This is a genomic window from Synechococcus sp. BS56D (assembly GCF_004332405.1).
In the GTDB taxonomy this organism is placed as follows: domain Bacteria; phylum Cyanobacteriota; class Cyanobacteriia; order PCC-6307; family Cyanobiaceae; genus Synechococcus_C.
The window spans coordinates 115,344-173,014 of sequence record NZ_PHQU01000004.1; the positions used below are offsets into that span (position 1 = coordinate 115,344).

Below are 57,671 nucleotides of genomic sequence, written 5' to 3' on the forward strand. Positions count from 1 at the left end.
GTCTCTGTTTACAGATACGTCTTTCCGGCATGCATCGGCCGGGGCGGCGATTCCCTCCTCAGCTACGCCGCCATGATCCGAGCCTGTAGCCGTGCCACCCCCCGGATGATCCCGCTCATCGTTGCCCAAGGCTACCGACCCTCAACCTATCCTTTTTCGTTCTCGCCAGGCACCTTCTGCTGCGCTCCCCATTGCCTTTGAAGCCATGCTGCCTACGAGAGCCAACCTCTCCGGTTTCACGCCAGCTCACCAGTTCCTCGGCTCTGAACTCATTCCCTTTCCACTTCTGCTGTTGGCCTGATGGAACTTCTCGGTTTTTCCGTGGTTGTGATCGCAGCTGCCTCAAGCTGGTGGCTTTTGCGGGGTCTGATTCCCAGCCTCCGCCGCCGCCTGCTCGATCAACCCAATGAGCGCAGCTCTCACAGCCAGCCCACCCCTCGTGGTGGTGGCGTGGCCTTTGTGTTGGTTGCCTCCCTTGCCAGTTCTCTCGCTTGGTTGGTTAGGTCTGGTTTCGATTCAACCCCTTTGCCCCTCCTCGTTGCTCCCTTGCTTGCATTGCCCCTGGCTCTGGTGGGCTTTCTCGACGATCGCCACAACCTGCCCGCCGGTTGGCGCTATGGCGTGCAGCTCGCCACAGCCCTGGTGGCTGTCCTTACTAGCCCGTTGGTGGTTCCGTCCGTCGGACTGCTTCCCCTGCTTGCGTTGTTGGTCATTGCCGTCACTGCGGTGATCAACTTCACCAATTTCATGGATGGTCTGGATGGCCTGGTGGCTGGTTGCATGGCCGTGGCAATGACTGCGGCTGCGATCCAGCTTTCGGCTCCCTGGCCCATCTGGGCCCTGGTGGGTGCCTTGTTGGGGTTCCTGTTCTGGAATTGGAGCCCCGCCAAGGTGTTCATGGGCGATGTGGGCAGTACCTTTCTGGGTGCCGTGTTTGCTGTGCTCGTGCTTCAGGCGTCCAACTGGCCTGAAGCGCTCGCCCTGTTGCTGGTGGCTACCCCGCTCTTAGGCGATGCCTGTCTTTGCGTGCCGCGGCGACTGATTGCCGGGCAGCAGGTGTTTCAGGCCCATCGCCTGCATCTTTTCCAGCGCCTGCATCAGGCCGGCTGGTCCCATGCCCGCGTTTCCAGCCTCTACATCGCCGCCACCGCTTTGATCGCAATCGCTTTGCTGTGGGGTGGCTTGTCATGGGTGATCATCATTGCCGCCCTTGAGCTGCTGATCGGCTTCTGGCTGGATCAAAGCGTGGCGGTTCCCTTTGGCGTGGTATCCCGACATTGAAACCTGAGGTGTCGCGTTCTTATCCGATCAAAGTCGCCGAACGAGCTGTTCGCTTTCCGCCCAGGGCCCGCCGCCTGTTGCTCATCGGCGCAGACTCGCTACTTCTGCCACTGGCAGTGTGGCTCAGCTTCTGGCTGCGGCTGGCTCAGCCATTCCATCCCAGCTTTCTGGCTGCCGGTCTGTGGTTGCTCCCAGCAGTGTTGCTGGTTGGCCTGCCGCTCTACGCCTTCACCGGCCAATACAAAGGCCTCACGCGCTACGTCGGCAGCCTGGCCCTCTACCGGCTCGCTGGCCGCAACGGACTTCTTGTGCTGCTGTTGGCGGGCACCGGCGTGATCTTGCGTTTGCCGATGCCGCCCCGCAGCAGCTGGATCCTGCTCTGGTTGCTGCTCACCGCTTTCACCGGAGCGGTGCGTTTTGCCCTGAGAGATCTGCTTCTGTCGCTGCGGTCGGTGAGCCAAAAGCAGATGATGCGTGTGGCCATCTACGGCGCCGGTGAGGCCGGCGCCCAGCTTGCCGCAGCCCTTCGCCTGGCCGGCAACCACCAGATCGTGTCCTTTCTCGATGATGCTCCAGTTCTCTGGCAGCGCACGATCAATGGCATTCCGATCCAGCCGCCCCAAGTGCTGAGTCAGATCCAGGACCAGCTGGATCAGGTGTTGCTGGCGATCCCCTCGTTGCCTCGCCGTGAACGCCGCCGCATCGTGGCTGAGTTGCAACGCCAGGCGATCCCGGTGTTGCAGATCCCCTCGGTGGATGACCTCACCTCCGGCCGGGCCCGCATCGATGCACTCCGCCCCGTCGCCATTGAAGACCTGCTCGGCCGTGATCCCGTGTCGCCTGTGCCGGAGCTGCTCGGCCCTGGCCTGCGCGATGCGGTGGTGTGCGTCACCGGCGCCGGTGGCTCGATCGGCTCCGAGCTCTGCCGACAGATCTTGCAGCATAGTCCCCAGGTCTTGATCCTGCTCGAGAGCAGTGAACCGTCGCTCTATGCCGTGGAGCAGGAGCTGCGCCACCGGCTGCCCGCTTCGGTGGAGTTGTTGCCAGTGCTCGGTAGCGCCGCCGATCCGTCCCTGGTGCAACGTCTGTTTGCAGGCCATGGCGTGCAGACCGTGTTCCATGCTGCTGCCTACAAACACGTGCCCTTAGTGGAGGCCAACCCGCTGGCGGGCTTGGCCAACAACGTGGGCTCCACCCGGGTGGTCTGTCAGGCCGCGGTGGCGACGGGCGTCAGCGAACTGGTGCTGATTTCTACCGATAAGGCGGTGCGTCCCACCAATGTGATGGGCGCCAGCAAACGCCTGGCTGAGCTGGTGGTGCAGGCGTCGGCACTGGAGCTGCTTGAGAGTTCAAAGGCTGCTGGCCATCCCCGCACTCGACTGGCGATGGTGCGCTTCGGCAATGTGTTGGGCTCGTCGGGTTCGGTTGTTCCCTTGTTCCGCCGCCAGATCGCTGCTGGTGGGCCGATCACCCTCACCCACCCGGAGATCATTCGTTATTTCATGACGATCCCGGAGGCGGCCCAGCTGGTGCTCCAGGCCGCCACCCTCGCCCAGGGCGGTGATCTATTTCTTCTCGACATGGGTGAACCGGTGCTCATCAAAGACCTGGCGGAGCAGATGGTGCGCCTCAGTGGCCTGTCGCTGCGGGATGCCAAGAACCCCAACGGTGAGATCACGATTACCTGCACCGGCCTGCGCCCCGGCGAAAAGCTCTACGAGGAGCTGCTGATCGATGCCGAATCTGAACCCACGAAGCATCCCCTGATCTTCCGCGCCCAGGAACGAGCCCTGGCGCCAGAGTTGCTTTGGCCTCGCCTCGATGTGCTCGATGCCGCGATCGCGGCTCAGGATGTGGAGGTTGCATTGAACCTACTGGCGGAGCTGGTGCCTGAGTGGCAGCGGGATGGTGCAAAGACAGCCGTGGGCTGATTTTTTGTGAGCAATTTATGCGTTTATGGGCATAAAAGGGTTTTCTATAGCTCTGCTCCTTCCCCGTGGGCCGATCTGCTTTCAACACTGCTTTCAGGCCGCGGCCGAAGTGGCTGTTGCGGTTGAGGCCAGCGGCCTTGTGAAAGCCGCTCGGGAGTGGTTAAGCGGGTTCGGCAGTCGGGTCTAGCGTGGTGTCAGATGAGTGATGCTTGATGCGCACCACGCTCCAGTTGGATGACGATGTGCTCGATGCCGCACGCGTTCTTGCCCGCCAGCGGCACCTCAGTGTTGGTGCGGTGATCAGTGAGTTGGCGCGCCAGGCGTTGCGCCGCCCCGCTGGGCCGGAGGAGCCGCGATCGGAGCGGTCCGGCTTGCCGCTCCTGCCTATCACCTCTTCAGGTGGTGTGGTTGATCTCACCCTGGTGAATCAGCTGCGTGATGAGGAGCGTTGATGGCTGCACCCATTCCTTTATTGGATGTGAACGTGTTGATCGCCTTGCTGGATCCCCAGCACGTGCATCACGAGCCTGCTCATCGCTGGTTCCAGGCCAACGCCAGCCGTGGCTGGGCGACATGTCCGTTGACCCAGAACGCCCTGCTGCGCATCCTCAGTAATCCCCGCTATCCCAACAGCCCCGGTGGCCCGGCCTCGGTGATGTCGTTGCTGAAGGGGATGCTCTCCCATCCAGGTCACCTGTTCTGGCCTGACCTCCTCTCCTGGTCCGCTGATGGCGAGCTGCAGGCTGAGCTGCTGCTTCATCACGGCCAAATCACCGACACCTATCTCCTCGCCTTGGCTGTGCACCAAGGAGGCTGCCTGGTGAGCTTCGATGCACGCCTGAGCACCCTTGCGGTGCCTGGTGGTGGCGAGGCGCTTTGCCTGATTGATCCCCAAGCGTGAATCAGCTGCACCCCCCTGTTCCACCGCTGCGTCAAGACAGCAAGAGTCGTTCGAGGCCCAGGGCTGTCACCGTGCAGAACAGCACCCCTTCAGCGAAGTCATGGCGCGATGGCGAGGCTTGATTGATCCTGAGGGTTGAGCGGACGCTCCATCAGCCCCATGGCTCCCACCCTGTATCTGCACTGGACGGCCACCGGTTACGACTGGATCCGGCCCGGCCACTACCACGCGATCATTAGTGGTGGTGGCCGTGTGCACCGGCTCCATGCCTACAGCGTGGATCTGCCCGCCCACACCTACGCCCGCAACAGCAACAGCGTCGCCCTCTCCTGCGCCTGCATGGGCGGCAGCCCCGACCCCTGGACTCAGCCGCCCACGCCACCCCAGCTGCAAGCGCTCTGCGAGGAGGCCGCCGCCATCGCCCGCAGCTGGGGCTGGAGCGCTGATGCCATCACGGTCCGCACCGTGATGACCCACGCGGAAGCCGCTTCCAATCGTGATGGTCGCGTCATGCACGACAACTACGGCCCCATGATCTGGGGCGGCACCGGCGAGCGTTGGGATCTGCTGCAGCTCGAGAAGAACGGCCCCACCGATGGTGGCGATCAGCTGCGCGCCCGCATCCGCGCCATTCTCGCTGGCACCGATGGTTCGCCTTCGGCAACGCAACCTGGGCAGCCGTCCGGCGCACAGCTGCAGTTCCGCGGCAGCACCACGATTCAGGCCCGCGGCGAGGCGCTCATGGTGCAAAGCGATGCCCAGGGCACCTCCTGGGCCCTGGCGTCCGATCTGCTCGCGCGCTACGGCATCGCCTACGCCTGGGATGCCAATGGCCGCCGGGTGTTGATCGGTGCCCTCGATGTCGCCCCCACCTATCGCGACGACTCCGTGCAGGCGTCGCTGGGCTGGCCCCTGTTCACGATGACCCTGCAAACCGGCAGCGCCCCAGTGGTGCTCACCGGCATCCTCCGCCCCTCGGATGCGGGCGATCGCGCCTGGTGCCGCGTGGTGGAATTTGCCGAGGAGTTCGGCATCACCGTGCAGTTCGATCCCCTGTCTCTTGGCGAACGCCGCGGAGGCTGATGACCTACTGGCTCAGCAAGATTCTTCCCCTGGCGCTGTTGCCCCTTGGCCTCAGCTTGCTCCTGCTGGTGGTGGGGCTGATCGGCCGTTGGCGCTGGCCGGTGATCACTGCTGTGGTGCTGTTGTGGCTGTGTTCCCTGGGGCTGGTGAGCCAAACCCTCTGGCGCTGGCTGGAAGCCCCTTGGCAGCGGCAGCCGGCGGCGGCGGCCCCCAGCGCTGACGCGATCGTGGTGCTCAGTGGCGGCCGCCATCCCGCCCCAGGCCGGGCCCGGGTGAGCGAGTGGCACGATCCCGATCGTTTTTTGGCGGGGCTTGATCTCTACCGCGCCGGCAAGGCGCCGCGGTTGCTGTTCACCGGCGGAGCTAGCCCCTTTCGTCCGGGGCAGCCGCCGGAGGGTGAGCGCTATCTCCGCGAAGCCCAGCAGTTGGGCATTCCCTCCGCTGCCATGGCCAGCACGCCGCCGGTGGTCAACACCGCAGAGGAGGCTGCCGCTATCGCCCAGCTGCTGCCTGCGCGCGCACCCATCCTCTTGGTCACCAGCGCTTTCCACATGCGCCGCGCCCAGCGCCTGTTCGAGCGCCAAGGCCTCGTGGTGCAGCCGTTTCCCGTGGATTTCCAAACCCGGGGTGCCTGGGCGGGCCCCCTCTGGCGCGATCCCACCCAATGGCTCCCCAGCGCCCAGGCTCTGGATGGCAGCTCCCGGGCGTTGCGTGAACTGTTGGGCCGGATTGTGTATCGGGCGTGGTGAGAGACGATCTTTTGGGGCCGGTCTTACTGATTGGATGTGATGGTCGTTGTGGCCATCACTTTCGGTGTTGTGATTCCAGTGGCCAGAGCTTCGAGTTGGTTCAGCCTTTGTTGAAGGCTTTCCAGTTGATAGGCCAGCTCTGCATTCTTGGTCTCGACGTCTTTCAGCTTGGATTGCAGCTGTGTATTGGTTTGCTGGTTGTTTGAGGGGGTGAGTGTTCCCAGCTTGAACACAAAGCCTGCGCGCCCTGCCACGGTATCAAGGCTGCCTTGGCCGTAATCGCTGGACCCGCCAAACAACACTGAGCCGCCTGCATTGAATGAAAGTCGTTGGTTCAGGCGAGCTGCGCAGCCGACGCCCATTGCGTAGCGGCTGCTGTATCCACCGGTACCGACACCACAGGAGAAGGGGGAATCGTCTGAGACAGTTGGTAACGCTGACAGAGCGGCTGATAGTGCTGCCGCGCCGGCCACGCCGGAGCCAAGGGCCTTCACGTCATCTTGAAGGTCATTGATTGCTGCCGTATTGTTATTAATTGATCGTGTATTACTTTGAATATCCGTTGTGTGTTGGTCGAGCTGACCTTGCACGCTGACGCCATTAATCTGAAGGTCGCTTCCTTCGGTGACATTGATCGGAATCTTATTGCCTGCTGCATCGGTGGCATAAAGCTTTTGCCCCCCATTGGATTCGACAGTGACGAGTGAGTTTTCGCCAATATGAAGTTCTTCTTCTCCCTGTTGGTTAATTTCACGTCGGACAATGCTTTTGCCCCCGACACTTAGGCCTTCTTCATCGATGACCGCTACTGAATTAGTGCCGTCGGATCCCAAGACTACTTTGGTTGGATCGTTGCTGTCGCAGCTGCCATCAGAGGATATGCATTGTTTCTGGACAAGTTCATCCAAATTCGTTGGGTATTCAATAAACATCGGGCTTCCGCCTGATGGAAGTCCATCGATGGTTGTGTAGCCCTCAAACGTTTCTGTTTTAATGTCCCAAACTCTGATTTTCCTCTCTGCTTGGCCTTGAGGAGGTTCTAAGAAGTAAATTTTACCGGTCTTGGTGTTGACTGTATAATCAGACGTGCTGAAAGTATTGAGTGTGCTGTTTGGGAAAATATTTTCATGCACTTGTGTGGTAACCCCGTCGGTGCCAATCTTGTAGAGGTCGAGCCTGCTGGAGCCTCCGGGGGGGGGTCACTGTGGTCACGAAGTAGCCGATGCCACTGCCTGTCGCGTCGACTGTGGTTTGGGCGCTTGAGGGACTGCCAATGCTCAGCATGGCAGTTAAAGCAGCCAGGCTTGCTATTGATTTACGCATTTTCTTCGGAATTTCGAGTGCTTCTAGCATCTGCAAGTTTTTGTGGAATGAATTATGTGCGGTTTGAAGATTGTCTTCACGTGGTCAGTGATGTGGTTGTGTGCAATGGAGGTGATTCAATTGGCGTGGCGGCTTTCACTGGTGATTGCCTCACCAATCGCTGCTCCAATTGCCGAGAGTTAAGGCAGCTGATTGCTGCAGTTGAACAAAAAAACGGCCATTGCCGCTGTTTTTTATTGGAAGCTGGCGTGGTGAATGTTGTTTTGTTGGATCAGAACGTCCAGCGGAAGCCACCGCCGTAGTTGATCGATTCGGTGCTGCCGGGTGCGAGCTGGCCCAGACCGTTCACGTACAGGCTGAGCTTGTCGTTCACCACCACATCGAGTCCCAGGCCCAGGTTCCACCAGGAGGAGGGTGCGGCCACGCCTGCCACGGTGAAGGAGGCGGCCGGAGCTGCGGTGAACTGGGCGGTGAGGTCGCGGTTGGTGTTGCCCAGATCCCAGGCGTAACCCACGCTCACCCGAGGGATCACAGTCATGCCGTTGGTCTGGAACGGCTGCTTGAACTCCACGCCGAGCTCGAGCGGAACCGAGCTGTACGACACGTTGTCGTAGCGCAGGGAGTAGCTGGCCTTGCCCGGATCGGGGGAGGCGATTAGCGGGTTGCCGGGCTGTTGGTAGGCGCGGTTGTTCGACGACGTCGACTCGGAGTAGCTGTTCTGGTTCAGCTGCAGCCAGCTGATGCCCAGCGACGGGATCAGGCTGCCCTGGTTGCCGGTGTTGATCACCTGGCTCAGTTGCAACGTGCCGCCCAGGGCGGTGCTGCTGCTGCTTCCTTGTTCCGTGGCGGGGTAGCCAGGGATGTTCACCTGACGGGTGATGTCGGTGTTGAAGCCGCCCACCCCGAAGGCGCCCGAGAGCCAGGTGGCCGAGCCGAGCCGTTGCTTGGCATACACCATGCCGCTCCAGCCTTCCGTTTCACCGAAGGTGTTCGGTTCGCCGGTGGTGGTCCAGAGGTTGTCAAAGCGACCGGCGAGGCCCACCAGGGTGTTGCTGCCGATCAGGGTGTCGGCGCCCACGGTGGTGTTGAAGGCCGTGGTGTTGTAACCGGCCTGGCCGGAATTGCCGCTGCCGGGGGTGCTGGCGTCGGAACCGCCCGCATTCACCCAGCTGCGCCACTTGCCGCAATCGGCCGGATCGCCGGTGTAGGTCTCGCCTGGCTGAAGTTGCTGCACCTCGGCGATGCAGCGCTGCAACTGGTTGAGCACCGCCGCGTTGAGGGCGTTGCTCACGTCCTGCTGGAAGGCGAGGCCCGCGGTGATCGTGGCCTGGGGGATGGCCGCCGAGTTGGCGCCGGAGAGCTGGCGATACAGCGCATTGAGTTCGCCCTTGGTCTCTTGGGCAAAGATCAGCGCCGCGGTGGATTCAAACTTGGTGGTGCTGCCTGCGGCTTGGATGTCGTTGACGGCTTGGCCGACGGCTGTGCTGTTGGGATCGAGTCCGCTCGGGGCGTAATCCACGGTGTAGCGGAAGCTCAGATCCTGGTTGTTGTCGATCAGATCGAAATTGAAGGATGCAACAGCTGATTTGGGAGCGACCAGTTTGAGATCGCCGATGGTGATGCCTTGCTTGGCATCGACGATGCCTTCTGAGATGAAGGTGCCAGGCATGGCCTGACCGACCTGGTTGGCGAGGAGCTCAACGGTGCCATCGAGATCAGCGCGGAAGTTGGTGGTGAGGTTGTCGGTTTCGCCGGAGCGGAGCACCAGATCCGCCTCATACACCGAGGTGTCGGTGGTGTCGTAGTTGGCGTTCACCACCAGGTTGCCGATCCGGTATTCCCCGTTGGGGTTCACCACACCGCGCTGAATCAGCGTCACGTTGCCGTTCGCATCCACCAACTGGGATTCGAGGCGGGCGTTGGGCGCGTTGTAGATGTCGCGGGTGATGCCGGGAAGAATGATGTCACCGGAGATCTCGCCGAAGTTGCTGATTTCGTCACGACCGCCCGGGCCGGTGATGGCGTTGCTGCTGCCATCGCTGCCGCCGATGATCGTGCCGTAGTTGATCACGCGCTCCACCCGGTCGGTGGGCAGGTTGATCGCCGAGCCGCCGTCACCACCCTGGATCAGGGCACCTGCGGCGTTCTCGACGCGCAGGTTGCCGCTGATGACGCTGGTGCTCTTGGTGATGCCCACGCCGCCCTGGCCTGTGGCCTGGATCACACCGCTGTTGCGCACCACCACTTCACCGGCAGGAGCGGTGCCGTCGGTGAAGCCCTCGGTGATCGCGCTCACCGAACCATCGGGGTTCTGGTAGAGGTAGGCGCCACCGGTGGCGTTCTGGAACAGCAGGGCCACTGCGTTGGTGCCGGAGGCGGTGATGCTGCCGCTGTTGTCGATGGTGATGTCGCCGGAGCCGCCAGTGGGCTTGCCGAGCAGGGTGGCGCTGTTGTCTTTGCTGACGCCGCCGAACACGAAGCCACCACCGCCGGCGATGGTCTGGGCGACCACGGCGTGGGCGCCGGTGCCGCTGGTGCTGATGGCGCCGGTGTTGGTGAAGCTGATGTCGGCCGAACTGGAGTCGGCATTGGTGTTGTTGAGGCTCACGGCACCGGAATCGGAACCGCTGACGCCGCCACCACCGCCGATGGTCTGCAGCAGCACCCCGAAGCTGTTGTCGCCGCTGGTCACGATTGTGCCGCTGTTGCTCACGTTCAGGGCACCGCTGGCTGTGGTGGTGCCGCTGTGGTTGGCCGCCGCGAAGTTGGCGCTGCTGCCGCCGGTGGTGTAACCACCCCCTCCACCGATGCTCTGCAGCACCACAGCGGGCGACTGGTTGCCACTGGTGCCGATCACACCACCGTTGTTGCTCCAGGTGATCGCACCGGCACCGGCATCGGAGTCGAGGGTGCCCGTGCCGCCGGCACCCAGCTGCACCGAGCCGCTGGTGGCCGAGGCGAAACCACCGCCACCACCGATGCTCTGGAGCACGAGGGCGGGGCTGGTGTTGCCGCTGCTGCTCACCCGGGCATTGCTGCTGAGGCTCAGGTCGATGGCCGCTGCAGAGCTGTTGCCCACGTTGAGGTCGGCACCGCTGCGACCGGCCGTGAAGTTGCCGCTCACCACACCCACACTGCCGCCGCCGCCGCCGATCGTCTGGGCGAGAAGGGCGGGGGCGTTGGCGCCGCCGGAGCTGATGCTGCGCTCGAGGCTGAGGGTCAGCGCGCCGGCGCTGCGATCGCCGCGGCCGAGGCCACCGAGAGTGGCATCGCCGCCCACGTTGGCCGCCGTGCCGCCACCGCCGCCGAGGCTCTGGGCGAGCACGGTGGTGCTGCCGTCGCCACTGCTGGAGAGCGGCGCGTTGATCGTGAGGTTGAGAGCACCGCCACTGGCGATCGGTGTGCCCAACGGCACGGAGGTGCCGCCGAGGTTGGCATCGCTACCCGCGCTGCCAACGCGTCCACCGCCGCCACCGATCGATTGCAGCAGCAGGGCGCTGGCATCGTTCCCAGTGGTGGCCGCCGCCACCTGGTTGGCGAGGCTCAGATCGGCGCCGGAGGAGGTGCCGCGATAGAGGCCACCCAGCTGGGCAGTGGCGCTGGTGCTGCCGGTGTAACCGCCACCGCCACCGATCGACTGGAAGCTGAAGCCGCTGGAGCCTTCACCTGTGGTGACGATCCGGCTGCTGCCGCCGGCACTGAAGCTGAGGCTGCCGCCGCTGCCTTCCGTGCCATTGCTGCCGCCGCCGAGCAGCAGAGCACCGCCGCTGATGGTGTTGTTCGGGAACACCAGACCGCCGCCGCCACCCACCGACTGGAGCACGAAGGCGGGCGACTGACTGCCAGTGGTCACGATCGAGCCGTTGCCGCCATCGCTGGCGAGGTTGAGCGAGACGCTGCCGGCGTTGCCGCTGCCGCCATCGGCGCCGAGGCTCACTGAACCACTGGCGCTGCCGGCGCGGCCGCCACCGGCACCCACCGACTGGCCGAAGAGGCCGATCGCTTGATCGCCGCTGGTGCTGATCGTGCCGGTGCTGCTGATGCTCACATCGCTGGCATCACCGGAGCCGCCGCCACTGGTGCCCATGTTGAGGGCGGTGCTGGTGCCACCCACCAGGCCGCCACCACCACCGACGCTTTGCACCAGCAGGCCATCGCTGCCAAAGCCGCTGGTGCTCACATCGCCACTGAGGTTCACGCTCACCGCACCGGCATCGAGGCCTGCGCTGGTGCGGGCGCCGGCCGTGGCACTACCGCTGTTGATCGGTGCGTAGCCACCGCCACCACCGATGCTCTGGGCGATCAGGGCCGGCGAGAGGGCGCCGAGAGTGGCGAGGCTGTCGTTGATCGTGAGCGTCACAGCGGCGCCGGTGTTGCGGGTGGCGCCATCGCCGCCGGCGGTGAGGTTGGTGGCTTCCGCACCTTCGAGGCCGAAGATCGCACCGCCACCGCCACCGATCGATTGGGCCACCACCGCCGCGGAGTTGCTGCCGGCGGTGAGGATCGGCGCGCTGCTGCTGAAGCTGATGCTGTCGGCGTTATTGCTGCCGACCACCGAGCCGCCCAGGTTGATCGCATCGCCGCCGCTGCTGGTGGCATAGAGGCCGCCACCACCGATCGACTGCAGGATCACGCCACTGGAGTTGTTGCCCGTGGTGGTGATCGCACCGGTGCTGGTGAAATCGATCGCCGAAGCGCGGCTGTCGCCGAAGCCGCTGCCGCCGATGCTGATCGCTGTGGGGGCGCTGCCGGTGAGGCCACCGCCGCCGCCGATCGACTGGATCGTCACGCCCGGTGAGCTGATGCCGCTGGTGCGCACCGGCGCCGCGCTGCTGGCGCTGATCGCACCACCGCGGGCATCACTGAGGAGCTCGGAGCTACTGCCCACGCTCAAGCTGCCGTCCACCTGGGCGATCAGGCCGCCACCACCACCGATGCTCTGGAGCACCACGCCGGGGCTGTCGTTGCCTTGGGTGGTGACGCTGCGTTGCAGCTGGGTGAAGCTGAGGCTGCCGCCACTGCCGTCGACACCAGCGCGCAGGGTGCCGCCGAGGCTGGCGTCGCCGCCCACATCGGCGGCCACACCGCCACCGCCACCGATCGATTGCAGCACCGCGCCGGGGCTGTTGGCCCCCACGGTGAGCACCTCAAAGGGAAGGATCAGTTCAAGATCGGCGCTGGTGACTGTGCCGGTGCTGAGGCCGCCGAGCTGCACGCTGCCGTTGGGCACGCTGCCGATCCAGCCGCCACCGCCACCGATCGACTGATGGATCACGCCGGGGGAGAAGGCGCCGGTGGCCTGAAGGGTGCCGCCGGCATTGATCAGGGTGATCGTGCCGCCGGAGCCGGCGGTGCCGTTGCTGCCACCACCGAGCACAACGGTGCCGCTGCCGGCGCTGTCGCCCAGGCCCACCTGGCCACCACCACCACCGATGGATTGCATCAGGTAGGACGGCGCGTAAGCGCCGCTGGTGGCGATCACGCCCCCGGCGTTGTTGAGGGTGACGTTGCCGCCATCACCGCTGCCGCCGTTGGCCCCCAGGGTCATGGAGCCGCTGGCGGAGCCGACGCGCCCGCCGCCGCCACCCACCGACTGGGCCACCACACCGATGCTGTAGAGGCCGCTGGTGCTGATCGTGCCGCCCTGATTGTTGACGGTCACATTGCCGGCGTTGCCGCTGGCATCGATCGCACCCATCACCAGCTCAGTGCTGCTGGAGCCGGCGATACCGCCACCAGCGCCCACCGACTGGGCAATCACGCCTTCGGAATTGTTGCCGAGGGTGGTGATACGGCCCCGGTTCTCAACGCTGACGTTGTCTGCGTTGGCGATGCCGCCATCCATCCCCAGGCGCATGCTGGCGCCGTTCTGGGAGGTGAAACCACCGCCACCACCGATGCTCTGGGCGATCACACCCTGCGACTGAACACCGGCGGTGACCAAGTTGCTGCCGCCGCTGAAGAAGAGGTCAACGGCGCCGCTGCCGCCGACCTGTTGGCCGGCACCGCCGAGTTCCACCACGGCCGCGCTGCCGCTGCCGTCGCCGCCGACGTAACCACCACCACCACCGACCGACTGGGCGATCACGGCGGGTGACGAGAGACCGGTGGTCTGGATGCGGGAATTGAATTTGGAGGTGAGGCTGACGTTGCCGGCTGTGGTGTTGCCGATCACATCACCGCCCAGGCTCACCGAACCGCTGGAGGTGAAGGCCACACCACCGCCACCACCGATCGATTGCAGGGTGAGGCCGGGGCTGTTGCGGCCTTCGGTGCTGATCTGCCAGTCGCGACTGATCGCCTGAACATCACCAGCGGAGGTGTCGGCGACGCTGATGGTGCCGAGATTGAGCTGATCGCCGGCCACATCGGCGGCATAACCGCCACCGCCGCCGATCGACTGGAGCACCACGCCAGGACTTTCGGCGCCCTGGGTGATTGCGGTGAAGGGTCCGTTGAGGGAGATCGCGCCGGCCTGCAGTGAGCCGATGCCGTTGCCACCCAGGGTGAGATCACCGGCGACGCTGTTGACGCTGCCGCCACCGCCGCCGATCGATTGCACCACAAGTGCGGCGGAGTCGTCGCCCGTGGAGGTCATGGAGGCGCCGGCATTGCTGATCACGCGGATGGCGCCGCCGTCGGCGTTGCCGATGCCGTTGGTCATGCCGAGGCTCGCATTGCCGCCCACCTTGCCGAGGCGACCACCACCACCACCGATGGCTTGCACCAGCATCACCGGAGAGGTGGAGCCGGTGGTGATCAGATCGCCCTGGATGTCAACCAGGATGGCTTGCTCAACCGGTTGCTTAGAGCAGCTACCAAAGCGACAGGCCACGGGATAGAGCAGGCCGCTGCTGCCAGCGATGCCCAGGTTTCCGCTGCTGCCGGAGCTGCCGAGCGTGGCGTCGGTAGCGAGATCACCGGCGAAACCACCACCGGCGCCAATCGATTGCACCACCAGGCCAGGGCTAATGTTGTCGGTGGTCTGCAGCTGGCCCCTCAGGATCACGCTCACGGCGCCGCCGGTGCCAGAGTTGAGAGCGTTGGCGCCGAGGGTCGCCGCGGTGAGGCTATTCACCAGCGACCAACCACCACCACCACCGATCGATTGCAGAACGGCGGCGGCAGACCGGAGCCCGCTAGTGGCGATCGTGCTGCCGCCATTGGAGGTGAAGTTGATGGCGCCAGCGTTGGCATTGCTGCTGTTGCTGCTGCCCAGCTGGATCAGGCCGCTGTTGGCCGATTGCAATCCCTGCACGGCACCACCACCGCCGGCGAGGCTCTGCAGCAGCACGGCCGGGGAGGCCACGCCGGAGGTGACGATATTGGCGTTGTTGGTAACGGTCACAGCGCCACTGTTGGCACCGCTGGCTGAGCGGCTGCCGAGGATGAGGCTCTGACCGGCTACACCCTCGCTGAGCAGGGCGGCTAGACCGCCGCCGCCGCCCACTGACTGGGCCACCAGACCGGCGGCGTTGTTGCCAGCGGTGCGGATCGCACCGCCGCTGGTGAGGCTGACGGCTCCGCCGCCGCTCAGCAGGGGGGTCTCGGCACCCAGCCAGCTGGAATACAGCGAGGTGTTGATGCCGGCAATGCCGCCGCCACCGCCGACGCTCTGGCTTACCAGGCCAGTGCTGTTTTCACCCAGGGTGGTGATGCTGGAGCTGCTGGTGATGGTCACAGCACCACCGCTCTGGGTCACGCTGCTGGCGTCGCTGCCCAACTGCAGCTCTCCATTGACATTGCCGATGCGGCCGCCGCCACCACCGATGCTCTGGGCCAGCAGGCCCGGAGCGTTGTTGCCCTGGGTGCTGATCGATCCGCTGCTGCGCCCGGTGATGGCGCCGCCATCAAGGGAGCTGCCGCTGCTGGTGATGTCGGTCGCACCGAGCAGGGCGGCGCCGTCCACGTTGTCGGCCATGCCGCCGCCGCCGCCCACGCTCTGCAGCACCAGGCCGATGCCGTAGTTGCCGCTGCTGCTGATCCCGCCGCTGTAGTCGGCTTCGATCGCACCGCCGGTCATGCTGCCGCTGCTTTGTGACGCACCCAGTCGGGTGATGTAGCGGGAGGAGCCGGCGTAACCGCCGCCACCGCCGATGCTCTGACTCACCAGTACTGGCGAGTTGTTGCCCTGGCTGATCAGGTCGGCGTCAATGGTCAGATTGATGGTGCCGCCATCGCCACCATCGCTCTTCATTGACCCGAGCAGGGAATAGGTGGATCTCTGATCGATCAGCACCCAGCCGCCGCCGCCGCCGATGCTTTGCGTGAGCACCACCGAGGAGTTGGCGGCCTGGGTGCTGAACTGACTGCCACTGGCGTTGAGATTGATCGCACCGCCGTCACCACCACCACCGGGACCGGTGATCAGGGCGGTCAATCCGGAATCGATGTCGTCGAGGAAGGAGAGCTCATCGTTGTCGTTGGTGCTGATGCTCGCTTCGAGATTGAGCCAGGCCTGTTGCCAGGTGGAGGCGATATCCGCCAGAGCAGCGCTCACGCTCCCTTGGCGGCCCATCAAGATTGCGCCGGCATCGGTGGCATCGAGATTGACATCCCCAACGAAGCCACCACCACCACCGATGCTCTGCAGGATCAGGGCCTGGGAGCCGATTCCTTCGGTCTGGAGGATGCCGCTGGTGTTGATCGTCAGATCACCCGCTTGTGCGGCGCCGGATCCATTGCTGCCGAGCTTGATGAAGTCTGGGTTGTCGCTCAGGGGGATGTAGGCACCAGCCCCGGCGATGCTCTGACCGAGCAGGGCGGGGGAGGCGATGCCCTCCGTGGTGATGTCGGCCGTGCTGTTGAGACTGATCGCTCCACTGTTGGTGATGGCCTGGCCGCTGCTGCCCACATTCATCAGCTGGTCTGTGTCTCCCACGGCGCCGGTGATGGCGCCACCGCCTCCGGCGCTCTGCAGGATCAGGCCGGGGGAGTAGTCACCGGCGGTGCTGATGCGGGAGCTGTTGACGGCACTGATCGCCCCACCTTGCGCACTGCCGCTGCTGATCCGGGAGCCAACGTTGAGGTCACCGCGCACTTCAGCGATGAAGCCGCCACCGCCACCTGTGCTCATCATCGCCAGACCGCTGGCGCCATCGCCCTCGGTGCGGATGAGGGCCCCGTTCTGCTGGACGTCGATCGATCCGGCGTCCGCCACCACGGCTGACGCGGTGACCGTGCCCATCTGCACCTTTTGGGACGCACCCCCAAAGACGGTGCCGCCGCCGCCGCCCAGCGACAGCACATTGACGCCCACCGAGGTGTCGCCGCTGGTGCCCACCGAACCGCTGTTACGCAGGCTGATCGACCCACCGGAGAGGTTGCCGGCGGCATCCTGGCTGCCCATGCGCATCTCGTTCGTGTAAGCGCTGATCGCACCGCCACCACCGCCGACACTCTGCAGCCGGATGGCATGGGAATCAGATCCCGCGGTGACCACATCGGCACTGTTGGAGACATTGAGGTCGCCGGCCTGGGCATTGGTGCCGCCGCGACTCCCGAGCCTGGCGTTCGCAGTGGTTTCCCCGGTGAGGGCCGACCAGCCACCGCCACCAGCCACGCTCTGAATGAGCATGCCGGGTGAACTGTTGGCGTTGGTGCGGATCAGGGCCGAGGTGTTGGTGATGGTGAGATCACCGGCATTCCCTTCATTGCTGAGATACGAGGAAAGGAACAAACGGTCGCTCTTCCCAAGGCTGATGTCGGGATTGACATAGGCATTGGCACCGCCGCCACCGCCGATGCTCTGGGCCAGCAGGCCGATCGAGCCCTCGCCGCTGGTCTGCAGGTTGCCGCTGTTGCTCACCACTACATCGCCCGCTTCCGCCAGTTGGGCATACAGCGCTCCAAGGAACAGCTCTTCGTTGCTGTCGGCGCTTGAGAATCCACCGCCACCACCGATGCTCTGGGCGATCAGGGCGCTGGAGCCGATGCCGTTAGTGATCACCAGACCGCTGTTGTCGACGCTCACGTTGCCGGCGCTGGCCCGGCCCGGGCCATTCATGCCGTTGGTAAGGATGCCGTCGAGGATCAGGCCGGTGACTCCACCACCTCCGGCAACGCTCTGGGCGATCAAGCCCGTGGAAGTGCTGCCGATGGTGAGGATTTCAGCCCGGTTGGTGAGCTCAACCGCCCCGGAATTGAGCGTGTAATCGCTGCCGAGCTGGGAAATGGGAACTTCGGTGAGTCGGTTCCGGTTGTATGCACCGCTGCCCAGACGTCCGCCGAGGTTCTTGGTTTGCTGGGAGCCGAGATAGCCGCCACCGCCACCGATGCTCTGACTCACCAGGGCAGGGGATCCTTCGCCGCGGGTCACAATCGCGGCACCACGGTTGGTGACGCTCACATCGCCGCCATTGGCTGTCACGCTGCCGCCGGAACCGTCAAGCCCCAGGCTCAGATCCCCGTAGATCTGGTTGGCGAGACCACCACCACCACCGATGCTTTGGGCGATGAGCCCGGCGGCGCCGTTACCGGAGGTGCTGATCGATCCCCTGTTGGTGAGGTCAAGTGTGCCCCCACTGGCGACACCTGTGCTGTCCACCATGCCCATGCTGATCGAGCCGGCGCGGCTGCCGATCACGCCGCCACCACCACCGATCGACTGGGCCGTGATGGCACCGGCACTCAGGCCTGTGGTGATGATGTCGGCGCTGTTAGTGATGGTGAGATCGCCGGCCGAGAGCGTTCCCGAAGACCCCTTGGCACCCAGCTGGCTGTTGGTGTTGCTGCTCACATTGCCGGCAACCCAGCCGCCGCCGCCGCCGATGCTCTGCACGAGCATGGCGCGGGCGAAATCCCCTTCAGTCTGGATTAGGGCGCCGGTGTTGCGCAGGCTGAGGGAACCACCGGCGCCGTTCACCAGGCCTTCGGCACCAAGCAGGAGGTTGTTGGCGAGTTGCTTTTGTCCGAGCCGGCGGATGTTGCCGCCACCACCGCCAACGCTCTGGGCGATCAGGCCGGTGGAGGACGTGCCTGTGCTGATCAGGTTGCCGCTGTTGGTGATCGTGAGATCGCCAGCAGCGGTGTTGCGGGAGTTGAGATCACCGAGGGTGATCGGCTCCAGCATCAGCGCGTTGGAGTAAGTGGTGGTGAAACCACCACCACCGCCGATGCTCTGCACCGTCAGCAGGGGTGCCGTGATGCCTGAGGAGCTGAGATCACCGCTGTTGTTGACGCTCACATCACCAGCAATGGCATTCTCCAGGCGTCTACCCCCCAGGGTGAGCGTGTTGCCATCGGTGAGACTCACCACACCACCACCACCACCGATGCTCTGGGCCAGCAGCACCGTGGCCGCATTACCGCTGGTGCTGATTGTGCTGTTGTTGGTTACCGACAGGTTGCCGGCCTGGGTGTTGCTGAGGTCCTCGCCACCGAGTTGGGTGGTGCTGGCGGAGCTCCCCAGATAGCCACCCCCGCCGCCGATGGTCTGGGCGATCAGGGCGAAGGCACCATCGCCACGCGTTTCAATCGCAGGCCCCCGGTTGTTCACGCTGACGTCGCCAGAGCTGAGCGATCCTTCACTGTTGCCGAGGGTGCCGCCCAGGCGCACATCGCCGCTCTCGCTGCCGGCGACGCTGCCGCCGCCACCACCGATGCTCTGCACAAGCATCGCGCTCGACACATCGCCAAGTGTGAGCACGGAACCGCTGTTGCTGACCGACACGGAACCACCGCTGGCATTGCCGGTGAGGTTGAACCCACCCAGCAGCAGACCGCCGGAAGCAGAGCTGATCACCCCACCGCCACCACCGATGCTCTGCACGGTGAGTGCGGCCGAAGCCTCACCCGATGACACAAGATCGGCCGTGTTGGTCACTTCGATGGCGCCGCCATTGGCGGAGTCGCTGTTGTTGCGGGCGCCGATGCGGGTGTTGGCCAGGTTCTGGGTACTCACCAGGGCATAGCCGCCACCGCCGCCGATCGATTGCACCGTGAATACGGGGGAGAAATCCTGCAGGGTCTCCAGGCGTGACGCGATGTTGTTGATCGTGACGTCGCCGGCATTGGCATTGACCGAGCCGAGGCTGCCGACGCGCACTGTGTAGTCATCGGTGCCGGCGGTTTGTGAGATATAGCCACCACCACCACCGATGCTCTGGGCGATCAGCGCGGCGGAACCGTTGGAGGCCGTGAGCAGATCACCGCTGTTGGTGAGTGTGATGGCGCCACCCTGGGCGCGGGTGTTGCTGGCCCCGGAGGCATCAGCGCCGAGAATCACCTGGTTGCCGGTGTCGGTGGCGGAGGCACCACCGCCACCGCCGATGCTTTGCACCACGAAGGCCGCCGCATTCAGGCCCTGGGTGGCGATGAAGGACCGGCTGGTCACGGCCACGTCGCTGGCCGAACTGACGCTGTTGGTGCGCAGAGTGCCACCGAGAGTCAGGTCGTCTCCAGCCGTGATCCCGGTGAAGCCACCACCGCCGGCGATGCTCTGCACCAGAAGCCCCGTGCTGTTCTCGCCCTGGGTGACGATCGTTGGCACCGTATTGGTAAGGGTGATCGCCCCGGAGCTGATGACCCCACCCATGTCGGCACCGAGTCGGGCATTGCCGCCCACGTTGCCGACCCAGCCGCCACCGCCGCCGATGCTCTGGATCACCATCACCGGGGAGCTGTCGCCTCGGGTGACGAGCAGATCGGCTTCGGTCACCACATTCAGATCACCGGCTGTGGCCACGCCGGAGCTGGTGCTGCTCATACCGAGCACCGCATTGCCCAGCACCTGACCGCCCAGGCCGCCGCCACCGCCGATGGTCTGCACCACAAGGGCCGCAGAGTTCAGACCGCTGGTGCCGATGTCGCCGCTTTGGCGCAGGCTCACCGCACCGGCGGAGAGGGCCCCGCTCATGCTGCTGGCACCCAGGGTGACGTTGCCCAGGGCGTTGCCGGTGACGCCACCGCCACCCCCGATGCTCTGGATCACGGCACCCGTGGAGTACTCCGCCGTGGTGATGATCGTGCTGTTATTAATCACCGATACGTTGCCGGCGCCCAGGCTGGCTCCGCCCTGGCTGCCAAGCTGGGCATCGGGGCTGCTGCGCAGCAGCGACCAGCCGCCACCACCGCCAATGCTCTGGGCGATCAGGCCGGGGCTGTAGGTACCGGCGGTGACGATGGCGTTGCCCGTGTTGTTGAGGCTTATATCGCCGGCGATCGCCTGGCCAAGGTCGCTGCCCGCCAGCGTCACGTCATAGCTGGCGAGGGCATTCGTTTCAGCGATCACACCGCCGCCACCGGCGATCGACTGCAGCAGCAGGGCCGGTGAGCCGTTGCCGCTGGTCTGGAGTACGCCGCTGTTGCGCACCGTCACGGAATCGGCATTGGCAAGAGCGCTGCCGCTGGCACCAAGACGGCTCAGAGTGCCCGTGACCTTGGCGGCGGCACCACCACCGCCACCGATGCTCTGGGCCACGAGGCCGGCGGAATTGACACCTTGCGTGGTGATGCCGGCCCTGTTGGTGACCGTCACGGCGCCGCCCTGACTGGAGCCGCTCATCGAACCGCCCAGGATCAGGGCGTCACCGTAGGTCTGGCCTGCGAGTCCGCCACCGCCACCGATGGACTGGGCCATCAGACCCATGGAATCAGCCCCTTCGGTGCTGATCTGGCTGCGGTTGGTCACCACCACGTTGCCGGCGTTGGCACTGCCGCTGCCGCTGGCGCCCATCGTCACATTGCCCTTCGCCTGGGCGGTGCTGCCGCCGCCGCCGCCGATCGATTGGGCCAGCAGCGCCGGGGAGGCGGTCCCGGTGCTGGTGAGTTCTGCGCCGCTGAGGGTCACCGACACATCACCGGCATTGGCAGTGCCACCGAGGTTGATCGCGCCCAGGTTGAGAGTGCCGCTGATCGATCCGGCCCGGCCGCCGCCGCCGCCGATGCTTTGCACATTGATCAGAGGGCTGAAGTTGCCGGTGCTCAGGATCGAGGCCGTGTTCGTGAGAGTGACGGCATCAGCGTTCTGTGCTCCACCGCTGCTCAGACTGCCCATCTGGGCGTTGCCGTTCACGGCGCCGGTGTACCCGCCACCGCCACCCAGCGACTGCAGGGTGATGCCTGCCGAAGTGTTGCCCGTGGTAATGGTCTCGGCGTTGTTGGTGAGCGAGATCGCGCCACCATTCATGGTGCTGGTGCTGTTGATCGCACCGAGCAGAAGATCACCCTCCACAGGGCCCACCCAGCCACCGCCGCCACCGATGCTCTGGGCTGAGATCGCCGGGCTGAACTCCCCGCGGGTGATCAGTTGGTCCCCGTTCGACTGGATGTTGATGTCTGCACCAGAAAGGTCGGCGCTGTTGCTGCCCGACACACTGCCGAGGCTGACGGCACCGCCTCGGGTCTGAGCGACGCGGCCACCACCGCCGCCGATGCTTTGGGTGAAGATCGTGGGGGAGTAATCGGCCAGGGTCACGAGGGTGCCCCGGTTCACCAGGCTCATGGCCTGGCCGCTCTGCACACCCTCAGCGTTGCGGGAGCCGAGCGCAACCGTGCCGTTGGCACTGTCGAGGCTGCCGCCACCACCACCGATTGCCTGATACAGGATGGCTGGGGAGAACTGGTCATTCGACACCAGGGTGCCGGTGTTGATCAGGCGGGTCGTTCCGGATTGGCCATCGGCACCGTTGCTGCCGAGCACGGCGTCGCCGAAACCACTCTGGGCGTCGCCACCACCACCGCCGATGCTGTGGAGATACACCGGAATCGACGATGGACCGTAGGTAGCGATGTTGCCGGTGTTGGTGAGCACCACGTTGCCGGAATCGCCGCCAGCTCCACCGCTGCCACCGAGGGAGATGGTGCCTTCATTGACACTGGCGGTCGCCCGGCCGCCGCCGCCGCCGATGCTCTTGGCCACCACGCCATAGGAGCCTTCGCCGTAGGTCTCGATTGAACCGTTGTTGGTGATGGTGATATTGCCGGCATTGCCACCGTTGCCACCGCTGGCCCCAAGGCTCAGGGCGTCGCGGGTGCTGCCCACATCGCCACCGCCCCCACCGATGGCCAGAGCCATGAGGCCGATGCCGGCGCTGCCGGTGGTGATGACCGTGCCGTCGTTGGTGATGGTGATATCACCGCTGTTGCCACCGCCGCCGCCACTGCCACCGAGGGACACACTCAGGGGAGCCGTGCTTGAGAGGGAGCCACCACCGCCGCCCACCGACTGGGCGTAGAGCCCGTAGGCCGCTTCACCGGTCACGGTGATGGCCCCACTGTTATTGACGGTCACGTTTCCGGCGTTGCCACCGTCGCCACCGCTGCCGCCGAAGCTGAGCGACGCCGTGGTTCCTTCCGAGGCGATCGCCGAATTGATGCTCACCCGACCACCACCGCCACCGATGCTCTGGCTGAGCAGACCGTGCGACTGGCTGCCGGTGGTGACGATCACCCCGGAATTGGTGACGTTGGCGTTGCTGCCGTTGCCACCACTGCCACCGCTGCCGCCTACCTGGAGGGAGCCGCTGAAGCTGTTCTCGCTCTCATCACCAGGTGCGGCCAGGCTGGTGGTACCACCGCCACCACCAATCGACTGCACATAGAGACCGATGGAATTGGCGCCGGTGGTTCGCAGCCTGGCGGCGTTGGACACGGTGACGGTTCCGCCAGATCCACCGGATCCACCGGATCCACCGATGGTGCCGTTGAGGCTGAGGGTGGAGCTGGCGGTGCCATCCACGAAGCTTGTGGCATCGCCGCCGCCGCCACCCACCGACTGGATGAACATGGCCGAGGCTGAGCTCCCGCTGGTCGTGATCAGTCCGTCGCGGGTGGTGATGTTGACACTGTTGCCGTCTCCACCGGAGCCGCCGCTGCCGCCGATGGCGACGCTGAGGCCCACATCGCCGCCCTGCACATTGTTGGTGCTGCTGCCGGCGCTACCGCCGCCGCCGCCCACGGATTGGGCAAACAGCCCCCGGGAGTTGTCGCCGGAGGTGCCGATGCGCAGATTGCCCATGTTTAGGGTCACCACACCGCCTTGACTACCACCGCCGCCAGAACCGGAAACCGAGGAGGCCAGGCCGCCGAGTTGGGCTGATGTGGTGCTGTTGGATGCCGCTTCGGTGACGGAGCCGCCCTGACCACCACCACCACCAATGGACTGGAGGAGGATTCCGTTGCTACCAGAGCCGCTTGTGATGACCGTGAGCGTCTCGGAGGCTCCGTTTTGAAGCGTCACACGGTTGCCACTCGCGCCGGAGCCACCGGAACCCCCCATGGAGAAACCAGCACCGGCGGAATAGCTGGCATTGCCTGATCCGGAGGCGGCACTCGTGACAGTGCCACCAGAACCACCACCACCACCGATCGATTGCAGCAGAACTCCCATGGCCTGGTCGCCGCTGGTGCTCACCTCGCCGCTGAGCTGGGCCAGCACCTGGCTGGCCTGGCCGCCGCTGCCGCCGGAACCCCCCACGCCGCTTGCGGCGCCGAAGGCGAAGGTGGAGTTGGCGGAATCGGCGGAGGCCGCTGCATTGGAGGTGATCGAACCACCCTGGCCACCACCGCCGCCGATCGATTGCAGCAGCAGGCCATGGGAGACGTTGCCGCCAGTCACCACGGTGCCGTCGGCGTAAAGGCTCACATTGCTCGCTTGGCCGCCGCTGCCACCGGCCCCGCCCATGGCGAAGGAGGCGGAGAGGTTGCCACCAGCGGATGCCGCCGAGTTGACGGAGCCGCCAGCACCACCGCCACCACCGATTGATTGCAGAACAACGCCAATGGCGTTGTCTCCTGCTGTTTGAACTGTGAGATCTGCGATCTGGCTGCCGCTGCCCAGCTGAACATCGCTGCCCATACCGCCGTTGCCACCGCCGGTGGTGAGAGCGCCGCTGGCCCCAAAGGAGAAGTTGGTGTTGGAGGCAGTGGTGCTGACGTTGCTGCCAATCACGGATCCCGCCGTGCCACCACCACCGCCTACAGACTGCAGCAGGATGCCATGGGCACCATCACCACTTCCGGAAGCGCTGTTACCAGTGGCAATGGAGAGGGCCTCAGGGGTGAATAAGTTGACCCTGCCGCCAGAGCCACCGCTGCCACCGGCGCCACCCATCGCGAAACTCGCCGACGCTGTGATGGACGCATTGCCAGATCCGGTGGCGTCGTTGGTAACGGAACCACCGGCGCCACCACCACCACCGATCGATTGGGCGAACAGACCGATGGAGCTGTCTCCTTGGGTAAGGATGAACCCAGACAGGGAGGCATTGACGGTTTGCCCCCAAGCCCCTCCGCCGCCATTCGCGCCAATCGCACCGCTGGCGCCGAAGGAGAAGACGGAGTTAGCAGAATCTGCGGATGCTGAGGCGTTCGAGGTAACCGAGCCACCCTGTCCACCACCGCCACCAACGGACTGGAGAAGAATGCCGTAAGAACTCTTGCCAGCGGTGAGGAAGGTGCCGTCGGCGAAAAGATTGACGGTGTTGGCACTACCGCCGCTACCGCCAGCGCCGCCCATGGAGAAGGAGGCTGAAAGGTTGCCAGCAGCTGCAGAGGCGGAGTTAACGGAACCACCAACACCACCACCACCGCCGACGGATTGGAGGAAGAGACCTGTGGCGTTATCGCCGATGGATTGGATCCCAAGATCCGCGAGTTGGCCGCTGCTGCCGAATTGAACAGATCCTCCAACACCTCCGCTGGCACCTTTTCCGGCGAGGGAAACTCCGCCACCAAAGGAGAAGTTGGTGTTGGAGGCGTTGGTGGTGGCATTGCTACCGGTGATCGAGCCACCTTGTCCGCCACCGCCACCGATGGACTGGAGGAGGATGCCAGTGGCGCCATCACCGGTGCCGAGCGTGCTGTTGCCGGTGTTGACGACGAGCCTGGACGGAACGGCGAAGTTGATTGAGCCGCCTTGTCCGCCGACGCCACCGGAGGCGCCCATGGCGAAGGAGGCGGAGGCGGAAATGTTGGCGCCACCGGCGCTCGCGGCATTGGTGACCGAACCAGCTGCACCGCCGCCGCCACCAACGGATTGGGCAAAGAGTCCGATGGAGCCGTCGCCGAGGGTCTGGATGGTGCCAGCGATTGAGCCACCAACGGCTCCACCGGAGCCACCACCACCACCAGTTCCGGAAACACCAGCGCTGGCGCCGAAGGAGAAGACGGAGTTAGCAGAATCTGCGGATGCTGAGGCGTTCGAGGTAACCGAGCCACCCTGTCCACCACCGCCACCAACGGACTGGAGAAGAATGCCGTAAGAACTCTTGCCAGCGGTGAGGAAGGTGCCGTCGGCGAAAAGATTGACGGTGTTGGCACTACCGCCGCTACCGCCAGCGCCGCCCATGGCGAAGGAGGCGGAAAGGTTGCCACCGGCTGCAGCGGCGGAGTTAACGGAGCCACCGACACCACCACCGCCACCGACGGATTGGAGGAAGAGACCGATGGCGTTATCGCCGACAGTTTGAACACCGAGATCAGCGAGGAGTGAGGAGCTGCCGAGCTGAACGGATCCACCGCTGCCGCCAGCACCGCCCTCACCGGCGAGGGAGACCTGACCACCGAAGGAGAAGTTGGTGTTGGAGGTGTTGGTGGTGGCATTGCTGCCGGTGATGGAACCACCCTGACCGCCACCGCCACCAATGGACTGGAGGAGGATGCCAGTGGCGCCATCACCAGTGCCAAGGGTGCTGTTGCCGGTGCTGACAACGAACCTGGAAGGAACGGCAAAATTGATCGAACTACCTTGTCCGCCGCCACCACCGGAGCCGCCCATGGAGAAGGAGGCGGAGGCGGAGATGTTGGCGCCACCGGCGCTCGCGGCATTGGTGACCGAACCAGCTGCACCGCCGCCGCCACCAACGGATTGGGCAAAGAGTCCGATGGAGCCGTCGCCGAGGGTCTGAATGGTGCCGGCGACGGAACCACCGATGGCGCCACCTGAGCCACCACCACCACCACTGCCGGAGACACCGGCGGAGGCACCGAAGGAGAAGGTGGAATTCGCAGAGGTGGCTTCTGAGGAGGCATTGGAGGTGACGGAACCACCCTGACCACCACCGCCACCGACGGACTGGAGGAGGATGCCGTGGGAGCTCTTGCCGGCGGTGAGGAAGGTGCCGTCGGCGTAGAGATTCACATTGCTGGCACTGCCGCCATTGCCCCCGGAACCGCCCATGGCGAAGGAGGCGGAAAGGTTGCCACCGGCTGCAGCGGCGGAGTTAACGGAGCCACCGACACCACCACCGCCACCGACGGATTGGAGGAAGAGACCGATGGCGTTATCGCCGACAGTTTGAACACCGAGATCAGCGAGGAGTGAGGAGCTGCCGAGCTGAACGGATCCACCGCTGCCGCCAGCACCGCCCTCACCGGCGAGGGAGACCTGACCACCGAAGGAGAAGTTGGTGTTGGAGGTGTTGGTGGTGGCATTGCTGCCGGTGATCGAGCCACCTTGTCCGCCACCGCCACCGATGGACTGGAGGAGGATGCCAGTGGCGCCATCACCGGTGCCGAGCGTGCTGTTGCCGGTGTTGACGACGAGCCTGGACGGAACGGCGAAGTTGATTGAGCCGCCTTGTCCGCCGACGCCACCGGAGGCGCCCATGGCGAAGGAGGCGGAGGCGGAAATGTTGGCGCCACCGGCGCTCGCGGCATTGGTGACCGAACCAGCTGCACCGCCGCCGCCACCAACGGATTGGGCAAAGAGTCCGATGGAGCCGTCGCCGAGGGTCTGAATGGTGCCGGCGACGGAACCACCGATGGCGCCACCTGAGCCACCACCACCACCACTGCCGGAGACACCGGCGGAGGCACCGAAGGAGAAGGTGGAATTCGCAGAGGTGGCTTCTGAGGAGGCATTGGAGGTGACGGAACCACCCTGACCACCACCGCCACCGACGGACTGGAGGAGGATGCCGTGGGAGCTCTTGCCGGCGGTGAGGAAGGTGCCGTCGGCGTAGAGATTCACATTGCTGGCACTGCCGCCATTGCCCCCGGAACCGCCCATGGCGAAGGAGGCGGAAAGGTTGCCACCGGCTGCAGCGGCGGAGTTAACGGAGCCACCGACACCACCACCGCCACCGACGGATTGGAGGAAGAGACCGATGGCGTTATCGCCGACAGTTTGAACACCGAGATCAGCGAGGAGTGAGGAGCTGCCGAGCTGAACGGATCCACCGCTGCCGCCAGCACCGCCCTCACCGGCGAGGGAGACCTGACCACCGAAGGAGAAGTTGGTGTTGGAGGTGTTGGTGGTGGCATTGCTGCCGGTGATGGAACCACCCTGACCGCCACCGCCACCAATGGACTGGAGGAGGATGCCAGTGGCGCCATCACCGGTGCCAAGGGTGCTGTTGCCGGTGGAGACCACCAGTCGACCGGGCACCGACAGATTGATGCTGCCGCCAGCACCACCGTTGCCGCCGGTCCCGCCCATGGCGAAGGAGGCCGACGCAGAGATATTGGCGCCCCCGGCGGATGATTCCGCTTGCGTCACTGAGCCACCGGCACCACCACCGCCACCGACGGACTGGGCGAAGAGGCCATAGGACTGATCGCCCTGGGTGCCGATCTGACCAATCAGGCTGCCATTGATCGCGCCGGCATTGCCGCCACCACCACCCTCACCGGCAACGCCGGCGGAGGCGCCGAAGGAGAAGCTGGAATTAGCCGTTTTCGCTTCTGAGGAGGCATTGGAGGACACGGAGCCACCGGCACCGCCACCGCCACCGATCGATTGCAACAACACACCTGTGGCGTATTGGCCCGATGTCAGGAAGGTGCCGTCTGCGAACACGCTGACGTTGCCGGCGCTGCCTCCGTTGCCGCCGGCGCCGCCCATGCCGAACGACACAGAGAGGTTGCCGGCCGATGAGCCGTTGGTGGTGGAGGAGCCGATGCCGCCGCCACCGCCAACCGATTGGAGCAGCATCGCGGTGGCGTTGTCACCGAGGGTGGTGACGTTGACATCAACCAGGTTGGAACTGGAGCCGAAGCTGACAGCACCAGCCGAACCACCCGATCCACCGGTGCCACCAACCCCAGCTGAAGCTCCGAAGGTGAAGCTGGCATTGGAGTCGGTGGTGGTGGTGGATTTGACATCACCGGCCCGACCACCGCCGCCACCCAGACTTTGCAGGGTGATGCCCACCGAAGAGTCGCCACGGGTGAGCACATTGATCGGCTTCAGCCCAATCAGGCTGACGGCTCCACCAGAGCCACCGGATCCACCGGAGCCGCCCATCGCGAAGGACGCCGAACCAGACACACTGCTGCCGCCGGATGCCGACGCATCACTGAGAGCAGAGCCACCGGCACCACCGCCACCGCCGACGGATTGGAGGAACAGACCATCGGAGGAGGCGCCGCTGGTGACGACGTTGCCGCCATAACCAACCGAAACGGCCCCGGCGTTGCCACCACCACCGCCATTACCGGAGACGCTGACACTGGCGCCAAAGCTGAACGTCGAATTGCCGGAGCTGGAACTTGAGCTGCTGCTTGAACTGGAACTGGACGATGAACTGCTGTTGCCTGAGGGGGCGCTGGCGCTGGAGCGGGTGGTGGTGCTGCCGCCGGCACCGCCACCACCACCGATCGACTGGGCAATCAGACCTGCGGCGTTATCGCCTGCGGTGAGGATGTCGGCCAGAGTGTTGACGGTGACGTTGCTGGCGTTTCCACCTGCGCCGCCCTGGGCGCCCATGCTGAAGTTCACGTTCAGGGCGCCGCCCTGATTGTTGGCGCTCGCGCCACCACCGGTACCACCACCGCCACCGACGGATTGGGCCAGGAAGCCCGTGGCACTGTCTCCAGCTGTGGTGACAGCCAACACCAGTGGATTGCTGCTGCCATTGCCGACGGTCACCGTGCCGCTATTGCCACCGGTGCCGCCCTTGCCGCCGACGTTGGCGCTGGCACCAAACGAATATTTGGATTCAGATTTGTTGTAGCTGGTGTTGCTGGCACTGCCGCCGGCACCACCACCGCCGCCGATCGATTGAGCGACCAGGCCCGATGCGAGCGAGCCGGAGGTGGTGATCGTGAGCCCATTGCCGGTGCTGTCAGGCCGCACGGTCACCGAAGCACCCGATCCACCCTGGGTCCCGGCGCCGCCCAGATTGACGTTCACGCTGCCCTGAATCGTGTCGCTGCCCGATTTGGAGGCCGTGAGGTTGAACGATTCGCTGCTGCCGCCGGCGCCACCGCCACCACCCACCGATTGGGCGAGCAGGCCAGTCGCCGAAGCGCCGAGGGTGGTGATCGTACCCGACACATTGACCAGCACGTTGCCGGCATTGCCACCGGGGCCGCCGTCGCCACCCACATTGGCGCCGAGGCTGATCGGCTTTCCTGCCTTAGAGATTGTGGCCTGATAGCTGGTGGAGGAGCCACCGGTGCCACCACCGCCACCCACCGACTGGGCCAGGATGCCGTAGGAAAAATCTCCGGCGATCACATCACCGTCATCGTTAGAGAGACCGGTGGAGATGATGCTGCTCGACGACACGGTGACGGAGCCGGAATTGCTGCCACTACCGCCAGAACCACCCAGATTCACGCCACCGGTGATGGCCATCTGATTGGAATTGCTTGCGGTCGCCTGCAGGTTGAGGGTGCTGCCACCGCTTCCGCCGCCGCCGCCGATCGACTGGGCCACAATGCCGCCAGCGAAATCACCCAGGGTTGTGATCCTGGGAGCTGTGTTGGTGACCGTGACCGAGGCCGCCGAGCCACCAGCACCACCGGTGCCACCGATGTTGACGCCGATGTTGACGGCAGCGTCGGAGGAAGCACTGAGTTGGGCGTTCGTCGCCGTCCCACCAGCACCGCCACCGCCCCCCACCGATTGGGCGAAGAGGCCGTAGGCGAAATCGCCGTACACCACATCGCCGTAGGTGCTGTTGCTGAGCAGTGTCCCGGTGCTGATTGTGCCGCTGTTGCTGATGGTGACGCTGCCGGCATTGCCGCCGGAGCCGCCGTCACCACCGACGCTGGCGCCGGCATTGATCGATTTTCCTGAGGAGGAGAGGCCCAGCTGCACATTGACGGCCTGACCACCACTGCCGCCCTGGCCGCCGAGAGACTGGCCGTAGACGCCGGCACTCAGGTTGCCGATGGTGAGGATGTCGCCACTGTTGGTGATGCTTACGGCACCACCGGTGCCGCCGCTGCCCCCACTGCCGCCGAGATTCACACCGAAATTGGCGGCGTTCGATTGCGACAGGCTCAACTGGCCGCTGTAAGTGTTGCCACCGGCGCCACCGCCACCACCCACCGACTGGGCGTAGATGCCGTAGGCATTGTTGCCATACAGCACTTCATTAAGAATGGTGCCGGTGGTGATGGCCGCCGTATTGCTCACGGTCACGGCACCGGCATTGGAGGCTGGGCCACCGTCGCCACCGATGTTGACCCCGGCATTGAAGGCTTGGCCATCACTGCCACCGGCGATGCTCGCCTGGATGTTCAGCACGCTGCCGCCGACGCCACCGCCGCCGCCGATCGATTGGGCCAGGATGCCGGTGGCGAAATCGCCGAGGGTCCGGATGCTGGAGCCCGTGTTGGTCACGCTGACGGAACTTGCATTGCCCCCTGCGCCGCCGGTGCCACCGAGGTTTACGCCGGCATTGACCGTGGGTTGGCCACTGAAACCGGCAGAAAGCTGAGCTGAGATGGCGCTGCCGCCGGCACCACCACCACCGCCCACCGACTGGGCAAAGATGCCATAGCCATAGCCGCCGAAAAGTTGACTCTCACCGTTGACGTTGTTGGTGAGAACGGTGCCTGTGCGCAGGTTGCCGCTGTTGGTGACCGTGACGGATCCAGCGTTGCCGGCAGCAGCCCCTTTACCACCCACGGCTGCTCCGGCGTTGATGGCGGTTCCACTGCTCGACCCCGACAGCTGGGCATTAATCACACGGCCACCGGAGCCGCCGCCACCACCAAGCGATTGGGCATAGATCGCGGCCGCCTGATCGCCAAGGGTGGTGATCGAGCCGCTGTTGCTGATCGAGACGTTGCCGCTGTTGGACCCCGTGCCTCCATCGCCTCCAAGGCTGACGCCGACGTTGACTGAGGCATCCTGCGATAACGACAGGGTGCCACTGATGGCCTGGCCGCCGGCGCCACCGCCACCACCCACCGACTGGGCGTAGATGCCGTAGGCGTTGTTGCCATACAGCGTGTTGTAGGTGCCGTTGTCGAAGATCGTGCCGGTGCTGATGTCGGCGAGGTTGCTCACACTCACATTCGAGGCTGTGCCGCCGCTGCCACCCTTGCCGCCCAGGGTGACGCCAACCGACACGGCGGTTTGACCTCCGGAGGCCTGAATGTTGAGAGAGCTGCCACCGGCACCACCGCCACCACCGATTGACTGGGCCAGGATGCCCGTAGCGAAATCGCCCAGGGTGGTGATCGAGGCACCGTTGTTCGTCACAGAAACGGAGCCGGCGGTGTTGCCGCTGCCGCCACCGCCACCGATGGCGACGCCTGTGCTGACAGAAACCTCAGTTCCAACCGCCACGTTGGCCTGCAGCACACTGCCGCCGGTGCCGCCACCGCCGCCCACCGACTGGGCGTAAATGCCATAGGAATAGATGCCGGCGAGGTAGGCATCCAGACCATCAGCAGCGGGGATGACGCTGCCGGTGCTGATGGTGGCGTTGTTGGTGACCGACACATTGCCGGCATAACCACCGCTGCCACCTTGGCCGCCAACGGTGGCCTGGGCGGTCACCGGGACCCCACCTGAGCCGGAGAGGGACGCGGTGAGGGCGGAGCCACCATTGCCGCCGCTGCCGCCTACCGATTGGGCAAAGAGACCGGCGGATTGGTCGTAGAGGGTGGTGACGGAGGTACCGGTGTTGTTGACGGTGACGTTGCCGGCGAAGGCACCGCTACCCGCCTTGCCGCCCACGGTGGCGCCGACGCCCACGCTGGCGCTGCCGCCCACCTGGAGCTGCCCGGTGATGGCGTTGCCGCCGCTACCACCGCTACCGCCCACGCTCTGGGCGAACAGGCCAGGAGCATTGGTGCCTTCGGTGCGCAGCAGGGAGCTATTGCTCACGCTCACCGTGCTACCGGAACCACCACGGCCACCGGTGCCGCCGAGGGTCACGCCCACGTTCACGGCGCCATCGCCCCCAGCAAGCTGGAGAGTCATGGCACTGCCGCCGGCACCACCGCCGCCGCCCACCGACTGGGCATAGATAGCCGCAGCATTGGCTCCAACGGTTTCGATGGAGCTGCCAGTGGAGCTCACGGTGACGCTGCCGCCGCTGCCGCCGCCGGATCCGCCACCGCCGATGGTGGCCCCGGCGTTGACGCCCGCACTGCCAATGGCGATGGAACCACTGATCGCATTGCCGCCTGATCCGCCACCGCCACCCACCGACTGGGCGAAAATGCCATAGGACTGACTGCCCTGGGTGCGGATGCTGCTGCCACTGGTGACGGTCACCGCGCTGGCATTACCACCGCCGGAACCAGAGCCGCCCACGGCCGCACCTGCATTCACGCCTGCTGCACCACCCGAGGCCTGCACGCTCAGGACGGAACCGCCGGCGCCGCCACCACCGCCCACCGATTGGGCGTAGATACCAGCCGATTGATTGCCAAGGGTGGAAATCAATCCGGAGCTCGTCGTCACCGTGACGCTGCCTGCATTGGCACCGCTGCCTCCGGTGCCGCCCACCGACCCACCCACGTTCACGCCGGCACTACCACCGCCGGAGAGTTGGATGTTGAGGGAAGAACCGCCCTGGCCACCACCGCCGCCGATCGACTGGGCCAGGATCCCTTGGGAGAAATCACCGAGGGTGCTGATCAGGTCATCATCAGCAAAATCCGCCGTGACGGTGACATTGCCGGAGTTGACACCGCTGCCACCGGAACCGCCGATGCCGAAATTGGCGCTGACACCGGCGGTGCCGCCAATCGCCACGCTTCCGGTGATCGCCGAACCGCCCTGGCCACCACCACCACCGACCGATTGGGCCAGGATGCCGGGGGAGTAGCTCTCGCCTTCGATCAGGCCAGTGCGGATCGATCCGTCGCTGTAGGTGAGATTGACGTTGCCGCCGGCACCACCACCACCACCGGATCCGCCAACGCCGACGGCAACGGAACCACTGGCCACCGGATTGGCACTGAAGGATCCGGTGATGGCCGAACCGCCGCTGCCGCCACCACCACCGATGGACTGAATCAGGATGCCCGGCGAATAGCTGCGGGAGGTGCTGAGATCGCCGCTGATGTTGCCGCTGGCGCTGCCGGCAGAACCGCCCGAAGATCCTGACCCACCGACACCGACGCCGATGCTGGCGGTGATCGTGCCTGAAGCGGAAATGGCGCTACCACCACTGCCGCCACCGCCGCCGATGCTGCTGATGCTCACACCTGGCGAATAGGCGCCGGTGGTGGTGATCGCTGAGCCGCTGAAGTTGGCCGACACGCTGTTGCCGCTGCCCCCGGCGGAACCGGAACCACCCACCGAGGGGGCAACGGCACCGGTGCCAGCGGAGATGCTCAGGGTCTGACCGCCACTGCCGCCGCCGCCGCCGATGCTGGCAGCATTCAGGCCGGGAGACTGGAATCCAGACGTGCTGATCGTGCCATCGGCAAAGACATTGACCGGACCGGAATCACCACCACTGCCACCACTGCCACCCACGCCGACGCTGGCGCTGATCCCAGCACTGAAGGAGATGGCGCCTGCGCTGCCTCCGGCGCCACCGCCACCGCCAATGCTGGTGGCACTGATGCCTGGCGAGAAATCACCACGCGTGGTGATGTCTGCAGAGAACGGCGACCCGCTGGCGCCCACATTGACGGTGCCGCCCGTGTTGCCGGATCCGCCACTACCGCCCACTGCGACGGAGACGGAGAAACCAGCACCGACAGAACCGGACGTGGAGCTGCCGCCGTTACCGCCGCCGCCGCCGATGCTCTGCACCAACAGGCCAGGGGAGCTGTTGCCAGAAGTATTGATCGTGATCGGGTCAGCATCTGCAGGTGCGGTGACCTGAGCTGTTCCACCCTTGCCGCCGGCGGCACCATTGCCACCCACGGCAACAGAGATACCAACGCCGGCTGAGCTGGCATTGCCGCCATTACCGCCGCCGCCGCCGACCGATTGCACGATCACACCAGGGGCATAGTCCTGGAAGGTGGTGACGCTACCGCCGGAAAGCTGGGCGGACGCAGTGCCGCCGTCACCACCGGTGCCGCCCTCGGCACCGAAGGCGATGATTCCGTAACTGGTGCCGGCACTGCCGCCGCCGCCACCGATCGACTGCACCAGGATGCCGGAGGAGAGGGTGCCGGCACTGGCGGGACCTGTGGTGATCGATCCGCCTGAAAAGGTGAGTGAGGCCGTGCCGGCATTGCCGCCTGCACCGGCCGTGGAGGACGACCCCAGCGTGATCGCAGACACCATGCTGCCGATGGCACCACCGCCGCCGCCGATCGATTGAACGATGATCCCCTGAGAGTTATCGCCATTGGTGGTGATGGTGCCGGCGCTTATCGACGCGGAGGCCGTGGCGCCATCACCGCCGGCTCCCCCTTCACTCGAGCCCAGATTCACGATCGACACGGAGCCGGGGACGGAACCGCCGCCGCCACCGACCGACTGCGCGTTGATGCCCGGCACGTTGTTACCGGTCGTGCTGATCGTGCCGGTGTTGCTGGCGCTCACGTTGCCGGCGTTACCGCCGGTACCTCCAGTGCCGCCATAGGTGACGATCAATCCGCCGCTACCGGAGGCGCCACCCTGGCCGCCCACCGATTGCACCAGGATGCCGGCGCCGCCAGCGTCACCGGCAGAGTTGACAGTGATCGTGCCGGCATTGGTTCCGGTGGCCAGGCCGGAAAAACCGCCCGTGCCACCTGTCCCACCGGAGCCGAAAGTGCCGCTGCCGCCTTCGCCACCGATGCCGCCGGTGTTCTGCGAGAGCACACCGATCGCACCACCGTTGTCGGAACTGGTGGAGCTGTTGCTGACGCTTACTGAGGCACCGCTCTGAATCGTGATCCCTGCCGTCTGACCGGTGGAGCTGCCGCCGGCTCCTCCAGGACCACCATTAGAGAGGCCAGCGCCACCGCCATCCCCTCCCTGTCCGGAAATCGCTGAGGCCTGAACGCCGACCAGTTTGTTGGCGTTGGCAGAGAGCGAAATCGAGCTGCCGCTCGACATCGTGACGGAGACATTGCCTGGCGAGCCACCGGTTCCGCCCGCACCGCCGTTGCCGACGGACGTGCCACCCGTACCGCCGTTACCTCCTGTGGATTCGGAGCCCAGGCCCCCACCCTCGGTGCCGGAGATCGCTCCGTAATTGCCAGTGACCGTCTGGGTGATGTTGGGCCCCTGACCGCCGCTACCACCGGTTTCACCGGTGCTGCTCCAGGCGTCATAACCCTTATTGGAGCCGTTGCTACCGGTTCCGTAGAGGTAGGGGTCTGACGGTGGAGAGGTGTAGGAGCCTGAGCCGACGTTCTGAGTCTGGGCAAGCACACTCGTTGTCTTCCCCGCCAACAACATGAAGGCGGGAAGGAGAGCTAGTGCCGACGATGCTCGCCGTTTCAATGCGGGCATCGCATTTGAACTCGTCAGAAAATAAAGGCAAAGCGGGGGCTGTCATCGGTTTTGTGTCGAGATGCCACTACTACGCGGAGTGGTCTCAGCGCAGCCAATCACTGCTTGAATTCCACCGAGTTGCCTTGAATTTCTTGGCTGTACGGATCGCTTCGGGACGAGTCACTCTTGGCTCGCTGATGATTGCTGTCGGGTTCGGGGCTGGAGGGCTGTTTTCAGCGGCGCAAGCCCTTACCCCGGAACAAGTGGATCAAGCCTTTTCCACGGTCACGGTGCTGACCGCGGTCACGGCAACAGGCGAAGTGAGAGCCCTGAAAAACGTGGGCATGGTGGCGTTCTTCTCCCCCCTGGCCGCCGACCTTTTTGCCAAGAACTGGCGCCAGCGTCAGCCCGGCGAAGCTGAGTTTCGGGTGGCGCCTCTGGCTCTGACAACGTTTGAGGCGGCGTATCTTGCGGCACGCCAGAAGGATGAAGCTCTGCAGCGGGCTTACTTGCCTGATCCTGCCCAGATCCCGGCCGTGGTGGGTTTGTTGCAGCAGCAGGGTGTTCAGCCCGAGCAGGCCAGAACGTTGGCCCGGCAGCAGCCCTATGTGCTGTGCCCTGATCCCTTGGTGCGGATTACATCAACGGCCCAGTCTCCTAAACGTGGCACGTCATCACGAACGGTGGTGCCCTGTGCATTTTCCTTCACCACGATGGGTCTGCTGGTCAACCAGAGCAATGCGACGACCCAGCGCCCCACCGTGCTGAAGGCCTACTCGCTCAAAGAGATGGTGCGCTTCCTTTCAAGTGAAAACGGGGAGGACGCCAGCAACCTGGTCATCAACTCCCCGATCCCCCGACCTGCTAGCCCGACTCAGGCGGCTTCGCCTACCGATTGAACCGCGTCAACCGGAGCTCCATCCACTGTGGCGATCGGCTCCAGGCCAGCGGCCGCGATCAATTGCGTGAGCGTGACCGTCATGCTCTGCTGAGCTGATGCGAGCTGACGCATACGAAAGCGGTGCTCATTGAGTTCGTTCTCACAGCGGATGAGGTCGTTGAGCACTGCTACTGCATCGGCGGGCAAGGCTTCCATCGGATAGACCCGACCGTCGAGGGTGAGTGTCTGCTGATCGGCTTCGGCGGTCGTTGGGTTTAAGGCTTCCGCCTGCACCATCTCGGAGGCGTTCTCGTGGTCGCTCATTGTTGTTGAGATTCAATGGGTGCACGGGGGCGAACCTTAGGTGAGTTTTCCCGAGGGCTGCAGCGAATCCAGGGATTGTGATGGCTCGGCACGGGCTCACCTTCCCGCAAGCCAGGGAAGCAGGAACCGTGGAGGCCCTCGCGCAGGAGGTGGGATTGGCCGCGAAGGCTGCTCGGAGCCAGGCTCATGGCCGGGGTCAGTCGCAGCACCCCTTCTCCGCAGCCATACACGGCCACGATCGCCAGCCGTTCACTGGCGGCCTCGTGGCGATCGCTGCCATGCAGGGTCCAGCCGTCGTGGTAGCTGCAATCCCCAGGTTTCAGGCCCAGCGTCGTGGTGTGGTCACGCCCATCGGCTGTCCAGGTGCGTCGATTTTGGCTGTGGCTGCTGCTGCTGCTACCGCCATCCAGCAGCTCACAGCAGGGATGGGGCGCGCGCCAATATTCCAGAGGGGCGTCGGCCTGGGATCGGATCGAACTGAGGGGGATCCAGATCGTGAGGAACTCGCAGCCTTCCACCGGAATGAATAGGGCGTCCTGGTGCCACGGGGTGAGTTCACTGCCGGGGCGCTTGCAGTAGGTCTGATCGCGCAGGAGCCACACCCGATCGCTGCTGAGGAGATCGGCGGCCAGTTGCGCCGGCTCTTCCTCGAGCAACCAGCGCTCCAGTTCCGGGTGCTCTTTCCAGAGATTTTCGCGAAAGTCCCAGTGCTGGCCGTAGCCACGCACGCTCGCTTCAAGTGAGCGTTCCTGAACGTCGGCGCTGGATCGATGGCTATCCCCATCCCCTGCTGTGGCTGATGGCTGCTGAATCAGGGAGCGGATCCGCTCCACCTTGTTGGCCGCGCAGAACCCGTGAATCACCCCCTGGCGATCGATCCAGGCTGCGGCAGACACGCTCGGAGGGCGAAAGGCTGTCATCATGGCGCTCCTGAGGTTGTTGCATGCGCCCCACCTGGGACTCTTTCTGGCATGGCTCGCCGGCTGCATCGGCGTTGCTGGAGCCCCTGAATCCCTCCCCGGTGCAGCGCAATTTTCTCTGCGGTCTTTCGCCTTTCGATGCCCCGGCCATCGGTCTGGAGCTTTCCAAGCGGGGCCTGCGTCGCCGCCCCCACATGGCGGCCCTGATCCTCAGCAACCGACTCCAGCGCTGGGAATCCATCCTCGCTCCGTTTCTCGATGGCGACGGCCTTTGTTGCGGAGGACTTTCGCCTCGGGATCTGCAGGGCCTGCTCGAGCCGATCGAGGGCCTTCAGCCGGAGACCTGGCTGGAATTCACCGAAGCTCCCCGCGTCCGCGGCGGCCAGCCCTTTCTGCTGTTCCGTCGCCTCGCCGATGCCATGCCTCAGGCGAAAGTGGGCGCATGGCTGCAGCGCTGGCATTCCGGCCTCGCCCCAGCGCTGCGTTCCAGGCTGCCTCTGCCCTCCGGGGATTGGTGGACTGATCTGGCTCCGCTGTCGCTCGGATTCCTCGATCAGGTGGGCGTGGATCTCCATCCCGGCCGCGAGGAATGGCGGTTGTTGTTCGTCGTGCCATCGCCCCAGACCCTGCTCCAGCAGTTGGATCTGACGCCGCCGCTCCGGGAGGCGTTGCAGGGGTTTCCACTGGCCTTGGCGCTTGGTAGTCGCCAATGGTTTCGGGATCGCTATGCCATCGAGGTGTTTCCTCTTTATCGCCTGCAGCACACGATCACCGGTCATCCGGGGCCGACTCCTACGGGCTCTGAGCAGTGGCCGCGTTGGCCGGCCCATCCGGCCCTCCTTTCGGTTCGACGGCTCGACGCTCTCGCCCAGCTCGGGTTGTATCACCCATCCCTCTCCTGTGGTTCCCGGAGGGTTGCGCTGCGGGGCGGACTCAGTCATCAGAAACTGGTCTTTGAGGCCTCCGAGTTGGTCGACCACAAGGCCTACATGGGGGCGATGGTTAGTGCGCCCATCGCAACGAGCTGGGATCACGCCCTCGCCTGGTTGGCCCAGGCCTATCAGGGCTGGGGTGGCTTTGCTCTGCGTCCAGGATTGTCGGATCAGTGGGTGCCTCTGGCTTGTCTCACCCTGCTGGCTGACTTGCGAGACCATTCCCACCTGAAGGCGGCTTATACCCGTCAGCAGCGAGCGCTGGAGTCTCTTCTCACATGTCCCTGGCCGGTGGGTTACAACCGCCACACGCCCGTGGATGGCGACAGTTCGATCTGGCTGCGCCGCTGTCTGCTCGCTCTTGACCGCGCCTCATCTCCAGAGCTGGATCGCTGGCTCGAGCAGATCTGGCGAGCGGATGAGGGGGTGCGCACCTATCCCGACCCAGGGCCGATCGCGGCCTTCATTCAGCGACCTGTCGATCAACTCAAGGGATGGTGTGCTCCCCACGACTGTGTGTTGGCCAATCTCGCCAGCGATCCGGGCCTCCCCCATGCGGCTGAAGCACTCCAGCTTCTGCGTCACCGTCTCGATCAGGGCCTGTTCCGCAGCACCTGGTGGCCCCATGACGGCTTGATGCTCAGCCTGCTGCCGCGCGGCTGCCTGCCGCGTTTGCTGGTGCGGCGTGTTCAGGCTCAGACCCTCGACGCTGCCGTGCGGACCGCGATGCCCGAAGAGGCGGCGGAGCGCCTCGAACGTTTTGCTCAAGCGCTCTTTCTGCTGCGTCACGGCACCACCCCTGAGCAGCACCTGGCACGTGAGCAGTTGGATCGACTGATCACCGCACCGGAGGCCTTTCAGTCGTTGCTGGTGATGCAGCTTCCCGATCCGGATGTTGTGGATCCGGCGGATCAGACCATCTGGCGCTGGGCTGGTGACATGGAAGGGGGCCTGGCACCTGACCCCCATGGCTATCTCGCTGCTGCGTTGTTGCTGAGCGCTCAGGTTCGATCCAGATAGGCCTGGAAGTCGTTCATGCCGAAGAGGTCGTCGATGCCGCCCTCCACCAATAGATCGAGGTCGTCGTCGCTCATCGCCAGGATCTGCTCCGCCTGGGCCCGGAGTAGGTCCGCCGCTCTCACCTGAAATCCTTTGTCCCTGGCCAGGCTCAGCACCCCCTGGAGGTCGAGGGTGCTGAGCTGGTCCTGGAGGTCGGGGTTGCTGTCGATGCTGTTGAGAAAGGCCTCGAGATCTTGGCTGGCCATGGGAAGGCAGGTGGACGCTCTGGTCTGAATCCTGTCACCAGCAGGGTTGATGCCCCATAGGATCGGGCCACATGGCTGAAATCAACGTGCATCTCCACTTTCTGATCCCTTGTTACGGCGGTCAGATCTCGGAAGCCACCTTCACCAGCTTTGTGCGTTTCATCGCCAGGGCACCGCAGTGGGGACTCGAGTGGAGCCTGGACACGTTGGTGAATGAAAGTCTGATTCCCCGCGGTCGGAATGCGCTGGTGGCCAGGGCAATGAATAATCCCCGGGCGACCCACCTGATGTTTGTGGATGCCGATATCGGCTTCGACCCTGAATACATCCTGATGCTGCTTCAGGAGGATGTCGATGTGATTGGGGGCGGCTACCCCAAAAAGAGTCTGCCGATCGATTACGTGATCAATCCGCTCCCCGATGGCGAGGTGGATGACACCAAAGCGGAGGTTGAGCGGATCGGCACCGGTTTCCTGCTGTTGAAGCGTGAAGTGTTCACACGGATGGCGGAAGCGATGCCCGAGCTCCGTTACACGGACGACTGTGGCCTCGATTCCTCCATCAATACCCATCTCCATGCCTTCTTCGAGTGCGGGCTGTTTGGTGAAAAAGTGTTCATGAGCGAAGACTGGCTCTTCTGCAATCGCTGGCGCTCCCTTGGGGGCAGGATCTTCATTTCCAAGCGTTTTGCCCTCACCCATGTGGGCAGCTATGCCTTTTCGGAGGCCTCGCAGGCGTCTTTGTTATCGCGCCTGAGTTCCCAGATCGCAGTCCATCCGGCCTCGGCCGGTTCGGTGGCAGCGACTTCCGTTGTCGACCAGACGGCGAAAGAAGCGAAACCTGGGAAAGAAGCCAAAACCAGCAAAACCAGCAAAACCTCCAAGCCCACTTCTGCGGCCAGGCGTCGCACCAAGCCGGCCGCCAGCCGACCGGCAGACTGAGCACCCGTTTGTCGATCAGCCCTTCCATGACGCAACTGCAGAGCCTGCGCGGCATGGTGGATCTGCTGCCGGAGCAGACCCGGCGCTGGCAGGCGGTGGAGGCCGTGGTTCGCGCTCAGATGCAGCGGTGGTGCTGTGAAGAGATTCGAACGCCTCTCCTCGAAGTCACCGAATTGTTTGCCCGCGGCATCGGCGAAGGCACCGATGTGGTGGGGAAGGAGATGTATTCCTTCATCGACCGGGGTGATCGCTCCTGCACGCTGCGGCCGGAGGGAACGGCCTCCGTTGTGCGCGCCGCCTTACAGAACGGACTTCTCGCCCAGGGGGTGCAACGCCTCTGGTACGGCGGCCCGATGTTTCGCTACGAGCGACCCCAGGCTGGTCGACAACGCCAGTTTCACCAGATCGGTGTCGAATGGCTCGGCGTCTCCACAGCCGCCAGCGATGCCGAGGTGATCGCCCTCGCCTGGGATCTCCTTGAGGAACTGGGCGTGACGGGTCTGGCTCTGGAGGTCAACAGCCTGGGCACTCCGGAAGACCGGAAGCTTTACCGCAGCATGCTTGTGACCTGGTTGGAGGAGCGAAGCGGAGCCCTCGATCCCGACTCTCAACAGCGGTTGCAGACCAATCCCCTGCGCATTCTCGATAGCAAACACCCTCAGACCAGGGCAGTGCTGCAGGACGCCCCCACTCTGGAGCAGAGCTTGGCTCCATCCAGCCGGGCTCGCTTTGATGCCGTGCTCGAGGCGTTGCAGGATCTGGCGATTCCCGTGCAGCGCAACCCCCATCTGGTGCGTGGTCTGGACTACTACGGTCACACCGCCTTTGAAATCACCAGCAACCAGCTGGGTGCCCAGGCCACCGTGTGTGGAGGCGGTCGTTACGACGGCTTGGTGCAGCAGTTGGGTGGCCCGTCGACCCCGGCCATCGGTTGGGCCCTCGGCATGGAGCGTCTTTTGCTGGTGCTCGAGGCGTCGGCCCAGGTTGATCCAGCTGGACGGGCTGCTCAATTGGTGCGTGTTCAGGGGCCTGTGGCTTACGTGGTGCATCGCGGTGAGGCGGCGGCTCGCCAGGCTCTGCTGCTCTGCCGCGGCTTACGTCAGCGCGGTGTGATCGTGGAGCAGGATGCCACCGGATCGGCGTTCGCTAAGCAGTTCAAACGGGCTGATCGGAGCGGCGCTGACTGGGCGCTCGTGCTGGGTGATGCTGAAGTGGAACGGGGCGTTGTGAAGCTCAAGTCCCTGCAGGCTGAAGTTGGCGAGAAGGCCGAGGAGGAGCTGCCGTTGGCCGATTTCGATCGACTCGCTCTTTGTCTGGGGCAGGGCGCCGGGACGGAGGCCGTTCCCTGCCATGGGCATTGAGATGCAGGAAGCTCAGCAGACCCCCGCAGACTTGCAACGCGCCGCGATCGGGCCCAAGGGAGCTGCGGTGGTGACGCCCTACCACCGCGAACCGCTCGAGTGGCTGGAGCGTTGTCATCGAAGCTGCTTGGATCAGCGGGGTGATTGGGCTCTGCGTCATTTGATGGTGGCGGACGGGCATCCGCGCGACGAGGTGGATGCCTGGGATGTGGAGCACATCCGCTTGCCACGGGCCCATGCTGACAACGGCAACACCCCCCGCTGCCTCGGTGCGATTTCCGCGATCAATCAGGGTTACTGGCCGATCCTGTTTCTCGATGCCGACAACTGGTACCAGCCCTGGCATCTCGACAGTGTGGTCGCCTTGCGTCACCGCCATCCCATTGCTGATGTGCTGGCGATGGGCCGTCAATGTGTGCTCCCCGACGGCACTCCCATCCCTGGCCTGCCCGACGAAGATCTCGAGCATCGCCATGTCGATACGTCCTGCTACGTGTTCTATCCCTCCGCTTTTCGTGCCCTGCCCCTTTGGGGGATGATGCCCCAGGCTTTGGCACCTGTGTGCGACCGTTTCATGCTGGGATCACTGCATGAGCTCGGCCTTGTGATCGCCGGTACTCATCACCCAAGCGTCGTATTCACCACCCACTACAGCTGGGGCTATCAGGCTCTTGGTCAGCCTGTTCCCGAGGACGTGCATGACGTTGACTGGAAGCGGGTCAATGCCGGCTTTGATCCGGTCGAGGTGTTTCGTCGTACCGGCCTCTCCCTGCAGCTCACGCGGCCGTCGGGCGATGCGCCTCTGCAGGCGTCCTCACAGGGGTCGAGCGTCAGTGGTCCTCCTCTGGATGCCCCCAAGACCATTCCAACGATGAGGATCTAACCTCCCACGACATGACATTCCCTTTGATTCGCACCATCTGCTGCATCGGCGCCGGCTACGTCGGCGGACCGACGATGGCGGTGATCGCCGATCGCTGCCCGGATGTGCAGGTGACGGTGGTTGACATCAACCAGGCCCGCATCGATGCCTGGAACGATCCGGATCTCAGCAAGTTGCCGGTGTATGAGCCGGGGCTGGACGCGGTCGTGGCCCGGGCCCGCGGTCGCAATCTCCACTTCTCCACGGCGGTGGAGGAGACGATCGCCAGCGCCGACATGGTGTTCATTTCCGTGAACACCCCCACCAAAACCAAGGGGCTCGGGGCTGGGCAGGCCAGTGACCTGCGCTGGGTTGAGGCCTGCGCCCGCACCGTCGCCAAAGCCGCCACCGGTCACACGATCGTGGTGGAGAAGAGCACCCTGCCGGTGCGCACCGCCGAGGCGATTCAGTCGATCCTTGCTGCTGCCGACCCCAACGGCGGCGCGCGTAGTTTTTCTGTGCTTTCCAATCCGGAGTTTCTGGCGGAGGGCACCGCCATTCGCGATCTGGAGGCGCCCGATCGGGTGTTGATCGGCGGTGAGGATCCTGCTGCGATCGAAGCCCTCGCCGCCATCTACGCCAGCTGGGTGCCCGATGAGCGCATCCTGCGCACCAACCTCTGGAGCAGTGAGCTGTCCAAGCTCACCGCCAACGCCTTCCTGGCGCAGCGGATCAGCTCGATCAACAGCATTGCCGCCTTCTGCGAGGCCACCGGCGCCGATGTGCGGGAAGTGGCGCGGGCGATCGGTACCGATAGTCGCATTGGCCCGAAGTTTCTCCAGGCGGGGCCGGGGTTCGGCGGCAGCTGTTTCCTGAAAGACATTCTCAACCTGGTGTATCTCTGCCGCCATTTCGGTCTGCCCGAGGTGGCCGACTACTGGGAGTCGGTGGTGCAGCTCAACACCTGGCAGCAGCACCGCATCGCCAAGCTGGTGGTGCAGAAGCTGTTTGGCACGGTCACCGGCAAACGGTTGGCGATTCTGGGCTTCGCCTTCAAGGCCGACACCAATGACACCCGCGAGGCACCGGCGATCCGCATTGCCTGTGACCTGCTGGAGGAGGGGGCCCAGCTGGCAATCCATGATCCCAAGGTGGAGGCCGAGCAGATCGAGCGCGACCTGCGCCTACCCGCCAGTGAGGCCCCCGATGCGGAGGCGGGACCGACTCGGGCGGCCCTGAGCGGTGAGGGCACCTGGTGGAGTAGTGCTGCGGTCGAGGATGCCCTGGCCGGCGCCGACGCGGTGTTGATTCTCACCGAGTGGCAGCAGTATCGCTCGCTCGATTGGGCCGCCTTGGCACCGCTCATGCGTCAGCCCGCCTGGGTGTTTGATGCCCGCTCGGTGGTGGATTCTCAGGCAGTGGCCGCGGCGGGTCTGAAGTTCTGGCGCATCGGCGAGGGCCAGCCGTGATGCGTTCTTTTCTGGTCACCGGTGCCGCCGGCTTCATTGGTGCGGCCCTGTGTCAGCGGCTGCTGGAGCGCGGCGATCGGGTGATCGGCATCGACAACCTCAACAGCTACTACGATCCGGCCCTCAAGCGCGCCCGTCTGGCTGAGGTGGAGCTTGTGGCGCAGACCGCGGCGGCAGCACCTGTTGCCGGCAGTTGGCGCTTTGAGCCGATCGCTCTTGAAGATGTCGACGCCCTGATGGCGCTGTTCGCTGCGGAGCGCCCGGCTGTGGTCGTCAATCTTGCCGCCCAGGCCGGGGTGCGTTATTCGCTGGAGAATCCTGCCGCCTACATCCAGAGCAATCTGGTGGGCTTCGGGCACATCCTCGAGGGCTGCCGCCACCACGGCGTGGAGAACCTGGTGTATGCCTCGAGCAGTTCGGTGTATGGCGGCAACCGCAACCTGCCCTTCCACGAGCAGCAAGCGGTGAACCACCCGGTGAGCCTCTATGCCGCCAGCAAGAAGGCCAACGAGTTGATGGCCCACACCTACAGCCATCTCTACGGTCTGCCGGCCACCGGTCTGCGCTTTTTCACGGTGTATGGCCCCTGGGGCCGGCCCGACATGGCGCCCATGCTGTTTGCCAAGGCGATCCTCGCCGGCGAGCCGATCAAGGTGTTTAACCACGGCAGGATGCAGCGGGATTTCACTTACATCGACGACATCGTGGAGGGGGTGCTGCGCTGCTGCGACAAGCCGGCAACGGCCAATCCCAACTTCGATGCCTTGGCTCCGGATCCCGCGACGGCGGCAGCCCCCCATCGGGTGTTCAACATCGGCAACAGCCAACCAACGGAACTGCTGCGCTTTATTGAAGTGATGGAGCAGGCCTTCGGCCGTGAGGCGATCAAAGATTTTCAGCCCATGCAGCCCGGTGATGTGGTCGCCACCGCGGCCGACACCGCAGCCCTGGAAGCCTGGGTGGGCTTTCGTCCCTCCACCTCGATCGAGCTGGGCGTGCAGCGCTTTGCTGATTGGTACCGCCGCTTCTATAGCCCCCTTCAGTCGTAAAACCGTTTGCCGTCCACCCGTTTCTGCCGGTGCCGGCGTGCTTCTCTGCGGGTGAATTGGCTCACGGTTGGATTCGCGGCAATCGGATCCACATGGCCCACCTGCTCCCAGAGATCCCGGGGTGCCCAGCGCACCGTGTGCTCGACGCGGTCATGCTTGATCACATGGCACCAGCGGGAGCGGCCGCATTGGGGGCAGAACAGTTCTTCCAGCCATTCATTGCTCAGCACCAGCACCGGATAGGCGTTGATCACCAGCTGGGCTCGTTTGGCCGACATGCCCCGGCGCTGCAGTTCTTCGGCGCTGAGCAGGTGCAGAAAATATTTTTTGCCGTTGCCCTCAATGGGCTGCTCCGGATGAGCCGGGCAGAACAATTCGCGGCGCTTGGGCCGGCGGTTGCGGCGCTGTGAGGAGCGTCCTTGGGCTGGAGCGACAGGATCAGGTCTCCCCTGAGGGGCAGCAACCATGTCCGAGTCTCATCTCTGAAGAGATTACTGGATAGAGCAAGCCACGCGGATGAATCTTGCGACGGATTAGTGCCTGAATGCCATTTCTGCATTGGGGCTTGACTTCCCCTGGCGCGCTGGCCCTTTGGGCAAGTGATTGCTCAATAAAAAACCGCCGGTGGTGGCCGGCGGCTTTGCACTTAAGTGGTCTCAAGCATCTTGATTGAGACGGTTGTGATGTTCGATCAGGCGGAACCGACGCCGGTGTAAGAACCGTAGAAGAACAGGCCCACCACAAAGATCACCGCCATGCCACCGGCTGTGGCGACGAGCCAGAGGGGAAGCACGCCTTCGGTCCAGCGGGAGCGCCAGGCAACAGCTGGGCGACCGTCGGGAAGGCGGTCGGGAATACGACCGTCAGGCAGATTGGATTTCTTGCCGCTCATGACTCAGTTCCTCAGTTGAAGAAGTAGCTGGAGAACAGAACCCCGGTGGTGAACACCAGCAACAGCCCCAGGTAGAGGCTGGTGCGGTTGAGTTCCACCGGCAGGTTGTTCGGATTGGGATTGCGCTGCATGGGGAGATCCGTTGGGTTGATCAGCGGCGGATGAACTGCATGGCAGCCAGGGCGCCAAGGAAGAACACCGTGGGAACGCCCAGGGTGTGCAAAGCGAGCCAGCGCACCGTGAAGATCGGGTAGTTGCGCGGCGTGGAGGTGGCGGGAGTCTGCGTCATGGCTTATTTCAGGCGAACGTCAAGCTGGGACTTGCCTTCATAGCGCTGGCTCACAACCGGAGCCTTGCTCTCAGATGCCTGGAAATAGGCGTCTGGGCGAGGTGTTCCGAAGGCGTCGTAAGCGAGGCCGGTGGACACGAACAGGAACCCAGCGAGGAAGATCGCGGGCAGGGTCACGGCGTGGATCACCCAGTAGCGAATGCTGGTGATGATCTCAAAAAACGGGCGTTCCCCGGTGGAGCCGGCAGCCATGGCTTCGGGCGTATCAGCTTCGGGATCCTAAGGCGCGAAGCCGAAGGGCCGGGGCTGGCGGCGGGGCTTGGTTACACAGCGTTGTGGCTTTTGCCGGCCCTCAACCCTGCCAGCGCAGCAGAATGCCGCGCTCGCCGAGCAGGAAGGCTTTGCCATCAGCGGTTTCAAAGCGAGTGAAGTTGGAGGGTTGCTCCGCACCCACAGGGTCCCTCTGCCAGCTGTCGCCGCCATCGCGGCTCAGCAGCAGCGTGCCGTTGCCGCCTCCGGCCCAGATCGTGCCGTCAGGCGTCCAGGCCAAATCCATGTAGCCATAGCCGTTGGTGATGGGGATCACCGGCTTGCTCCAGCTTTCGTTGTCGCCCTGCTCGCTGTTGAAGCGGATCTGGGCGCCGCGGGCCAGCATCCAAAGGCGGCCGTCGGGCTGGAAGCCGATGCTCTGCAGCCGCTGGCTGCTCACCCGCTGGTGCACCTGCCACACGTCCTGGCCGGGATCCCAGCTGGCGTAGAAATTGCCCAGGCTGCTGACACTCACATAGCGGCCGTCGTCACTGCGGCGCAGATCGCGCACGGCACCGGCCGCGTCGCTCACCTCGGCCTCCCAGCTCCCGCCTCCATCACGGGTGCGATACACGGCGCCCACGTTGGTGGCGAGCTCGGCGCTGTTGGGTCCAAGGGCCGTGATCAGATAGGGCTCACCTGGCAGCTTCGTGTCCAGGAAGAGGCGGGTCCAGTTGCTGCCACCATCGCTGCTGTGCATCAGTAGGCCGGGCTGGCCAGCGATCCAGCCGTCATCGCCATCGAAATCGATGCTGATCAGTCGGAAGTTTTCCTCTTCAGGCAGATCGAGGCTGCGCTCACTCCAGCTGCTGCCGCCATCGTTGGTTTCCAGGATCATCCGGTTGCTTCCCACCAGGAAGCCATGGTTGGTATCAGTGAATGCCACATCCAGGGGGTTGGCCTGGGTGTGCAGATCGATCGGTTGCCAGGGGCTGGTCTCCGCTGCAGCGAGACGAGTGGAGACGCAGCCGCCGAGACCGAAGCCGATGCAGGCCACCAGCAGCAGGTTGAAGAGGGGAGCAAGCAGTCGCTTCATGGGGAGAGAGGCAGGTCCTTTGAACGGGTTGGCTGTGAATGCAGTGGCTGTAAACGCAGCGGCTATGAAGGCAATGGCTGGGGAGATCAGCGCAGGGAGTAAAGCGAGAGGAAGAAGGCGAAGGCGAGGGCAAGGCTGCCGAAGATCAATACATTCTTCTGGCCGGGGGTGAGTCGGTTCACACCGAGCCCGTAGTTGAGGTTCTCCTCGAAGCCGCTGGCTTTGGAGCGTGGGCCGATGTCCCGGAAGGCGCCCACCTTGCTGCGGCACACCGGGCAGCGGAAGCTGATCGCATCGAGATCCTCGAAGGCGGTACCGGTGGCAATCCCCAACTTTTTGACACCCTCATCCGGGTCGTAGACGTAACCACAGCTGCGGCATTCGAAGCGGTGGGTGCGTGGGTCGCTGGTTTCGGCGACAGGTTGCTCCCCTTCAGAACCAGCGGCCCCCTGTTCAGAAACAGCCTGTTCAGAAACAGCCTGTTCAGAAACAGCCTGTTCAGAAACAGCCGGTTCAGAGGTCGCCCGTTCGGACAAGGGTTCTGGAGCTGTGCTCTCGTCGCTCACCATGGATCGGCCGGGCCCCGCAACTCTATCGGGGGCATTCCGCAACAGAGGGTGGCGGTGAATGCCAGACTGCCTGCCAGATCGGGCCTGCCCAGATGTTTGCGCTGCCGGGTTATGACGCCTTTCTCGGGTTTCTGCTGATCGCCGCGGCAGTGCCTGTGCTGGCGTTGGTGACCAACAAACTGCTGGCACCGCGCAGTCAGCAGGGGGAGCGCGAGCTCACCTATGAATCCGGCATGGAGCCGATCGGTGGCGCCTGGATTCAGTTCAACATCCGCTACTACATGTTCGCGTTGGTCTTCGTGATCTTCGACGTGGAAACGGTGTTCCTCTATCCCTGGGCGGTGGCGTTCCACCGCCTCGGGCTCTTGGCTTTCATCGAAGCCTTGATCTTCATTGCCATCCTGGTCGTGGCACTGGCCTATGCCTGGCGCAAGGGCGCCCTCGAGTGGAGCTGATCCGATGTCTGAGATGACCACCCCTTCCCTCTCAACGACGCCCTCCATCGATGCTGTGCGCGACCTGCGTGCCGCAAGCTGTGGACCCGTCGCCGGTGCTGCGGAGGGAGCGCCAGCAGTCACGAGCGATCTGAGTGAGAACGTCATTCTCACCAGCCTTGATGACCTCCACAACTGGGCCCGCCTCAGCAGCCTCTGGCCCCTGCTGTACGGCACGGCCTGTTGCTTTATCGAGTTCGCGGCCCTGATCGGCTCTCGCTTTGATTTCGACCGATTTGGTCTGGTCCCCCGCAGTTCACCGCGCCAGGCCGATCTTTTAATCGTGGCGGGTACCGTCACCATGAAGATGGCCCCGGCGCTGGTGCGGCTCTACGAGCAGATGCCGGAGCCCAAATATGTGATTGCCATGGGGGCTTGCACGATCACCGGCGGCATGTTCAGCGCCGACTCCACCACCGCGGTGCGGGGGGTCGACAAGCTGATTCCCGTTGATCTGTATCTCCCCGGCTGCCCTCCTCGCCCGGAAGCGATCTTTGATGCGGTGATCAAGCTGCGCAAGAAAGTGGCGAATGAGTCGGTGGCGGACCGCCGTCAACTGCAGCAGACCCACCGCTATTTCACGGTGCAGCACGCCATGCAGCCGATCGAACCCGCCGTGACCGGGGCCTATCTGCGCGCTGAAACCCAGGTGGCTGCCCTCAAGCCCGGCATCGGCCTGGCCATGCCAGCCGTGCCCAGCACTGAACCTTCCGAGACCGCCACCGCACCCGCCGAATCGTCATGAGCGCGACTCCCGACAACAAGCCCGCAAGCGAAGCAGCGGCAGAAACCACCGTTCCAGCAGCACCTGAGCCCGGCCCTGTCAGTCAGTGGCTCAGTCAGCAGGGATTTGACCATGATCTGCTGCCTGCCGATCACATCGGCACGGAAACCATCGGTGTTGAGGCGATGTTCCTGCCGGTGATCGCCGCCGCGCTCAAGAGCCACGGGTTTGATTACCTCCAGTGCCAGGGTGGCTACGACGAGGGCCCCGGCGAGCGGTTGGTCTGCTTCTACCACCTGGTGGCCATGGCTGAAGTCACCGAGGGTGGAGCCCAGGCCGTGCGTGAAGTGCGCCTCAAGGTTTTTCTGTCCCGGGAAGGTCAGCCCAGCGTGCCCAGCCTTTATGGCCTCTTTCGTGGAGCGGATTGGCAGGAGCGGGAAACCTTCGACATGTTTGGGATTCAATTCGAAGGCCATCCCCATCCCAAACGTTTGTTGATGCCAGAAGACTGGAAAGGTTGGCCCCTGCGTAAGGACTATGTGCAGCCCGATTTCTACGAAATGCAGGACGCTTACTGACTATCGCGCTTGTGTTTGCGGTAAAAACGCATGACAGCTAGGGCAAGGCTGCGCGGATCGTGCCGGAGGGTGGCTGTGGGCCGGACTCCCTGTAGGGGCGCTTCGGTGACGTCGTAGCCCTCCCGCTGCAAATGCAACCGGTCGCAGGTCACGGGCTCGGCACCGCGTTGTCGGTAGTGGGCGATCAGTGGCGATTCCGCCAGGGGTTCCTGAGTCAGCACCGCCTGGAACAGCCGCTGGCTGATGCCGAGCGAAGCGAGTTGGGCTTCGATGGCGCGCAGATGACCGCTCACATCCAGGCCATCGGTTTCCCCTGGCTGGGTCATCAAATTGCAGATGTAAAGCCGTGGTGCTCGGCTGCGTTGAATCGCCGTCACCAGTTCAGGCACCAGCAGATTCGGGAGTAGGGAGGTGTAGAGGCTTCCTGGGCCAAGAAGGATCAGATCGGCCTGGGCGATCGCTTCCAGGGCCCTAGGAAGCGCTGGAGGCTGTTCTGGAAGGCAGCCGAGGCGCACGATCGGGCTCGGGGCCTTGCCGATCGCTGATTCGCCTTCGAGGCGGGTGCCGTCCTCCAGCTCCGCCCAAAGCCGCACATCCACGTTGGTGGCGGGCACCACCTGACCTTGCACCGCCAGCACCCGGCTGGAGGCGGTGATCGCCGTTTCCAGGCTGCCGGTGATCGCCGTGAGCGCCGAGAGGAACAGGTTTCCGAAACTGTGGCCTTCTAGGCCGCCACCGGCGGAGAAGCGGTATTGAAACAGTTTGGTGAGCAGGGGCTCTTCGGTGGAGAGAGCTGCCAGGCAGTTGCGGATGTCGCCGGGGGGCTGCACGCCGAGCTCCCGTCGCAACACCCCGCTGCTGCCGCCGTCATCGGCCACGGTCACGATCGCTGTGATGTGACTGCTGTAACGCTTGAGCCCGCTGAGCAGGGTGGACAACCCGGTGCCGCCACCGATCGCCACGATGTTGGGGCCCCGGTTGAGCCTGCTTTTGGCCCGTAGGGCATCCACCAGCACGGTGTCTTTCTCCGGGGCGAGCGCCTGCTGGATCGAGCCGAAGCTGCGGCTTTGCCCCCACAGCACCAAACCGATGCCGATGAGCAGCACCAGAGGGCCGGTGATGCCTCTTGGCATCACGCGGGTGATCCAGCTGAGTCCTTCTTGGATCGCCCAGAGGGTCCAGTAGATCGGCTGCAGATCGGCCCAGACAGCGGCTCCTACCAGCGCCATCACCAGGCCGATTCCGGAGGTGAGCAGCCAGCGCTTCACCACCAGCCCGGGTTGGAGCCAACGTACCGCACGCCTGGAGCGGGTCACCAGATCCTTCTGGCGCAGAACCCGCTCCTGAAGAGCCTGCTGCCGGCGCCGGTTGCTGCGTCGCTCGCGGCGCTGGGTGGGTGGAATCGGCGCAGTCAAACGGGCGTCTTCAGCGATTGCCTCAGCATGAACTGTACGGAAATTGCGCTGTCCCACCACCTTCCCTTGCCAGCGCAGGCAGGATGTGCCCGGTTGCACGTCCGATTCCGTGCCTGAGTCCACGGCCAACACTCCATCCATCGCAGCCTGTCCTGTGGTGGAGATGCGCAACCTCACCATGCAGTGGGGACCGAGGCCCGTTCTGGATGCGGTCAACCTCACGATGCAACCTGGGGAGCGTTTGGCCGTCGTGGGCCCCTCCGGTGCCGGCAAGTCCACCGTGTTGCGTCTGCTGGCGGGCTTGCAACTGCCCACCTCAGGCGAGTTGCGTCTCTTTGGTCAGCCTCAGATTTACCGCCGCTTGGATCAGCGTCAGCCCCCTGATGTGCGCCTCGTGTTTCAGAACCCGGCGTTGCTGGCCTCTCTCACCGTGGAGGAGAACGTCGGCTTCCTGTTGATGCGGCTGGGACGGTTGCGGCCCCGGGAGATCCGTGAGCGTGTGATGCAGTGTCTGGAAGCGGTGGGCCTCAATGATGTGGCCGACAAGTATCCGGGTCAGCTCAGCGGCGGTATGCAGAAGCGGGTCAGCTTTGCGCGGGCCCTGATCGACGACCCCGACCGTGCCGCTGATGCAATGCCCCTTCTGCTCTACGACGAACCCACGGCCGGTTTGGATCCCGTGGCCTGCACGCGCATCGAGGACCTGATTGTCAAGACCACCACCGTGGCCAATGGCTGCTCCGTGGTGATCAGCCATGTGCGCAGCACGATCGAGCGTTCCGCCGAACGGGTCGTGATGCTCTACGGCGGCAAATTTCGTTGGGATGGCTCGATCGACGAGTTTCGCTGCACCGACAATCCCTATGTAGAACAGTTCAGGACCGGTAGTCTGCGCGGACCGATGCAGCCCTCCGACCACTAATCCTTATGCGTCGCAGCGTTCGTGAGGCCATCGTTGGATTCTCAATCGTGGGGGCGGTCGCGGCGTTTGCCGGCACCATGCTCTGGCTGAGGGGTGTGCGTCTCGGCGCGGAAACCTGGACGGTGACCGTGGATTTCGCCGACGCTGGCGGTCTGGCAGAACGTTCCCCCGTCACCTATCGCGGCATCCTTGTGGGGGTGGTCAAGAACATCCAGGTCACCCCTCAGGCGGTGCGCGCCACCCTTGAAATCGATCAGGAGGATTTACGCCTGCCCCTGCCGGTGTCGGCCAGCGTGGGAGCTGCTTCGTTGCTGGGCGGTGATGCCCAAGTGAACCTGGTCAGCCGTGGCAAGCCGCTGGGGGCCAATGCTCCCTTGCCAAAATCAAGAAACTGCGCCGGAAGCGGTGTGCTCTGCAATGGTGCCGCGATTCGCGGACAGCAGGCCGCCAGCCTCGACAGCGTGACCGCCTCGCTGCAGCGTCTGCTGTCCCAGGCCGAAAAGGAAAAGCTGGTATCGCGTCTTGTTGAGTCGACCGATGAGTTCGATGCCACAGCCCAAGACATTCAAAAACTGATTCAGCAGCTCAGCGCTGAGCTGGAGCGAGCCGAGCCCACGATCAACAACCTCAACCAGGCCACGGATGATGCCGCCAAGGCGGCGGCTCACATCCGCAACTTGGCGGCGGCCCTCGATAACCCGAAAACCGTCAGTGAGCTGAAGCGCACGGTGAGCAACGCTGAGTCGCTGACGCGCAAGATTGACACCGTGGGCGGCGATGTGGAGAAGCTCACCTCTGACCCCAAGTTCATGAAGGCCGTTCGGGACGTGACGATTGGCCTGGGCGCCTTTTTCCAAGAGCTCTACCCAGCCCAAACCGGCAAGCCCTGAGGGCCCAACCCTTTGGCCTGGGCTCCCGTAACGGGGGCGTTCCGTTTTCGTTACGTCACTGCGTTAATGGCCTCCATGGCGATCGCGGCGATGGCTTGATCGCTGGCTTTCGGGAGTTGCACATACTTGCCACCGGCGGCTTCGGCCAGGTCCTTGCCCATGCCACTGCCGATGAACTTGCGTTCGGTGTCGATCACCAGCAGCTTGATGCCGAGCGCCCGGTAGCGGGAGGCCACATCGAGCACCTCCTGCTTGAGATCTGGTTTCTCCTCCCCCTCCAGCTCCGGCTGCCCCAGGGACGTGCTGAGGGGAACGTTGCCTCGCCCATCGGTGATGGCCACCACCACCACTTGGCCCAGATCACCAGTGGCCAGGGCGTTGGCCCCGACCCGGGCTGCCTGGGTGAGGCCGTGGGCCAGTGGTGAACCACCGCCGCAGGGCATCGATTCCAGCCGCCGTCTTGCGGCGGTGATCGAGCGGGTGGGGGGCAGAAGCACCTCCGCCTGGTCGCCGCGGAAGGGGATCAGGGCCACTTCATCACGGTTTTCGTAGGCCTCGGTGAGCAGGCGGATCACGGCACCTTTGGCGCTCTGCATTCGATTCAGCGCCATCGATCCGCTGGCATCCACCAGGAAGATCACCAGGGCGCCGGCCTTGCGCTGCAGCAGCTTGGCGCGCAGGTCGGCCTCCTCCACGATCACGGTGCGCTCCGGTTGGCGGGCGCGGCGCGCCCTCTGGTAAGGAGCGGCCGCGCGCAGGGTGGCGTCCACGGCGATCCGGCGCATGGGCCCGCGGGGCAGCATCGGTTTCACATAGCGGCCGCGGCTGTCGCTCAGCACCACCGAACGGCTGCCGCTGTTGCCGCTCTTGCCTTTGGCTGCGCCAAACAGCAGCAGCTCCGGGTCGATCGCCACCGCTTCCGGGTCGAGCATGAACTCTTCCGGCACCGAGGGAGGCGCCTGGTCTTCTGGAGAGTCGTCCTCCGGGCTGTCGTCTTGGTCCGGATCGTTGTCGTCGCTGCTGTCGTCCTCGGGAGGGTCGCTCTCGTCCTCGCCGGATCCTTCCGGCGGTGGCGGCTGATTTTCCGGGTTCTGATCCCCCGCCTCCGGTGGCGGTGGGCTCTGGTCCTGTGGCTGCTCGGGGGGAGGTGGCGGCTCCATCTGCTGATCCGGTGGCGGCAGTTGCGAGGCTCTCGGGGCGATCACCAGGGCCACGGCCACCTGCAGGTCATCGGCCTCCACCTGGTCGCGGCCGCTGAGGGCCGCATGGGCCTTGGCGACGCGCACGGCATACAGCTCGGAGCGATGCCCTTCCACGCCGCCCCGAATCGCCTCGGTCACGAGGTATTCGATCTGTTCGCCGCTGATCTGCACATCCGGCAGCCATTGGCGCGCGAGCAGTAGCTGCGTGGCCAGGGCATCGGTCTCCTCGCGCCATTGCTCCGCAAAGCTGCGGCTGCACTGGCCGTGGGCCAGCACCGCCTCGGTGATCTCCACCCGCTGTTCGGTGCTCACCAGCTGATTGGCAGAGAGGGCAATCGCGAAACGATCGAGCAGATGGTCGCGGACGTTGCCTTCCTCTGGGTTGTAGGTGGCGATCAGCAGCGGCCGGCAAGGGTGGCTGAGGCTCAGCCCCTCCCGTTCCACTTGGTTCACGCCGCTACCCACCGCCGCCAGCAGCAGATTGACGATGCCGTCATCGAGCAGGTTGAGCTCATCCACATAGAGCACGCCCCGGTGCGCTTCCGCTAGCAGGCCTGGTTGGAACACGGCATTGCCAGTGGTGAGGGAGGCAGTCACGTCCACGGCACCGACGAGCCGGTCTTCGGTGATGCCCAGGGGCACCTGCACAAAGGGAGCCGGGATCACCTTGGTGGGCAACAGGGCTTCCGTGCCGGTGGCCTCGGGATTGCCCCCTAAAGCGGTGATGCGTCGCCGGGCGTTGTCGTCCCATTCCTCAGGGTTGAGGGGGTCGAGGTTGCGTCCATGGCTCTGGGGCCCATCACCGCCCTCCACATTGAGCACTTCGATCGGAGGGAGCAGGGCATGGAGGCCGCGGGCCAGCACCGATTTGCCCGTCCCCCTGCCGCCGGCGATGATCACGCCTCCCAGGCCGGGGTCCACCGCCGCCAGCATCAGGGCAAGCTTCAAGGTGCCGTGGCCGGTGATGGCCGCCAGCGGGAAGGCGCGGTTGGCTTGGTCTTGGGCTGCCGTGCTCACCACTCCGCTTGCCACCATGAATGCGTCCGGCGCTGTTCTGGAGGCTCAGTCTCGCTGATGCTCTGCAGCGGGCGTTGGATCAGGCTTGGAAACTGATTGCAACCCGCGGATGCCCGCCACCCGTCTGGCTATTGCCCTCGGCGCCAATCTGCCTAGCTCTGCTGGAAGCCCCCACCAGACACTGCTGGCGGTGCGACCGTTGTTGGAAGCGCTGATCGGTGCCTGGGCGGCTCCCCACTCCGGGAATGGTCCTCATTGCGCTTGGTCTCCCCTGCTGAACACCGCGCCCGTCGGGGGGCCGCCGGATCAGCCCAGCTATCTCAATGCCGTGGTGCTGGTCACGGGGGATCTTGGCGATCCTTGCCTTGAGAAGGCCTTGGCATTGCTGGATCAGCTTCATGCCATCGAACGACAGTTCGGGCGTGACCGTGCCAGGGAGCAGCGCTGGGGGCCGCGCCCGTTGGATCTCGATCTCCTCTTCTGGGAGGAACTGCGCCTCGAGCACCAGCGCCTGCGGTTGCCCCATCCCCGACTGCATTTGCGCCAATTTGTGATCCAACCATTGCTGGCAGCGATGACGGGATCCGCCAGCTGGGATGAGCAACCCGTCATGCTGGGCCGCAGCGATCTCCCCGCGTCCCATGGCTCCGCTGCCGCCTCCTGAACCTTTCCAGTTGTTGGAGACGCTCGAGGCTCTGGATGCGCGCAAGATCCGATTCGAGCGCAACCGCATCCGGCTGCCCCTCGGGGTGGAGGGCACCTTCGGGCTCATTCGCCACCCAGGGGCCTCCCTGGCGGTGCCGATCACGGACGAGGGCCAGGTGGTGCTGCTGCGCCAGTACCGCTTTGCGGTGCAGGCCCGCCTGCTGGAGTTCCCCGCCGGCACCCTTGAGACGGGGGAAGATCCTCTGGAATCGATGCAGCGGGAGCTGGGAGAGGAAGCGGGTTACAGCGCTGCTCGCTGGGATGCTCTGGGGCCGATGCTCCCCTGTCCCGGTTACTCCGATGAGGTGATCCACTGTTTCCTGGCCCGCGAGCTCACTCCGCTGGAGAACCCGCCGGCCGGTGACGACGATGAAGACCTTGAGGTGGTGCAGATGAGCCCTGCTGAGCTCGATGCTCGCCTGGCCTCCGGCGAGGAGTGGCTCGATGGCAAGAGCGTCACCGCCTGGTTCCGCGCCAAGCAGCTGTTGGGTCTGTGATGGCGATGGCACGCACGCTCTTCTGGCATCGACGCGATCTGCGCCTGGCCGATAACACCGGTCTGAACGCTGCCGTTGCCCTCGGCCCCGCCGTCACAGGGGTGTACGTGCTGGATCCGGCGATCCTCACCCCGCCGCAGCACTTGCCGCCGATGGCGCCGGCCCGGCTTTGGTTTCTGGTGGAGAGCTTGATCGAGCTGCAGCGTCGTTGGCGCGAAGCAGGCAGCCGCTTGCTGGTGGTGGCGGGTGATCCCGTGGCTGTGCTTCCGCAGCTAGCCGATCTGCTGCAGGTGCCGGCGGTGGTGTGGAGCCGTGATGTGGAGCCCTATGCCCGTGAGC

Annotated in this window: 35 protein-coding genes (1 of these 35 only partly in view); 21 read left to right on the forward strand and 14 right to left on the reverse strand. The window is 64.6% G+C overall.

The window, feature by feature from the left end; translation table 11 throughout:
• The first annotated feature begins 300 nt into the window (after positions 1 to 300).
• The 6 genes from CWE17_RS07190 to CWE17_RS07215 all read left to right on the forward strand — a co-directional run bounded on the left by CWE17_RS07190 (position 301) and on the right by CWE17_RS07215 (position 5,945).
• Positions 301 to 1,281: a glycosyltransferase family 4 protein gene (locus CWE17_RS07190; RefSeq protein WP_131455742.1), complete on the forward strand. Its 981-nt coding sequence runs from the start codon at positions 301 to 303 to the stop codon at positions 1,279 to 1,281.
• A gap of 8 nt (positions 1,282 to 1,289) precedes the next feature.
• Positions 1,290 to 3,212, forward strand: coding sequence for a nucleoside-diphosphate sugar epimerase/dehydratase (locus CWE17_RS07195; RefSeq protein WP_240789304.1), 1,923 nt, complete (start codon positions 1,290 to 1,292; stop codon positions 3,210 to 3,212).
• Between the two features lie 212 nt (positions 3,213 to 3,424).
• On the forward strand, positions 3,425 to 3,664 hold the full coding sequence (locus tag CWE17_RS07200) for a CopG family transcriptional regulator (protein ID WP_131455744.1): 240 nt from the start codon (positions 3,425 to 3,427) through the stop codon (positions 3,662 to 3,664).
• Entirely contained in the window at positions 3,664 to 4,113 is a 450-nt protein-coding gene (locus CWE17_RS07205; protein WP_131455745.1) for a TA system VapC family ribonuclease toxin, read from the forward strand. Before CWE17_RS07200 ends, CWE17_RS07205 begins: the two co-directional genes overlap by 1 nt.
• A gap of 159 nt (positions 4,114 to 4,272) precedes the next feature.
• Entirely contained in the window at positions 4,273 to 5,196 is a 924-nt protein-coding gene (locus tag CWE17_RS07210) for an N-acetylmuramoyl-L-alanine amidase (RefSeq protein ID WP_131455746.1), read from the forward strand.
• Positions 5,196 to 5,945 carry a YdcF family protein gene (locus CWE17_RS07215; RefSeq protein ID WP_131455747.1) on the forward strand — a complete coding sequence of 250 codons (750 nt, stop codon included), beginning with the start codon at positions 5,196 to 5,198 and terminating at the stop codon, positions 5,943 to 5,945. Before CWE17_RS07210 ends, CWE17_RS07215 begins: the two co-directional genes overlap by 1 nt.
• Positions 5,946 to 5,968: 23 nt before the next feature.
• Here CWE17_RS07215 and CWE17_RS07220 read toward each other — a convergent pair whose 3' ends face one another.
• Complete coding sequence (locus tag CWE17_RS07220) at positions 5,969 to 7,078, reverse strand: YadA C-terminal domain-containing protein (protein WP_131455748.1); 1,110 nt, start codon at positions 7,076 to 7,078, stop codon at positions 5,969 to 5,971.
• A 461-nt stretch (positions 7,079 to 7,539) separates the two neighbouring features.
• Positions 7,540 to 35,727 carry an autotransporter outer membrane beta-barrel domain-containing protein gene (locus CWE17_RS07225; protein ID WP_131455749.1) on the reverse strand — a complete coding sequence of 9,396 codons (28,188 nt, stop codon included), beginning with the start codon at positions 35,725 to 35,727 and terminating at the stop codon, positions 7,540 to 7,542.
• A 260-nt stretch (positions 35,728 to 35,987) separates the two neighbouring features.
• Here CWE17_RS07225 and CWE17_RS07230 point away from each other — a divergent pair, with 260 nt between their 5' ends.
• Positions 35,988 to 36,689 (forward strand): hypothetical protein, encoded by a 702-nt coding sequence (locus CWE17_RS07230; RefSeq protein WP_240789305.1) that lies wholly within the window; start codon positions 35,988 to 35,990, stop codon positions 36,687 to 36,689.
• On the opposite strand, the gene CWE17_RS07235 is transcribed toward CWE17_RS07230, so the two are convergent.
• Complete coding sequence (locus CWE17_RS07235; protein ID WP_131455750.1) at positions 36,665 to 36,994, reverse strand: DUF6447 family protein; 330 nt, start codon at positions 36,992 to 36,994, stop codon at positions 36,665 to 36,667. The genes CWE17_RS07230 and CWE17_RS07235 overlap by 25 nt on opposite strands.
• Entirely contained in the window at positions 36,991 to 37,890 is a 900-nt protein-coding gene (locus tag CWE17_RS07240) for a phytanoyl-CoA dioxygenase family protein (protein WP_240789306.1), read from the reverse strand. The genes CWE17_RS07235 and CWE17_RS07240 overlap by 4 nt, the downstream gene beginning before the upstream one ends.
• Positions 37,891 to 37,937: 47 nt before the next feature.
• Between CWE17_RS07240 and CWE17_RS07245 the strand changes: the two genes are divergently transcribed.
• The gene (locus CWE17_RS07245) at positions 37,938 to 39,866 is read left to right on the forward strand and encodes a hypothetical protein (RefSeq protein ID WP_131455752.1); all 1,929 of its coding nucleotides are present in this window, start codon (positions 37,938 to 37,940) and stop codon (positions 39,864 to 39,866) included.
• On the opposite strand, the gene CWE17_RS07250 is transcribed toward CWE17_RS07245, so the two are convergent.
• A complete protein-coding gene (locus CWE17_RS07250) occupies positions 39,848 to 40,111 on the reverse strand; it encodes a Nif11-like leader peptide family RiPP precursor (RefSeq protein ID WP_131455753.1) in 264 nt (87 codons plus the stop codon). The genes CWE17_RS07245 and CWE17_RS07250 overlap by 19 nt on opposite strands.
• Positions 40,112 to 40,182: 71 nt before the next feature.
• Here CWE17_RS07250 and CWE17_RS07255 point away from each other — a divergent pair, with 71 nt between their 5' ends.
• From CWE17_RS07255 to CWE17_RS07275, 5 genes are read left to right on the forward strand one after another with little or no spacing between them, the layout of a single operon-like run.
• Positions 40,183 to 41,052 carry a hypothetical protein gene (locus CWE17_RS07255; protein WP_131455754.1) on the forward strand — a complete coding sequence of 290 codons (870 nt, stop codon included), beginning with the start codon at positions 40,183 to 40,185 and terminating at the stop codon, positions 41,050 to 41,052.
• A gap of 26 nt (positions 41,053 to 41,078) precedes the next feature.
• Positions 41,079 to 42,413: a histidine--tRNA ligase gene (gene hisS, locus CWE17_RS07260; protein WP_131455755.1), complete on the forward strand. Its 1,335-nt coding sequence runs from the start codon at positions 41,079 to 41,081 to the stop codon at positions 42,411 to 42,413.
• Positions 42,403 to 43,296, forward strand: a complete 894-nt coding sequence (locus tag CWE17_RS07265) for a glycosyltransferase family 2 protein (RefSeq protein ID WP_240789307.1) — start codon at positions 42,403 to 42,405, stop codon at positions 43,294 to 43,296. The genes hisS and CWE17_RS07265 overlap by 11 nt, the downstream gene beginning before the upstream one ends.
• A gap of 11 nt (positions 43,297 to 43,307) precedes the next feature.
• A complete protein-coding gene (locus CWE17_RS07270) occupies positions 43,308 to 44,744 on the forward strand; it encodes a nucleotide sugar dehydrogenase (protein WP_131455756.1) in 1,437 nt (478 codons plus the stop codon).
• Positions 44,741 to 45,793, forward strand: a complete 1,053-nt coding sequence (locus tag CWE17_RS07275) for an NAD-dependent epimerase/dehydratase family protein (RefSeq protein WP_131455758.1) — start codon at positions 44,741 to 44,743, stop codon at positions 45,791 to 45,793. Before CWE17_RS07270 ends, CWE17_RS07275 begins: the two co-directional genes overlap by 4 nt.
• Here the strand turns inward: CWE17_RS07275 and CWE17_RS07280 are convergent.
• The 7 genes from CWE17_RS07280 to CWE17_RS07310 all read right to left on the reverse strand — a co-directional run bounded on the left by CWE17_RS07280 (position 45,784) and on the right by CWE17_RS07310 (position 48,885).
• A complete protein-coding gene (locus tag CWE17_RS07280) occupies positions 45,784 to 46,260 on the reverse strand; it encodes a hypothetical protein (RefSeq protein ID WP_131455766.1) in 477 nt (158 codons plus the stop codon). The genes CWE17_RS07275 and CWE17_RS07280 overlap by 10 nt on opposite strands.
• 224 nt (positions 46,261 to 46,484) lie before the next feature.
• Positions 46,485 to 46,685 (reverse strand): photosystem II reaction center protein J, encoded by a 201-nt coding sequence (locus CWE17_RS07285; protein ID WP_131455768.1) that lies wholly within the window; start codon positions 46,683 to 46,685, stop codon positions 46,485 to 46,487.
• An 11-nt stretch (positions 46,686 to 46,696) separates the two neighbouring features.
• Positions 46,697 to 46,816 (reverse strand): photosystem II reaction center protein L, encoded by a 120-nt coding sequence (locus CWE17_RS07290; RefSeq protein ID WP_131455770.1) that lies wholly within the window; start codon positions 46,814 to 46,816, stop codon positions 46,697 to 46,699.
• A 20-nt stretch (positions 46,817 to 46,836) separates the two neighbouring features.
• Positions 46,837 to 46,974 (reverse strand): cytochrome b559 subunit beta, encoded by a 138-nt coding sequence (psbF, locus tag CWE17_RS07295; RefSeq protein ID WP_006853745.1) that lies wholly within the window; start codon positions 46,972 to 46,974, stop codon positions 46,837 to 46,839.
• Between the two features lie 3 nt (positions 46,975 to 46,977).
• Positions 46,978 to 47,226, reverse strand: coding sequence for a cytochrome b559 subunit alpha (gene psbE, locus CWE17_RS07300; protein WP_115018872.1), 249 nt, complete (start codon positions 47,224 to 47,226; stop codon positions 46,978 to 46,980).
• A 100-nt stretch (positions 47,227 to 47,326) separates the two neighbouring features.
• Complete coding sequence (locus CWE17_RS07305; protein ID WP_131455772.1) at positions 47,327 to 48,319, reverse strand: photosynthesis system II assembly factor Ycf48; 993 nt, start codon at positions 48,317 to 48,319, stop codon at positions 47,327 to 47,329.
• An 86-nt stretch (positions 48,320 to 48,405) separates the two neighbouring features.
• The gene (locus CWE17_RS07310; protein ID WP_370318292.1) at positions 48,406 to 48,885 is read right to left on the reverse strand and encodes a rubredoxin; all 480 of its coding nucleotides are present in this window, start codon (positions 48,883 to 48,885) and stop codon (positions 48,406 to 48,408) included.
• A 95-nt stretch (positions 48,886 to 48,980) separates the two neighbouring features.
• Between CWE17_RS07310 and CWE17_RS07315 the strand changes: the two genes are divergently transcribed.
• From CWE17_RS07315 to CWE17_RS07325, 3 genes are read left to right on the forward strand one after another with little or no spacing between them, the layout of a single operon-like run.
• On the forward strand, positions 48,981 to 49,343 hold the full coding sequence (locus CWE17_RS07315) for an NAD(P)H-quinone oxidoreductase subunit 3 (protein WP_007100866.1): 363 nt from the start codon (positions 48,981 to 48,983) through the stop codon (positions 49,341 to 49,343).
• A gap of 13 nt (positions 49,344 to 49,356) precedes the next feature.
• Positions 49,357 to 50,127 carry an NADH dehydrogenase subunit K gene (locus tag CWE17_RS07320; protein WP_131455774.1) on the forward strand — a complete coding sequence of 257 codons (771 nt, stop codon included), beginning with the start codon at positions 49,357 to 49,359 and terminating at the stop codon, positions 50,125 to 50,127.
• On the forward strand, positions 50,124 to 50,684 hold the full coding sequence (locus CWE17_RS07325) for an NAD(P)H-quinone oxidoreductase subunit J (protein ID WP_131455776.1): 561 nt from the start codon (positions 50,124 to 50,126) through the stop codon (positions 50,682 to 50,684). Before CWE17_RS07320 ends, CWE17_RS07325 begins: the two co-directional genes overlap by 4 nt.
• On the opposite strand, the gene yvcK is transcribed toward CWE17_RS07325, so the two are convergent.
• Positions 50,678 to 52,000 carry a gluconeogenesis factor YvcK family protein gene (yvcK, locus tag CWE17_RS07330; protein ID WP_131455997.1) on the reverse strand — a complete coding sequence of 441 codons (1,323 nt, stop codon included), beginning with the start codon at positions 51,998 to 52,000 and terminating at the stop codon, positions 50,678 to 50,680. The two genes, CWE17_RS07325 and yvcK, sit on opposite strands and share 7 nt — an antisense overlap.
• Positions 52,001 to 52,277: 277 nt before the next feature.
• On the opposite strand from yvcK, the gene CWE17_RS07335 reads away from it, so the two are divergent.
• Both CWE17_RS07335 and CWE17_RS07340 read left to right on the forward strand, forming a co-directional pair.
• A complete protein-coding gene (locus CWE17_RS07335; protein ID WP_131455999.1) occupies positions 52,278 to 53,021 on the forward strand; it encodes an ABC transporter ATP-binding protein in 744 nt (247 codons plus the stop codon).
• A 5-nt stretch (positions 53,022 to 53,026) separates the two neighbouring features.
• Complete coding sequence (locus tag CWE17_RS07340; protein WP_206338367.1) at positions 53,027 to 53,911, forward strand: MlaD family protein; 885 nt, start codon at positions 53,027 to 53,029, stop codon at positions 53,909 to 53,911.
• A gap of 50 nt (positions 53,912 to 53,961) precedes the next feature.
• On the opposite strand, the gene CWE17_RS07345 is transcribed toward CWE17_RS07340, so the two are convergent.
• Entirely contained in the window at positions 53,962 to 56,148 is a 2,187-nt protein-coding gene (locus CWE17_RS07345; protein WP_131455779.1) for a magnesium chelatase subunit D family protein, read from the reverse strand.
• A gap of 91 nt (positions 56,149 to 56,239) precedes the next feature.
• Here CWE17_RS07345 and folK point away from each other — a divergent pair, with 91 nt between their 5' ends.
• The 3 genes in view from folK to CWE17_RS07360 are tightly spaced (each overlapping or abutting the next) and all read left to right on the forward strand, a layout consistent with a single transcriptional unit that may run on beyond the window.
• Entirely contained in the window at positions 56,240 to 56,794 is a 555-nt protein-coding gene (folK, locus tag CWE17_RS07350; RefSeq protein ID WP_131455781.1) for a 2-amino-4-hydroxy-6-hydroxymethyldihydropteridine diphosphokinase, read from the forward strand.
• The gene (locus tag CWE17_RS07355; RefSeq protein ID WP_131455783.1) at positions 56,772 to 57,332 is read left to right on the forward strand and encodes an NUDIX hydrolase; all 561 of its coding nucleotides are present in this window, start codon (positions 56,772 to 56,774) and stop codon (positions 57,330 to 57,332) included. Before folK ends, CWE17_RS07355 begins: the two co-directional genes overlap by 23 nt.
• Positions 57,332 to 57,671, forward strand: partial view of an FAD-binding domain-containing protein gene (locus tag CWE17_RS07360; protein WP_131455785.1) — the 5' end (the start) only. The gene runs 1,142 nt beyond the window's last position; only the first 340 of its 1,482 coding nucleotides appear in the window; the start codon lies at positions 57,332 to 57,334; its stop codon lies beyond the right edge, outside the window. The genes CWE17_RS07355 and CWE17_RS07360 overlap by 1 nt, the downstream gene beginning before the upstream one ends.

Excerpts from the sequence above, each read along its gene's own strand:
- CWE17_RS07190 (WP_131455742.1), top strand. The coding sequence starts at position 301 with ATGGAACTTCTCGGTTTTTCCGTGGTTGTGATCGCAGCTGCCTCAAGC.
- CWE17_RS07200 (WP_131455744.1), top strand. The coding sequence starts at position 3,425 with ATGCGCACCACGCTCCAGTTGGATGACGATGTGCTCGATGCCGCACGC.
- CWE17_RS07205 (WP_131455745.1), top strand. The coding sequence starts at position 3,664 with ATGGCTGCACCCATTCCTTTATTGGATGTGAACGTGTTGATCGCCTTG.
- CWE17_RS07210 (WP_131455746.1), top strand. The coding sequence starts at position 4,273 with ATGGCTCCCACCCTGTATCTGCACTGGACGGCCACCGGTTACGACTGG.
- CWE17_RS07215 (WP_131455747.1), top strand. The coding sequence starts at position 5,196 with ATGACCTACTGGCTCAGCAAGATTCTTCCCCTGGCGCTGTTGCCCCTT.
- CWE17_RS07230 (WP_240789305.1), top strand. The coding sequence starts at position 35,988 with ATGATTGCTGTCGGGTTCGGGGCTGGAGGGCTGTTTTCAGCGGCGCAA.
- CWE17_RS07235 (WP_131455750.1), bottom strand. The coding sequence starts at position 36,994 with ATGAGCGACCACGAGAACGCCTCCGAGATGGTGCAGGCGGAAGCCTTA.
- CWE17_RS07245 (WP_131455752.1), top strand. The coding sequence starts at position 37,938 with ATGCGCCCCACCTGGGACTCTTTCTGGCATGGCTCGCCGGCTGCATCG.
- CWE17_RS07250 (WP_131455753.1), bottom strand. The coding sequence starts at position 40,111 with ATGGCCAGCCAAGATCTCGAGGCCTTTCTCAACAGCATCGACAGCAAC.
- CWE17_RS07255 (WP_131455754.1), top strand. The coding sequence starts at position 40,183 with ATGGCTGAAATCAACGTGCATCTCCACTTTCTGATCCCTTGTTACGGC.
- hisS (WP_131455755.1), top strand. The coding sequence starts at position 41,079 with ATGACGCAACTGCAGAGCCTGCGCGGCATGGTGGATCTGCTGCCGGAG.
- CWE17_RS07265 (WP_240789307.1), top strand. The coding sequence starts at position 42,403 with ATGGGCATTGAGATGCAGGAAGCTCAGCAGACCCCCGCAGACTTGCAA.
- CWE17_RS07270 (WP_131455756.1), top strand. The coding sequence starts at position 43,308 with ATGACATTCCCTTTGATTCGCACCATCTGCTGCATCGGCGCCGGCTAC.
- CWE17_RS07280 (WP_131455766.1), bottom strand. The coding sequence starts at position 46,260 with ATGGTTGCTGCCCCTCAGGGGAGACCTGATCCTGTCGCTCCAGCCCAA.
- CWE17_RS07285 (WP_131455768.1), bottom strand. The coding sequence starts at position 46,685 with ATGAGCGGCAAGAAATCCAATCTGCCTGACGGTCGTATTCCCGACCGC.
- CWE17_RS07290 (WP_131455770.1), bottom strand. The coding sequence starts at position 46,816 with ATGCAGCGCAATCCCAATCCGAACAACCTGCCGGTGGAACTCAACCGC.
- psbF (WP_006853745.1), bottom strand. The coding sequence starts at position 46,974 with ATGACGCAGACTCCCGCCACCTCCACGCCGCGCAACTACCCGATCTTC.
- psbE (WP_115018872.1), bottom strand. The coding sequence starts at position 47,226 with ATGGCTGCCGGCTCCACCGGGGAACGCCCGTTTTTTGAGATCATCACC.
- CWE17_RS07305 (WP_131455772.1), bottom strand. The coding sequence starts at position 48,319 with ATGAAGCGACTGCTTGCTCCCCTCTTCAACCTGCTGCTGGTGGCCTGC.
- CWE17_RS07315 (WP_007100866.1), top strand. The coding sequence starts at position 48,981 with ATGTTTGCGCTGCCGGGTTATGACGCCTTTCTCGGGTTTCTGCTGATC.
- CWE17_RS07320 (WP_131455774.1), top strand. The coding sequence starts at position 49,357 with ATGACCACCCCTTCCCTCTCAACGACGCCCTCCATCGATGCTGTGCGC.
- CWE17_RS07325 (WP_131455776.1), top strand. The coding sequence starts at position 50,124 with ATGAGCGCGACTCCCGACAACAAGCCCGCAAGCGAAGCAGCGGCAGAA.
- CWE17_RS07335 (WP_131455999.1), top strand. The coding sequence starts at position 52,278 with ATGCAGTGGGGACCGAGGCCCGTTCTGGATGCGGTCAACCTCACGATG.
- CWE17_RS07340 (WP_206338367.1), top strand. The coding sequence starts at position 53,027 with ATGCGTCGCAGCGTTCGTGAGGCCATCGTTGGATTCTCAATCGTGGGG.
- CWE17_RS07345 (WP_131455779.1), bottom strand. The coding sequence starts at position 56,148 with ATGGTGGCAAGCGGAGTGGTGAGCACGGCAGCCCAAGACCAAGCCAAC.
- folK (WP_131455781.1), top strand. The coding sequence starts at position 56,240 with ATGCCCGCCACCCGTCTGGCTATTGCCCTCGGCGCCAATCTGCCTAGC.
- CWE17_RS07355 (WP_131455783.1), top strand. The coding sequence starts at position 56,772 with ATGGCTCCGCTGCCGCCTCCTGAACCTTTCCAGTTGTTGGAGACGCTC.